Source organism: Demequina sp. B12, assembly GCF_028823635.1.
Lineage (GTDB): Bacteria > Actinomycetota > Actinomycetes > Actinomycetales > Demequinaceae > Demequina.
On record NZ_JAPEHU010000001.1, the window covers coordinates 224,823 to 282,493 of the forward strand.

Sequence of the window (57,671 nt, forward strand, 5' to 3'; positions counted from 1 at the left end):
GCTTTGGAGGAGGCGCCGTCGACGCGGGGTTCGCCTTCTGCGAGGGCGACGGCAAGGTCGGCGACGTCTTCGGTGACGGCAGCAACCAGGGGTGCGGCACCGACGGCGTGGTGTCCGAGCGCGCCGGGGAGGAGCAGGATGGCGCGCGGGGTGCGTCCGGGTTCGTCACGCATTGCGATGACCGATGCGCCGGTTTCGATGGATGCGGCGCGTCCGCGGTAGTGGGAGTGGCGGACCACGACGGCGCCGGCTTTGCGTGCGAGTTCTTGGGTGTTGTCGGTGGAGGCGTCGTCGACGACGAGGACGAGGTCGACGCCGGGGATGGCGCGGGCGGCGCGGACTGTGGCAGCGATGCGGCGAGCCCTGTTGTGAGCGACGATAAGTGCCGCTGCGACGTGGAGGTCTTCGGGGGTGGCGGCGGGGCGGCGCACCCGTCCGGCGCGGGGCGCGGACTTGCGGCTGCTAACGCGTGAGGCGCCGCGGTGGGTGCCGCGTCCGCGCACGCTGGCGTCGCTTCCGGCGGTGTCGCCGGGCGTGCCTGAGTCGTCAAGATCTGCCACGGCTCCCAGCCTAGCGCCGTCACCGGCAGATTTGATCAACCCTTGGGGTTTTCGTGGGGTGAGCGTGACTGAGATCACGTGCGGCCCTCACGGGATGGCGCGGGGCCGATGCTGACCAACGTTCCGTTGCAGGCGTGCGTGGGATGGTGGAAGAGTAAGGACTATGCACGAGCGCGCAGGCACGACCGCCCAGCCCCAGGACCTCATCAACGTGGATGACCTGTTGGGGAAGTACTACGACGTGATTCCTGATCCGAACGATCCTGAGCAGCGGGTGGTGTTCGGCACCTCCGGTCACCGCGGTAGCGCCTTTGATGCGGCGTTCAATGAGGCGCACATCGTGGCAACAACAGCGGCGATCGTGGAGTACCGCGCGGCGCAGGGCACGGACGGTCCCCTGTTCATTGGTTTCGACACGCATGCGCTGTCAGGCCCCGCAACGGAGACCGCGATTGAGGTGTTGGCGGCTGCGGAGGTCGAGGTGCGGGTGGATGCCCGGAACTCGTGGACTCCCACGCCTGCGGTGAGCCGCGCGATCCTGGTCGCGAACGGTGCGGCATCGGCCGCTGGCTTGCGCACGTCCGGTCCAGGGCTTGCTGACGGCATTGTGGTGACGCCTAGCCACAATCCGCCCCGCGATGGTGGTTTCAAGTACAACCCGCCTCATGGCGGTCCCGCGGATACGGATGCGACCTCGTGGATTGCGAACCGCGCCAATGAACTGCTGGCGGGGAACGCCTGGAAGCACGTGAAGCGCATTCCGTATGAGCGTGCCAAGCGCGCAGCGTGCGTGAAGCCGTACGACTTCATGGCGGCGTATGTGGCGGATCTGCCGAAGGTGATCAACCTGGACGCTATTCGCGATGGTGGGGTGCGCATCGGCGCTGATCCTTTGGGTGGTGCTGCGGTTGAGTATTGGGGTGCGATCGCTGAGGAGCACCGTCTTGATCTGACGGTGGTGAACCCCAAGGTGGATCCCACGTGGAGTTTCATGTCGCTGGACTGGGATGGCAAGATCCGCATGGACTGTAGTTCCCCTTACGCGATGGCGAGCCTGCGCACGCTGATGGACGGTGGAGCCGCGCCGTACGACATTGCGACCGGCAATGATGCGGATGCCGACCGGCACGGCATTGTGACGCGTGACGGCGGCCTCATGAACCCGAACCACTACCTCGCGGCAGTCATCAGTTATCTCTTTGGCGGGGCACGCCCGCAGTGGCCGGCCGATGCGCGGATTGGTAAGACACTCGTGTCGAGTTCGCTGATTGACCGGGTGGGCGCCAAGGTGGGCCGCCGGGTGGAGGAAGTCCCGGTGGGCTTCAAGTGGTTTGTGCCTGGGTTGATGGATGGCTCGGTGGGCTTTGGTGGAGAAGAGTCTGCTGGAGCGTCGTTCCTGACCCGCGAGGGCAAGGTGTGGACCACCGACAAGGACGGCCTCATCTTGTGTCTGCTGGCGGCGGAGATCACGGGTGCGACGGGGACTACTCCGTCACAGATCCATGCCGGCTTGGTGGAAGAGTTGGGTCAGAGTTACTACACGCGTCTGGATGCGACTGCGACGAAGGATGAGAAGGCCAAGCTGAAGGCACTGTCCGCCAGCCAGGTGCGGGCCACGGAGTTGGCGGGTCAGGAGATCACCGCGAAGCTGACGGAAGCTCCCGGCAATGGCGCTCCCATTGGTGGTCTCAAAGTGACCACGGCCGATGCGTGGTTTGCCGCCCGTCCATCGGGAACCGAGGACGTGTACAAGATCTATGCGGAGAGCTTTGTGTCACAGGCCCACCTGGGTGAGGTGGAGCAGGCGGCACGCCAGGTGGTGTCTGAGGCTCTCGAGGGCTAACCCACAAGAGCCTCAGACCCTGGTCCGTTAGAACTCCCTGCGCCTGGCGATCAGGATCAGCGCCCCGCCAAGTCCGAGTGTCAACAACGCCATCATCAGGATCCACCATCCCTGGTAGCCGGTGAGGGGCAGCACTCCCGTGGCGTCTTCGTCGAACTGGTTGTAGGCCGTGACTGTCACGGTGGCATCGGCGCCGATGGTCACGGAGGCTTCCACGTCTCCGTCCCCTGCGGGCACCAGCCGGGTGTCGTCTGCACCACCGTTGTCCGTCTCCGTGACGATGCAGACGGAGCCGGCTGCGATGCCGTCAATGGTGGCAGTCAACGGTGCGCCGCCGCCCAACACCACGGTGCCGCTGTAGGTCGTGACGGGGTCAACGTCCGGACGTTCCCACGTGCACTCGATCGTGAACGCGAAGGGCTCGGTGGCGTCTTCTGCACCGGCGCCCACGATTTCCTTCACGAGTTCAAGCGAACCCACGGCGAACACGTTCAGCACCTCAGCGCTGTTGGTGTCTCCAGGCGTGAGCACTAGGTCCGCTTGAGCGCCGTCCGTCACTGTGGGCTCGGCATCGGCCGTCACCACGGTCACCGTCGTTGACGCTGCACCACCGTTGTAGAGCTCGGTGACGGTACAGGAGGAGTTCGCGGGCAGGTTCTCGAACACGGCTGTTTCACCGTTGTCGAGTGCCGCGATCATGGGCGCCAGTGGGCCGTAGCCGTCCGCATAGACGGGATGCTCATTCACGCCTCCCTCGTCGTACACGCACTGCACAGCGATCCAGTAGGGGCCAAGGTCGGGCACGTTGCCTTCGGCATCCATGACGGACTCGTCCACGGTCTTGGTCACTTCGAGCGAAGCGAAAGCTTCGAAGAAGTTCGTGACGGTGACCGCAGCGGCCTCGGCTTCCTCGCCATCGAGAACCTGAACCGTGGCGGAACTGTCGCCCGGCTCACCTGGCGTGTACGTCACGGTGTCAGCCCCAGCATCGTCCGTCTCCGTCACCACGCAGGTGGACGGCGCCAGGATGTTCGTCACTGTCGCTTCGAGCGGCTGATCTCCGCCGAGCGTCAGATCACCGGTGTAGGACGTGATGCCGAACTCATCCGAGGTGCACTCGACGTGAACGATGAACGGTCCATCGCCACGTTCAGCAGCGCCATCACCAGTGACTTCCTTGGTGACCACCAACGCTCCGATGGGGTACGTGTTGGTGAACGTCACTCGGTTCGTGGTGAAGATTCCGGTCTCATTGAGGCCGATGCTGGTAGCGGTTCCCGTGGACGTTTCTGCGGTTTCTCCGGCAGGATGCACGGTCACGGTGCTCTCGCTGGCACTTGCGGTGTCAGTCTCCGTGACATCGCAGACGGTGCCGGTCGGCAGGTCCGTCAGGGTCTCGCTTTCGCCATGCATGAGGTCGAACATCATGGGCGTGCCGGGGTCGTTGGAGGCGAACTCGGCGGCGAAGACCTCCCGCTCGTATGGGGTGCCTTCGGCGTAGGTACACACCACTTCGATGGCGAACGGACCGACGTCCGGAATGTCGCCCGCCTCGTTGAGGATGGGGCCATCGACGATCTTGTCGACCACCAGCTCCGTGGGCACTTCGTAGCGGTTGTCGACCGCGATCTGGGCCACGGGTGTGTCGGTGCCGTCGTCCTCAATGGTGACCACACCAATGGAGGTGTCGCCGTCTTGAGCGGGGTCGAAGACCCACTGGTCAGGCCCGCCTTCGTCTGGCTGTTCCTCCGTGAGTACACATTCAGAGCCCACGAGGATTCCACCAACTGTGGTGGTCTCGCCGCCAACGACGGTGACCGTGTCATCGAAGGTCACCACGATGTGGTCGGGGTCGTCGGGGTCGACCGCTTCGCAGTACACCGCGACCTGGTACTCCTCACCCACGTGCGCATCGGCTCCAGGACCACTGAGAGTCTTGGAGATCTCCAACTCACCGGAGGCGAACTGGTTGATGAACTCGATGAAGTTCGTGGGTTCGGGGGCTTCTTCCGTCCCTGCGTTCGGGGTCAGCGTCAGCAACTCGTCCATGTAGATGAGTTCGCCGTCGGCTTCCTCCACGACAAACCCAAAGTCGGTGTCGTTCTCCCACACAATGCCCACGCGTGATGCGCCATGTTCGGGGTACTCACCCGCGATGCAGGTCGCGCCTGCAGGCAGGTCATCGAGCACCACCGACTCGAGGTGCTCGAGCGACACCGTCATGATCATCGGATACCCATCCAACGGGACCCAGTCGTCCGTGTTGGTAGCCGTGACGTACTCGTCGCGGTACACACAGGCCACGCCGATGAGGAACTCTCCAGCCTCACCGGGATCCACTCCGGAGCCACCGTCGTCACCGACTACAACCTTGCCGACCTCAAGCGACGCCAAACGGTAGACGTTGGTGAGCTCGATCGACACTTCCTCGCTGTCGCCGAACGGCACCACCACCTCGTCAGGGTCGATCGTGGTGTCCCACTGGCCGTAGTCGCTCTCTTCGAGCGTGCAGGTGGCACCCGTGGGCAGCGTGTCCACCACGGTCGCGGGGTCACCGGCAGTCAGCGTGTACTCGTCACGGATAACTTCCACCGTCTCACCATCGATGTCGACGGTGCACACCAACTCCACGGTGTAGTCGTCGAGCGCATACTCGTCTGCACCATCACCATCGAGCGCCTTGGAGATGGCGATCGAGCCGGTCGCGAGCGCCACGCCCACCTTCACGCCTTCAGTTGCGGCAACCTGAGTCCCTGTTTCCGTTACCGCAGACACGGCCACCGAGTTGTAGGCGATCGAGTCTTCGGAGGGAGGGCGCACGCCCGGGGTCATGGTCTCCACGTCGACCGTGAGGTACTCGCGCGGCAGCAGCGGGGTGTCGTCGGGGAAGGTCGCGACGTACATGATGCCGGTCACGTCTGCCAGGTCACCTGTGTAGGTGTCCCAGTCCAGCCATGCACCGCCACAGTCGCCACCAGTCATCTCGTCAGTACATGGCACCGCGTCTGTGGTGACATACACGTCGAGGACACCGCCACCGGCGGGGTGGTTCTGGAACGATGCCACGGGGTCCACGAGGATGGGGCCCCACTGGGAGCCGCGGTCGAGTTGCGGCGGCAACACGGTTTGGTCGCCTACCGCCGGCAAACGGTCGACAGCGACCAGCGTGGTCAATGGCACGTTTCCGGTGTTCTGGAGGCTCAGACGCCACGTTTCGATCTGGCCTTCCTGGGTGCGGGGCACACAGGGCGAGGCGAAGAACCCGTCGGCCGGTTCGCCGGTCGTGGGGTCGCAAGCCACATCGGTGGCGCCGTCGACGAAGGCGCCCAGGGTGTAGTCCGGGTTGTCGGTGTCACCCGCCCGGACGTACTTCACGGTGCGGATCGCACCTCCCTCGGCAACCGCGTTGGTCGCTTCTCCTTCGCAGGTCTCGAAGTAGTTCGCGGGATCGCCGTCGTCGGTTTCGCAGTAGTCGAACGACCGGTCCCCGTCGATCACAGCGGTGTTCGTGAACGTGACTGACGGCGAGATACCTGCCTGCGGAACCATCTGAATGGTGATCGTGAAGCTGGCCCCCACCGCGAGCGCCACCTGCTCACCGGGGTAACTGAACTCGATCTCGTCAGGGTCTCCAGTCGCGGGCGTCGGCGTGATCGTCACGTCATCCACATCGGTCGACGGGGCCACCCATGGCGCGGGCAACGGCTCGGCTGCGGAGTCGTCGAGAGTGAACGAATACGGGCTGTCGCCGGCAAGGATCACGTTCTCGTTGATGATCAGGTCAGGGTTGCCGTCACCGTCAGAGTCCGGGATGAGGTCCGTGAAGACGGGGTTATAGATGGGCGTCTCACCGGTGTTGGTGAACGTCAGCTCGAACTCGATGGGAGCACCAGGGCTCAACAGTTGCGCTGGGTCGTCGGGACCACCGGGTGACTTCACGACCTCTGCGGAGGTGATGGAGTGCTCGTAGATGACCGTCGCATCGTCTTCAGCATCGTTGCTGCTGATACCCAGGTCGGTACCGCCGTCTTCGCCGAGCAACGCAGTGATTTCGCCGTAAATCTCGTTCACCGAGTGGCCGGCAAGGGTCTCTCCGGGAGCGGCGAGGTTGCCCACGAGGTCCGTGGGAGGAGCGTCTCCGGTGAGCATGACGTCGCGTCGCTTGACCACCACGGGAACGGACTGGAAGGGGTTCCAGGGGTTGTCCCATGCGTCAGCCGAGCTGAAGGTGAATACCAGGCCGTTCACGTCCTCGGCGGTGTAGGAACCTGGCAGCGTGGGGACGCCAGTACCGTCGTAGGAGTCCGCAGCAAGGCCGGAATAGGTAGCAGTGCCGTCCGTCTCCGCGGTGCGTTCACAACCGCCAGAGATGGCGCCGCCCAGGCTCCCCGAGATGGGGTTCTCTGAGTTCAAGCACACCTGCATCACGGTGTTCTCGATTGGCACGGTGCGGAAGAACGCGTCATCGACCCGCACGAACTCGTACACGTTCCAGAAGCTGGGATCCAGGTCACTCACCGTCATGGTCACGGGGCGCGCGCCGGCCGTCGGCACCACTCCCAGCCACATAATGAACTCATCGCTGGATTCGGGGGTGGTCTCCACCTGGGTATAGGGGTCCTGCCAGGTGCTCATGTCCGCCGGAGCTGAGTCCGTGAAGCCCTTGGTCACGGCAACAGCGACCTCAAACTCGTCGAGCAGGACGTCCGCAGGAATGTCATCGGTCGTCACCGGCTCAGCCGCAGCATCGTCCACGGTGCCGGTCACCACGTTGTTGACCAACTGGCCGGCGTACACGATCTCATCGTCCGGATCATTCAATGTGTTGCCGCGGTACCGGTCCGTTTCCCGCAGTTGCAGCAAGAAGTCGATGGACCCGGTCGCGTTGGGGTGAATACCGCCAGTGGTGGGATCGCCTGCGCCCAAAGCCGGCTCATTGCGGCCGTGGAAGATGAGTTCCAGACCCACAACATCGGCCATCTCCGTCAGGCCCCACACATTGACAGCAGTGTTCATGTCGCTTGTCGACAGGCAAGGCGTAGCCGACTCGTCGCAGTACATGTTTAACGTGAAACCATCGGCGCCGTCCGGCAGGACGATGTCTTCAATGCTCTCAATGTTGAACACGTCAGACATCAGCAACGTGTCGGGGTCAGGGCGGTCCAGCGTAGGCCGGTCCTCGAGCGACAACTCGTCGACATAGGCAATCTGCGAATCGTTGGTGACCGTCAGGCCCACACCCGTGTGCGGGTAGAAGGACGGCTGCGTGCCCACCGGCGGAATACCCACCGGAGAGCCGTCCCACGTCTTGGTGGCACTCACCGACAGGTCTGCAGCGGTGATGACGATGTTGGTGCCGTCTGTGACCGTGGAGTCGCCGTTGACGGTGGACTCCGACTGAGCAGCGGCAGTGTTGCCCACATCGCCGGGGTCCGTCAGGTTGTACACAATCGACTCGTCCACAGGAACGGCGTTGTCGCTACGTAGCCAGTCACGGACACGGAACCGCAAGTCCACAGTCCTGCCGTCGCTCTGGTCCGAACGGGCCACACCGGAACCCACCGGCGGCACAATCTCTCCGGACACCGTGGCGCGCGAGTCGCTATCCGGGTTCTCAATGAAGATCACCCGAACAGCCACGGTCGTGGACTGCTCACTTTGGTTGAGGTTGAACTCTGGCATTGCGCCCTGGCATGCCGCTGTCGCACTGCCGTCGATGACGCCATCGCACACAGTGTTCGCGGGCGTGACCCACTGACCAGTGTCGCCGTTGAAGATCTGCACCGCGTCGACGGCGTCGTACTGCAACAACGGGTCTGTGACGGAGACTCGCACCAAGTCAAAGGCGTCGTAGAAGCTGTCGCTCGAGTCGAACGGCACACCCGTGTCCGCGGCAGGAGCATCGGCCTCATCGACGATCGTCATCTGGTCCACGTTGGCCACGCCGCCGGTTGACCAGAGAATCCGCGCGTTCGTGGTTTGGTGCGAGCGTCCAGGGATGCTGGCGTCGAGGTCACCTGAGTTGGTCACGAACGTCTTGTCGATGTCCGGCCCATTGCCGTCGGGGTCAGGCTCTTCTACCGTGACCGGGGCACACGCTTCCGCAGGCGCCTCGGGCGTCACGGGGTCGCCGGAGCCTCCGGTGCCTTCCGCATCGGTCACCGCACAGTTCGTCAGTTCGACTAGCCCGTCGTCGCCCCAGTCGACCGTGGCCAACCAGTCCTGGTCCAGCCCCATGACGACGTTGGGCTTGAACTCTGTTCCCGGGTCGAACGGCTCGTCAGGATTCGTGGGGGTGTACACGAACTGGAGACCGCCGATGTCCTCCGGATTGGGTGGCGGGAACGTGTAGTTGAAGACACCATCACCCACTGTGGGAGTCGTCAGTTGCACCCAGGAGTCCGTGGTCGTGTCGTAATAGTTCACCGTTAGCGTGGTGCCTGCAGGCACCGACACATCCACGATGGAGTCCGGGTTGAAGGCATCCCAGAAATCAGAGTTCTCCGGGTCAATGGGGTCCTGGACGATGATCTCGTCAGCCCCCACCGTGGAATAGGGGTCATCAGTGTTGCCGTCCACGGGGTCGCCTGCAATACCGCCCGACAGTTGCAACACCACCCAGTTCCCGGCCCACCCCAACACGTCGCTGGGGGTAATGGTTTTGCCGGTCACGGTGTCAATGTGCTCGTCGAATGCGAACAGCGTGTCGTTGTCGGCATCGGTGCCGTTCACGCCGTCCTCCGTGGTTCCAGTGACCGACACCTCATTCAGGTAGTCGGCTTGTTCAACACCATCCAGTGGGGGAGTGCCAATGATGACGGGGACCGATGCATCGGTTCCGCCAGGAGGAATAGGTTCGCCATCAGTGCTGGTAAAGGTGATAGAGAAGCTGGTCACCGTGGTGACATCAACGCCGGTCAGGTCCGGAATCTCTCCATCATCAAGATCGATCACCACCGGCCCACCGGTGGTCTGCAGCGTGAGCGTCCCCTCTTCCGCCTCCTCCGGGAACACGACCGGCCCGTCAAACCCTTCAAAGTGGAGGCCATCGGGAGAGAACACACCTGGGTCAGGTTCCGTGATGGTCAACGACTCGACCGGGAGCGAACCGTCCACTCCCGCGGTGATCGTGGCAACAGAGGACTCACCATGCACCACAAAGTCAGGGTCAAAGTCCTTGTCGATCGCGACCGTCGGAATGTTGGTCTCGATCGTGTAGTCCGCTTCGTTCGAAGTTCCTGTGGCGGTGTCGTCGTCACGATTGACCTCAGAACCTGCCCAGTTCATGACCACCGTATCGTCGGTGAGGGTGCCCGGGTCTTCCTGGACCAGGTCGAGCTCAATGCCGGCCGTGGCATCCTCGGCGATGCGGGGCGCGGTGCCGTCGTCGAGGAACTCCACCTCGACGCCGGTCACCGTCGCGGGATCGATGCCCGTGAGGTCAACGGTGAACGGCAGCGGAGTCACCGAAGCGATGTCGAGGGTTTGCGACACCGGGCCACCGGTCGTGTTCACCGTGATCGTGACCTGGTCCGCGCCGTCAGGAATTTCCGTGATGCGGATTGCCTCGAGATCGAGGTAATCGAACGTGTTGCTCGCGGACCCGGGCGCTGGGTCAATGATCGCGAAGCTGTCCGCCCCCGTCTCCGAACTGTTCTGCGCGTTGATCGTGGCGGTCGTCAGTTCGCCTTCACGGGCGGTGCCAGAGGTGGGGTCAAAGCTCTTGTCGACCGTCGTGGCCAGGTCCAGCGGCACGTCGATCGTGATGGGCCAATCAGAGGTCTGGGGCCCGTTCGTGGCGTTCGTGGCGTCGAATGAACCGGTGTTCACCAACTCCACCCCCGAGTAGTCATAGTCGGCATCATCCGGAACCTTCACGGGAATCGTGATGGTGGTGATGTTTCCCGCGGTCATACCTGAGCCGGGGTTCGCGATGTCCTCGAAATCCTTGATGAAGTCAATCTCGAACGCATCGTCCACGCCGTCGCCGGTGGTGTCTGAGGTGATGATCGAGAACGGGTCCTCTCCCACGATCGTGGGTGTTCCGTTGAGCACCAGGGGCGGAGGCAAGGTGTCGGTGACCGCGGCGTCATAACAGTTGGCCACATTGCATGTGACCTCAATGACGTAGTTGAAGGTCGCGCCTGGCGCCAGCGGCATTGACTCGGGGCCAGGGCCTGTCTTGGTGATCGACACCGTCGAGTCTGGCGGTGCCGCAGAGGCCGGAACCGCGCTCACTAGTAGACCTGTCGTGGCCAAGACTCCGACCAACAACGCCGATACAGAACTCCGAGTCCGCATGGGACCTCCTTGTGCTCACCCACCGGGTGCACGCAGATGGCGCACCGCTGCACGTTTTCTCACGGTATACGACACCTCACATATCGGCAGAAGTTGAGGTTCCCTGTAATGAAGATGGGATTTAAGATATCGGCATGCCACGGAAGACCAGGCGTGACGCGGTCGCGAATCGCGAGCGCCTGATCGAAGCCGCCTTTGACCTACTCGCTCAACGTGACGCCGATCTTTCTGTGCGGGAACTCGCTTTACATACCGGCCACGGCGTGGGGACCGCCTACCGTCATTTCCCCAGTCACGACGACCTGATTCGTGCGCTTTATGACACCGCATGGGAACGCATCACCGCATCGGTCGCTGATCTGCCTCCCAGCACGACTGCATGGGGGCACCTGGTCGCATTGCTCGACAAAACCACCACGACGCTTGCCGACTTCCCCGCAGTGCGCGCTGTGATGCGCCGCATGTACGACATCGACCCTGACTACGCCCCCGCCGCTGGGATGGCCGCAACACTGCAGTCGCTCATCGACGCTGCGGTGGCAGAAGGTGCGATGCGTCCCGGAATCACGGGCGGAGACCTTGCGCTGACCGCGTTCGCTCTTGGAGGCATGGTCGGCAACCCCAGTGCGCCCGAACGCGAGATGCTGCGCCGCCACCTGGTGGTGTTCCTCGATGGTCTGCGCGCCGACGGACACGCCACGGACCTGCCCGCGACCACCATGAACCCGCGCCAGTTCCACACGTTCGTCCACCGGTCCAACGCCCCTGCAAAGCCCGCGCATCACCCGTAACCGCCAATTTTCATAGCGCCTGTCAGAGTCCTGTGGTTGGCTTGGAGCTATGAAGACCACCGCACGCGTACTCGCGCTTTCGCTGATGTCCGTTCTTGTCCTGTCCGGATGCATCAAAATGGACATGAGTTTCACGGTCCATGAGGACAACACCGTCTCCGGTGACGTCGTCATGGCGGTGGAGGAAGGCACCGGCGAAGCGTTTGGCATGAGCGATGAGTCAGTGCTTGAAGAGATGTTTGCCGACACGGAGAGCCAGTTCCCCGGTGGCACCGTGGAGGAGTACAACGAGGACGGCTTTGTGGGCCAGCGCGTGTCTTTCGACAACCAGCCGCTTGAGGACCTTGGCGGCACCGACTCCGAAATGTCCCTCATCCGTGAGGGCGACGAGTTTGTGTTCACCGGCGCAGGTGCGGGCGCAACGGACGAAACCACCGACCTGTCCCAGCTTCCCGGAACGGCGTCAGTCTCCCTGACGGTGACGTTCCCCGGAGAGGTCACGGAGACGAACGGCACGATCGCGGAAGACGACCCCACCACCGTGTCGTGGGATCTGCTGACCCAGACCGAAGACATGAACGCCCGGGCCAACGCCACCGCTGATGGTGGCAGCTTCCCGCTGTGGATCATCCTTGTCGTGGGACTCGGCGTTGGTGTCGTTGCTGGTGTGGCGATCTGGCTGGGTGCACGCCGCAAGCAGGAGATTCTGGACGACGCCCCCACACAGGGTCCTGCCGACGCCACGTTTACTCCGGAGCAGGCCGATGCGACCACTGGCACAGCCCCTGTCGCCCCCACTGACGCTGCAACCACCGAGGCAGCGACCACCGAGGCAGCACCCGTCGAGGAGGCGCCAGCCACCGAGGTCGCCGCAGATGAGCCTGGGGTCGAGGAGCCAGTAGTCGAACCGGTCGCTGACGAAGCCCCGGCAACCGAGGACACCACCGCGGACGCCGCCGAGGAAGCCCCCGCCGCTTCCGACAGCGTGGAGGCGGACTCGACCGACGAGCCCACCGCAACTGACGAGCCTGAACAGAAGTGACTCGCGCGCTCGCACGCGCCTTCGCTAGCGCAAGCATTCTCCTCGCGCTCACAGGGTGCGTGCGGGCAACCGCTGACACAACCTTTGGCGAAGACGGAACGTTCTCGCAGACCGCGATCGTTGCGTACTCAGACTCTGTGTCGGGTGAGTTGGCCGATGTCATTGGCATGGACCCCGGCGTCCTCATCGGAGGTATCGAGGACTCCCCTGAGTTCCGTGCGTTCCACGAGGAGTACCCCGATCAGGTCACCATCTCTGACTACGACGACGGTGACCTCGCTGGTATCCAGCTTGAACTGACAGATATCCCGATCGACGCCTTCGACGAGGCCTCCACCCAGGCGCTCGGCACGCTGGGTGCATCAGCGACAGTCGCCCTGGAGGACGGTCGCTACACGGTCTCCTTCCTCAGGACTGGTCAAGATGCCGCGCAACTGCTGGCTCTGGGAAGTAGTCAGCTCGAACTCCTGGGCAGCAGCGTTGATGTAGAAGTGACGTTCACTTTCCCCGGCCCGGTGACATCCGCCACAGCCGGCGAGATTAGCGGCAACACCGTGACCATCGGTTTCGCCGACCTGGCGACAACTCCAGAAATCCGTATCGTCGCCGACGCCGAATCCGTGTTCCCATGGGCTGCCTTAGGCACATGGGCGGCCGTGGTGGGAGCATTTGCCCTGGTCATTGGCGGTGCCGCAGCACTGGTCATCCAAGACAAGCGGGCACGCGCGCGGAACTCTCTGCCTCCACCTCAAGCAGCCCCAGAGGCTACCGGTCCGGGTGTACTCAAACCTCCGTCGGCTGCGTCGCCCTCAGGGAAGGACAGCACGTAAGAGCGCCATCAACCCGCATCAGGTGAGAGCATGGAATACGTGCTTTCTCCCTATCGCTCAATTCTGAGCCGGCCTGGCGCCAAATCCTTCGCCTTTTCCGGGCTGTTGTCGCGCGTGCCCATGTCGATGTTCAACATCTCCTTCATCCTCATGGTGCAGATCGAGTACGGCAGCTACGAAATGGCGGGCCGGGTAGCGGCGATCGGGATTCTGTTCTGGGCGTTGCAGACGGTGCCTACCAGCCGTCTCGCAGACCGGATTGGTCAACGTGCAGCGATGATTCCACTCGCCATGCTCCACGTCGTGGGTGCGGTCCTGGGCGTGTGGGCAGCGATCAACCAGCAGCCGGAGTGGGTGCTGTGGATTGCTGTCATCCTGGCGTCGTGCCAGGGCCCATTGGGTTCGCTGACGCGTGCACGGTGGTCGCACATGTTGAAGTCAGACGAGGACATCCACACGGCATTCGCGTTGGAGGGGGCGCTCGACGAGGTGCTGTTCATCTCCGGACCGGCATTGGCCACGATCTTGGCCACCACGGTGTGGCCCGCAGCGGGCCTAGTGGTCTCCACGAGCGCGATGGTGGTGGGTCTCACCATCCTGTTGTCCCAGCGCGCGACCGAGCCTCCTGCCCGCCGTACCTCCGGCAAGGAACACACACTGGGCCTGCGGATTCCGCGCACGATCATCGCGGTGACGTTTGTGGCATTGGGCTTGGGGGTCATGTTTGGTGCCGTCGACATCTCCGTGGTGGCTTTCGCTGAGGAGATGGGCCACAAGGGTTGGTCAGGTTTGGCGTTGGGTGTGATCGCCTTTGGCTCGTTCGTGGGTGGCTTGTTCTACGGCACGCGCCACTGGAAGACCCCGTTGTGGAAACGTCTCATCATCGGTACGGCCATGTTGGCGATCGGGATGACGGTGCTGACGTTCTCTGTGAACTTGGTGATGCTGGCTGTCATTGGCTTCCTTGCAGGAATCGCGATCGCGCCCACCATCACCAACTGCGACACTGCGGTTCAGCGTGTGGTGAAGCGCGATCAGATCACCGAAGGTATGGGCTGGTTGCGCATCGGTCAGGGTGTGGGTGTGAGCTTTGGCGCCTGGGCTGGCGGATATCTGGTGGATCATCTTGATGCGCAGGCCGGCCTGTTCCTAGCTGCGGGTGCGGCGATCGCGATGATGGGCATTGCCGTGCTGACGGCGCCTGTGGTCCGCAAGGGCACTGAACGTCCTGGTATTGCGGCTGGCGACGATGCGGAGCCGCCGTCGATGCACGGCGCTGACGATTGGGTGGACACTCCGCCAATCGCACCCAACGTGTAGTCCGGGGACGGCTTGTGATGGGGGTCACAACAGTTCAGGGACCAACGTCCCGCGTGCATGGCACGAACCGTCCGTAACGTTATTCATGTCGTCAGGTGACAGGGAAGTCACCGAACAAAACGTGGCTCAGGCGATCATCCGGGGACTAGGTCGCCTGAGCCGCCACACTTCCGAGCGTCGGTGCCTCCCGCCCCTCCCCCCCGAGGCGCCGACGCCGGATCAATTTTCCCCCTCTCTCTTCTCTCTAGTAGCGCGATCTACGCTTGTGCCTCATGGGCCTGTACTACTCGAGCGCACTCCTGACGGTCTTGGCGACCGCAGCGTTGATTCCGCTCGCTACCCTCCCGGTTTTGGCGCGCACGGTCCGTAAGTACGGCCGGCTCCATGGGTGGCCATTGTTTGCGGCGGCGGGACTCATCGCATCGGCCGCCGCGCTGGCCGCGTTTACGGTGTTTCCGTTGCCGTCAGAGGATGACCTCCTCTGTAGCGCTGCGGGGCTGGAGAACTGGCAGACCACGCCACTGCACAGCATCGATGACCTCCGGGCTGCGGCCGATGCGGTGGGCACGAGCGGCCTCGCGGGCACGTTTACGTTCTGGCAGTTGGCGGCGAACGTGGCGCTCTTTGTGCCGTTCGCTTTCTTCTTGCATCAGGCTGCCCGGTGGCCGGGTGTTGCGGTGGTGGCGTTGTCGTTCGCGGTGTCGTGCACGATTGAGCTGTCGCAGGGCACCGGGTTCTTTGGCGTGTATCCGTGCCCGTACCGCAGGTTCGATATTGACGACATCATCACGAACACGACGGGCGCAATCCTGGGGGTGGTGCTGTCCGCGATTGTGGGCGCGCTCTTCAGGTTCACTCGCCCTGCGCCAACTCCGGATCTGGCGCCGCCGGGGCGGGTGCGTCGCGCCCTTGCGGTGCTCATTGACCTGACATTGGCGTTGCTGTTGGTGGCGGGCCTGCAGGTGGTGCTGGTGTTGGCCTGGGAGGTCACCACGGGCGGTGACGCAGAGCGCATCCCGGAGAACTCGGCGTTGTCGTGGGGCACACGGGTTGCGGTGGCGGTGTGGATGGGGGTGATCGTTCCGGGGTTACGCAGGGACCGTGCCACATGGGGACAGGCGGTCATGTACATCACTCCTGCACGGGTGGATGCTCCGGGTGCGGTGCAGGCGGGTTGGTCACTGTGGGTGCGGGCCGTGGTGCGGTGGTTGCCGTGGGTGCTGTCTCCGGCGGTGGCAGGTCCGTTGATGGTGATGGCGGAGTTTGCGTGCACGGTGGTGCGCCGGGACCGGCGTTCAGTCTCTGATGTGGCGTCGGGGACGCGCATGAGTTCGGTGCCGGCGATGGAGCAGGCGCGTCGCTACGGTGTGGCTCAGGACCCGGGTAGCCTCGCTTCATGACCGCACGTATTGCCATTGTCACGACTGTGGAACTCGCCGAACCGGACATGGATGAGGTGCTGCTGTTGCCGCTCTTGCCGGAGGCGGAGCGGGTCGCATGGGATGACCCGAACGTGGACTGGTCTGCGTACGAGGTTGCGGTGTTGCGCACCACGTGGAACTACACCGAGCACCTTCCGGAGTTCTTGGCGTGGGCGGACCGCGTGAGCGCGGTGACCCGCTTGGTGAACCCGTTGTCGGTGCTGACGTGGAACACGGACAAGCGCTACCTGGCGGACCTGGAAGCTCGCGGACTGCCGGTGGTGCCCACGGTGTTTGTGGCACCGGGGGAGTCGGTTCCGGCCGATGCTCTGCACGGTTCCGTGGTCGTGAAGCCTTCCGTAGGTGCGGGGTCCGCGGGGGCTGCGCTTTTCCATGACGATGCGGCGGGGGCGTTGGCGCATGCGCAGGCGCTCCACGCTGCGGACAAGACAGTCATGATTCAGCCGTACCTGGAGCAGGTCGACACGGTAGGCGAGACGGCCATGGCGTACCTGGGCGGACAGTTTTCGCATGCGGCACGGAAGGCCGCGATCTTGTCGAAGGAGTTGTCGAACTCGACGGGCCTGTATGCGGATGAGGAGATCTCGGCGTATAGCCCGTCGGTGGCGGAGCGGGAGTTGGCGGACCGTGCGGTCGCGACGTTGACCGGCGTTGCATATGCGCGGGTCGATTTGCTGCCCACCGACGATGGCCCGGTGATTCTGGAGTTGGAACTCGCGGAACCGAGCCTGTTTTTGCATGTCTCCGAGGGCGCACCGGAGCGGGCTGCCGCCGCTTTCCGCGCCTTGTTGCCATAGAAGTCACCACCAGTACGTGGGGTACTTGCCGGTTCCGGTGAGCCCGCGCAGGAGCCCAAAGCCCACCAACACTGTGGCGGCGAGCGCGACGCAGATCACGAAAGAAACGTGGCCGTGAGGTGTCATGGCGCCGATGACGGCGGTGGCGGCTGCGGGCGAGTGTGAGGTGCGGGCCACCATCATGGCGCCCAGTGCGATCCCACCGGCGAGCGCACCCGCCCACAGAGAGTGACTCAGGGCGCCCACGGCAACTCCGACGAGTGCGGAGATGACTTGTCCGCCCACGACGTTGCGGGGTTGCGCGAGGGGAAGGGCTGGGGCTCCCGCGATGAGGGCGACGCTCGCTGCCATGGGCGGAATGAGCAGCAGGTGTCCGGAGAGTGTTCCGAGTGCGACGAGGGCCGCGAGCGCCCCGGTGGCGGTGGCCGTGGCCCACATGACGGTGGTGGCGGGGGGCCGTGCGGGGGCTTTGCTGGTGCGGAGTGTGGGCGCGAGGGCGGTCATGGAGAGTCTTTCTGTTGGGGAACAGTCAAACATGCCTGAGAACGCTCGTTCTCGTGTGCTTGAATAGACTAGAGAACGAACGTTCTCCCGCGCAAGTCACCACCGTCAGGAGCCGGCAATGCCCACAGACCAGGACCGCCTCCTCGACGCTGCAGAAAAGCTCTTCTACGAACGCGGCTACCAAGCGGTTGGCATGGACGCCCTCCGCGAAGCCTCCGGGCTACCCCTCAAACGCATCTACGCGCTCTACGGAGGCAAAGACGCGATCGCCGTGGCCATGCTGGACCGCCGCGACCTGCGCTGGCGTCACGCACTCGCCGCCCACGCCTCCCACGACCCCGAGCCCGCGCATCGGCCCCTCGCCATCTTTGACTGGCTAGAGACCTGGCTTGCCACAGACGGGCACCGGGGGTGCGCGTGGATCAACGCCTACGGGGAACTCGGCAGCACGTCACCCGCCATCGCAGACGCCGTACGTGAACACAAGGCACGGGTGCGCGAGTACGTCGCGGACATCGTCGAAGCCGCTGGCGGCACTCCGGAAACCGCCCACTCCATCTCTCTACTCCTGGAAGGCGCCATGGTGACGGCGGGCATCACCGGCGACCCCAGCGCAGCACGCCACGCACGCCACGCCGCGGCCACCTTGCTCCAGAGCTAGTCGGCCGCGACCGGCTCCGCTCCCGCATAGGGATCCAGCAGGTAGTTCTCGCCGGCGCATCGGGCCACGATCAGATCGCCATCAAAGGTGCCGCGCCGCACCGCATCCGCCGGACTGCATTCCAGGTTCGGAGTGGCAACCTCAGCCACCTCAAACGAGTCATTGCTCAAGTCGTGGATGAGCCACTGCTCCTCCTGCGGCTTGCCGGACCCGGCGTGCTCGTACACCCCGTGATAGACGGCTCGCATGCCCTCCACGTCAAACCAGGCCTGTACGCCTTCACCCTCGGAGAAGCCCTGCCGCACCATGCGAGTGATCCGCGACGAGGCCAGCGAGCTCACAAAGTCCTCGCCGTCACGCCAGAACACGCCCGTCGAGTAGCCGCCCGCGTCGTACGACTCCCACAGCTCCAAACCATCGGGCTGAGTGGCCAGGTACTCGACGTTGCTGATCCCCTCCTCGGAGTGGTTGGCGGTCGCCACGGCGCCGCCATCCCAGTTGCGCTCGGCTTCACCTGTCAAGAGGTCCAGCTCGGTCACAAGTGCGGCCGTGGGCCGGCCACCCCGGCGCATCCACGCCACGTTGCTTTCCGGGTCCCAATGCACCACAGAGAGGCGGTAGTCGTTGCGGAGTTCATCCGTGACCAAGAACAGCTCCCCTGTGGGGCTGACGAGGACCAGCGACTGGCGTTCAGCGAGCGCCTCCTGACCGTCGCCGTCACCTTCGCGCACCACCGTCAGGTCCCATGAGGAGTCATCCAACTCCCAAATCCACTCGGGAAGCTCGTACATGGCGGGGCGTGTCTCAGACGCTTCTATGAGGATCGGCAACTCATAGTCGGTGCCGTGGAGCCACACCGGGCGCCCATCCTCGTCCTCCGCCGCGGCGGCCTCTGCTGAGGACGTCACGCCAGGGGTGCTGTCGCCACGGTCAATGAACCCGTACTCGCCTAGGAACCAGTACGCGCCATAGGCCGCACCTGCCAGGATGACCAAAGCGATGAGCCAGCCCACCGCAAACTTGCCGTCATCCGCACGCATCGCGCGGGCTCTTGTCTCCAACGACCTCCGCCACCACATGCTCCGAGCGTAAGTCAGCCAAGTCATCGGCTCCTCACAGCCGCACCGGAAAAGTTCGGGAACTCCTGCCGGCCCCCTCCAACACCACGCAAGCTGGCCCCAGTTTCCCGCACGCACTTGCATCACAAGCGCGCGATTGCCACAGTGTGACAATGGCCGTGCCTGCCCCCGAGACTCTTGTGACGAATCCGCTGACCGGATTGACCCTTCCGCAACTACGCGAACGCACCTCCGCCAAGTGGCGCAAGTATGCGGCCGATGTGCTGCCGCTGTGGGTTGCGGAGATGGACGTGGAGGTTGCGGCACCCATCCGAGAAGTGCTGGAACGTGCGCTCGCCACGGGCGACCTGGGCTATGCGTCCGGGACTGCGTACACGGAAGCGCTGGCGGGATTTGCGGACCGTCACTGGGGGTGGAACGTTTCCCCGGGGCAGATGACGACCGTCGCGGATGTCATCACGGGGTACACCGACATCATTTGCTTGCTGACGGAACCTGGCGATCAGGTCGTGGTGAACCCGCCGGTGTATCCGCCGTTCTTCTCCTATTTGCGCGCTGCCGGACGTCAGCTCACCGATGCTCCTTTGGGCGCCGACTTGCGACTGGACTTCGCAGCGCTGGAGTCCGCGTTCGCCTCTGCCACGGAGGGTGGCCGCAGCGCCGCCTACCTGTTGTGCAACCCCCACAACCCTGGCGGTACCACCCACACTCGGGAGGAGTTGGAACGGGTCGCCGCGCTGGCGGACCAGTACAACGTTCGGGTCGTGGTGGACGAGATTCACGCGCCGATCGTCTATGCGGGTGAAGAGTTTGTGCCGTACCTGTCGGTCGCGGGCGGTGAGCGGGGCTTCTCCGTCATGGCGGCGTCGAAGGCCTGGAACCTTGCGGGCATTCCGGCCGCCATTGTCATTGGTGGTGCGGCGGTGCAGAACGAGCTCGCACGCTATGGCAACTCTGCCCACCATGGCCCCACGCACTTCGGCACACTCGCGCAAACCGCTGCGTACACGCACGGTGACGCGTGGCTGGACAGCTTGTTGCAGGGGCTTGACTCCAACCGCCACTTGGTCGCAACACTGGTGGACGAGCACCTCCCTGGGGCGATCTACCATCTGCCGCAGTCCACGTACTTGACGTGGATCGACTGCCGCCCACTGGAGCTGGGATCGGACCCCTCGGCACACTTCTTGGAGCATGCGCGGGTGGCGTTGAACTCGGGGCCCACGTTCGGTACTGGCGGCGAGGGGCATGTGCGCCTCAACATCGCCACGCATCCGGACATCATCACGGAGGCCGTGCGCCGTATGGGCGCCTCCACTCACCGCGGATAGTCGCGTCCCCGCGGGCATGGCGTGACGGGTGCGGGCCGATGCTCGTGGGACCCGTGTAAGAATGCTCGCGTGACCATGGGGACGGGACTGCGCTTGGTGCGCGCTGGGTTGGCGGCAAGTGTCGCCACGGGCGTAGCGCTGGCTTCTCACGTCCTAGGTGGCGGTCATGCTCCGTCTCCTGCCGGTGTGGCCGTTCCGTTGGTGTTGTCGTTCGTGGTGTGTGCGCACCTGTCGGGTCACCTGGGTTCCTGGTGGCGTACCGGCGTGGGTGTGGCGGTGAGCCAAGCGCTGTTTCACACGCTGTTTGTGGTGGGTTCGGGCGACGTAACCGTGGCATCGGGCGCTGGCGCGTCAACTGGTGCCGCGTCGCATGCGCATCACATGGCCCCGGCCACGGTGGCGGCCTCCACGTCTGAATCGATCCACGGCGCGCACGGCGGCGGTGTCATGACCCTCGCCCACGTGGTGGCCGTCGTGGCGACCACGGCCGCGCTTGTACGGCTGGACTGGGCTCTTGGCCGCGCGATGGTGGCGATTGGGGTGCTGTTTGCACCGGTCGTCGCGCTGCTGACCACCACCCCGGCGGTCACGTCCGGCGCCCGGCTTGTCGCGGTGCCGCGGACGCCGGTCCGCTTGGTGCAGTCTGTCCGTTCATGGAGTTGGAGCCTCCGCGGCCCACCTGTTCTCACGGTGTAACTCATCCCGCTGGCTGCGCCAGCGACTTTCCGCTGCCCTGACGTGGGCAGCGGCTTCACCGTTACCCCGGGGCGGATCTGCCCTGATCACTTTGAGGACTTTTCATGAACGTAGTAACCCCTGTCATGCGTTTCGCCATGGGCGGCCTGGTGGCCGTGACGTTGGCGGCCTGTTCTACCGACTCGACTCCTGCGGAGACGAGCGCCACTCCCACGCAGACCAGCCAGGCCGCGGATGCGGCGCACAGTGAGACCGCTGCACATGCCGTGACCGTGACCGATGCGTGGGTCAAGACCACGGAGGAAGGCATGACAGCCGCCTTTGGCGAACTGGTCAACAGCACCGATGAGGCCGTGGTGTTGGTCAGTGCGAGCACGCCGGCGTCCGGCATGGTGGAACTGCACGAGACGTCGATGGACGATGCGGGCGGCATGTCGATGAGCGAAAAGGAGGGCGGATTCACGATTGAGTCAGGTGACTCACTTGTGTTGGAGCCGGGTGGCAACCACATCATGCTGATGGACGTCACCACCCCCATCCTCGCCGGCGACACCGTGGCACTCACGCTCACCTTCGAGGACGGCACCACCCTCGACATCGAGGCCGCTGCCAAGGACTTCGCAGGCGCCAACGAGGAGTACGTCGAAGACGAAGACTCCATGGATATGGACCACTCCAGCGACGGCAGCGACGACCACTCCGGTCACGACCACTGACATGACTGACTCCCAGCCTCACTCGGGTGCCGGGACCTCCCGGCGGCGGCTCCTCCTTGGAGGGGCCGCCGCCGGCGTCGGCATGGCTGCGGGGGTGGGCGCGGATCGCCTTGCCCTTGCCGCCACGTCCCCCGCTCAACCCGACCCCGTCACCGCTGAAGCCACCCCGGACACCACCGGACTCAACGGCGCGCAGACCGTACCCTTCCACGGCCGCCACCAAGCGGGCATCGCCACCCCCATTGCGGCCTACGCCGCCTACGTAGCCCTCGACCTTCATGACGACGTGGACCGCGACGGTCTCCGTCGCCTCATGCGTATCCTCACCGACGACGCCCGCCGGCTCAGCGCCGGGCAAGCGGCCCTCGCGGACACCGAACCGGAACTGGCCGAAGTGACGGCGGGACTCACCGTGACCTTCGGATTCGGTCCCGGGTTCGTCACCCGCGCGGGCGGCCCCATGCCCTCTTGGCTGGCACCGCTACCCGCCTTCGAGATCGACGCACTCGACCCTGCCTGGAGCGACGGCGATCTGCTGATGATCGTGTCCGCCGACGACCAGGTCACTGTCGCCCACGCGGTGCGCATGCTGATGAAAGACAGCCGCAGCTTCACCACCCCGCGGTGGCGTCAGGATGGCTTCCGCCGCGCCTACGGCTCAGAGGTATCCGGCACCACTATGCGGAACCTGTTCGGCCAAGTGGATGGCACCACCAACCCCGAGCCAGGGACCGCGGACTTCGACTCGGTGGTGTGGAGTGACGATGGCTGGCTCGCCGGCGGCACCTCCCTGGCATTGCGCCGCATCCGCATGAACCTCGACACCTGGGACGAGGTGGACCCCACAGGCCGCTCATTCTCCGTAGGACGCCGCATTTCCGATGGCGCACCCCTCACCGGAAACAAGGAAGGAGACCTGCCGGACTTCGACGCGAAGACACCAGCCGGCCGCACCGTCATCTCACCCGTGTCCCACATCGCCCGCTCCCGCCCCGAGCAGCCGCACGAGGTCATCTTTAGGCGCGGCTACAACTATGACCTGCCGCCCGACGGCGACGGCGTCTCCGAATCCGGACTGATCTTCGCGTCGTTCCAAGCAGACGTCACCCGCCAGTTCCTCCCCATCCAGCAACGCCTCGCCGACGCGGACCTCCTCAACACCTGGACCACCCCCATCGGTTCCGCAGTGTTCGCTATCCCTCCCGGCTGCGACGAAGGCGGCTATATAGGCCAAACCCTGCTGGGGTAACGAAACCGCAATCCGCGGCCACGCCGGAGGGCGGCACGTGAACGTGCACAGTCCGGCTAACGTGGAGATATGACGTTGATGGCAACACCGGCAGCTGAGGTGCACGTAGACGACACGCTCGTGCGCTCACTGCTCGCTGCCCAACATCCCGACCTCGCCGACCTCACCCTGGGCCCACGAGTCGAAGGCTGGGACAACATCACGTACCGCCTTGGCGACACCCTCGCCGTGCGCCTCCCCCGCCGCGAAATGGGCGCCCGCATCGCCACCACCGAACTGGACTGGCTCCCGCGCATCGGCTCCCAATGGACCTTCCCCGCTCCGGTGCCCCAACGCATCGGGCAGCCCACCGACGCCTACCCATGGCGCTGGTCCGTCGTGCCGTGGATCCAAGGCGACATGGCGTACGACGCCCCGCTGAACGTTGACGGCGCACGCGACCTGGGCCATGCGCTCGCCCAAGTCCACACCACCGCGCCTAGCGACGCCCCACTCAACCCCGTCCGATCGCGCACCCTCCGCGAACGCGCCGAAACCTTCGACCACCGGCTCCGCCTCATCGAAGCCGACCACCCCATGCGGACCGCGACGCTCAGAGAAGCGTTCAGAGCGGCACTGGAAGCGGCATCGGCCCCCTCCACATGGACCCACCTGGACCTCCACGGCGAAAACGTCCTCACACGCCACGGCCGCCTGGCCGGAATCCTGGACTGGGGAGACGCCGCCGTCGGGTCACCCGCCACAGACCTGGGCCAAGCGTCAGTGCTGGTGGGACGCGAACACGTCATGCCGATGCTCGACGCGTACGCCGGAACAGCAGACCGTTCCGTCGCGACCTTCATCGCAAGCGCTGCGGGACGGCTCGCCATCCGTGCGGAAGCCCTGAACTATGCGGTCACACTCGCGGCGATGGAAGACCAGCGGTATCGCAACCCCGGCTTGCGGGCTTTGCAGGGCCTAAGCCAGCGGAGCAGTCGCACCCTGAGCTAGCGTGGGGCTATGGAATCGACCTTTGCCCCTCTCGAGACGGAACGCCTCACGTTGCGCACCATGACGCTCGACGATGCGGAGGATCTCGCAGAGCGCCGGTCCGACACCACGACCGCTCAATACCAGGCATGGCGCGCACCGTACTCCGTGGACAGGGCACGTGAACTCATCGCAGAAATCACGTCCAGGCCAGGGCCGATGCCGGGGCACTGGTACCAGCTCGCCGTGGTGCGTAAGCGTGACGGGAAGGTCCTGGGGGACGTGGCCGTCCACCTGTCACCCAATGGCAAGACCGCCGAAGTGGGCTTCACCCTGCACCCGTGGGCGCGCGGTCACCACTACGCGACCGAGGCCACCGCTCGGCTCGTGGACTATGCCGTTTTTGACCTGAACGTGCATCGTGTCGAAGCAACCACGCACCCGCACAACATTGCGTCGGTCCGGGTGTTGGAGCGCATCGGCTTCCTTGCCGAAGGTGTGCGGCGCGAGGCGTACTGGGTGGATGACGAGGTCAGCGACGACGCCATCTACGGACTGCTGGCTCGTGAGTGGCGTGCGCGCCGCGCCCAGGACTGACCCCACCTCCCCGCGCGTCTCCGGTGCTTCCCCGGCGCACCCCACGCCGCACCTCCCCGCCAAATGGCTCCATTTGGTTGTTTTAGTGCGCTAAGACAACCAAATGGAGCCATTTGAGGGAGGGGGGAAGCATGGAAGACTGTCAGGCATGGACATCTATGAGACACCGCTACCTGGCATTGGCGTCCGGTACGAGTTTCAGGCCGAAAGCGGCGACCACGTAGGCGTGGTGGTCCGCAGAGACGGCAAGCGCGACTTTGCGCTCTACGACCGGGAGGACCCGGACTCATGCCGTGGCACCGTCGAACTGTCCGAGGGCGATGCCGCGAAACTTGCTGAACTCATGGGCGGCACTTCCATCACCGCACGCCTGGCGTCGCTACGCCATCACGTCGAAGGGCTCGCGATCGAGTGGATCACCATGCCGTCGGCAGGCGGCTTGACCCACAAGACCATCGCGGACGGCCACATCCGTACGGAAACTGCGGCCTCTGTGGTCGCGGTGATCCGCAATGACGAAGGCATCCCCGGCCCGGGCCCGGACTTCACGTTCGAGCCCGGCGACACGGTGCTCGTCATGGGCAGCACCGAGTCGGTCTCTGCGGCCACCAAGATCCTGACGGGCTGACCTCATGCTGCCGCTGCCATTCGAGGTACTCCCCGAACCCGAACCCAGCCACGCCGGCGAGGTGCTCATTGAGTTGGGCATCATTCTGCTGGTGCTCGCTGGGTTGGGGCGCTTGGCGGCGCGCATCGGCATCCCCTCCATTCCGCTGTACCTGGCGGCGGGGGTCCTCATGGGCGAAGGCGGCATCATCCCCGTCTCCGCAGGGGAAGAGTTCTTGGAGGTCGGCGCCGAGATCGGCGTTGTGCTGTTGCTGTTGCTGTTGGGGCTCGAGTACTCGCCTCAAGACCTACGCAACGGCCTGAAATCGAACTGGGTTGCTGGCCTGGTCGATGGGCTCGCGAACGGTGTGCCTGGCTTTGCAGTGGGTCTGATGTTGGGGTGGTCGCCCACGGCGTCGCTGCTGCTGGCGGGCGTCACGTATATCTCGTCCTCCGGCATCATTGCGCGCCTGCTGGATGACTTTGATCGTGTGGCGAACCGCGAAACACCAGTGATCTTGTCCCTGCTGGTGATGGAGGACATCGTGATGGCGGTGTTCCTACCCATCACCGGTGTCCTGCTGGTGGGCGCCACTCTCCTGCAGGGCGCGATCGCTGCGGCCATTGCGTTGTCCCTGGTGGCGTTGGCGTTTGTGGTGTCGATGCGTTACTCGGAGCGGGTGTCTTCGATGGTGCATTCGCATTCACGCGAGCTGCTGCTGCTGAGCGTGTTGGGCCTGACGTTCCTGGTGGCGGGCCTGGCCGATGCCGTGCAGGTGTCCGCTGCGGTGGGCGCCTTCCTCTTGGGCTTGACGCTGTCGGGGCAGGTCGCGGATGACGTGCGTGGTTTGCTTCCGCCGTTGCGTGACGTGTTCGGTGGGATGTTCTTTGTGTTCTTTGGCATCACCATCAACCCGTTGGACCTGATTCCTGTGCTGCTGCCGGCGTTGGGCTTGGCCCTCATCACTGCGGTCACCAAAACGGGAACCGGCATCTTTGCGGCGAGGCGCAACGGCATCGGCCCTAAGGGTCAGTGGCGTACGGGCTTGTCGTTGATTCCTCGCGGTGAGTTTTCGATCGTGATCGCTGGCCTGGGTGTGGCTGCGGGCATTGAGCCACAGTTGGGTCCTTTCGCTGCCGCGTATGTGTTGATCTTGGCGATTGTGGGGTCGCTTGCGATGCGGTTCGCGGACAAGATTCCGATGCCGCCGTGGTTGAAGCCCCAACGCCGCACGGGAACCCGGCATCCGGTGTAGCCGGACCCCCGGTTGGGGCCGCCGCGGTGCGGAGATTTCTTGACCATCGGAGGGCATCCTCCGACGATTCGCCAAGACGCCGCAACCGTGTCTTTACCAGTGCTTTCCCGTCAAGAAAATTCTTGGAAAACTGGTCATTTCCACCCTGATTCGTGTGTGAACATTGATGCCGTCACCCCATCTGAGCGGGTGATGCGCCGGCTACGTCGCGCAGGTGGCGTAGCAAGTGGCCGAGTCCCCGTCGGTCGCCGTCCCCACCCAGGACAAGCAGGTCGCGCCTGCCCCTTGCTCAAGGACATCTCTCGAGTTCTTGTCAAGGAAGTTGTGCTGTGTTGTCGCGTTACCGCGAGATTCTCTCGCTGCCTGGTGCCCGTGCGTTCGCGATCTGGGGTTTGGTCGCTCGTCTTCAGATGGGCATGACTGGTCTTGCCACGTTCCTGCTGGTGCAGATGGAGTATGGCTCCTATGCCGCGGGCGGTGTGATGCTCGCCGCCATTTCCGTGTCGTATGTGGTGATTGCTCCGCAGGTGGCGCGGCTGGTGGACGCGCATGGTCAGGCCAAGGTGTTGCGGTGGGGCTACGCGATTGCGATTGCGGGGCGCATCGGCATGCTGGTCGCTGTCTTTGCGGGCGCACCGTTGTGGGCGCTGGTGCTGATTGCCCCCACGTTTGCGGCGGGTGGTTCGCAGTCCACATTGACGCGTGCCCGCTGGACCCACGCAGTGAAGAACGACCGCCAGTTGTCCACGGCGTTCTCGTTTGAGTCCTCGATGGAGCAGCTGCTGTGGATTGGTGGCCCTGCCGTGTCGACGGTGTTGGCGGTGTCGGTGGCGTCGTGGCTGCCGTCGGTGATCGCGTTGGTGTCGCTGGCCGTGGGCGGCTACGTGTTCTTGGCACTGAAGGCCACTGAGCCTCCTGTGCGTCGCAATAGCGCCGATGCTGGCTTGGCTGAGGCTGCGCTGTCTGTCACTCCGGCGACGGCTGGCGCTGGCGCGGCGTTGCCCACCGTTGACGCGTCTACGGTGCGTCGGGTGCGCCGCTACCGCAACCCGTTTGCTTCTAACTTGCTGCTGACGACTCCCAGCATTGCGATTGCGGCGCTGATCTTCTTGACGCAGGGCGCGATGTTCGCGTCGATCGATGCCGCGGTGGTGGCGTTTGCTGAAGCCTCGCATGCGAAGGAGATGGCTGGCATTGTGCTGGGCGTGTGGTCGGTGGGTTCGCTGGTGGGCGGCCTTGCGTATGGCGTGATGGCTTGGCGCCGGTCGTTGGCTACTCGCCTGCTGGTGGGTGTGTTCGCCACGGGTGCCTTCGCGACCATGCTGATGTTTGCGCCGTCGCTGATGCTGCTGGGTCTGCTGCTGTTCGGTATGGGTCTGTTCATTGCGCCGAACATGGTGATTGGTGACTCGATCGTGCACCGGTCGATCTCCCGGGACCGCATGACGGAGGGTATGGCGTGGACCCGTACCGGCATCGACTTGGGTGTCGCGGTGGGTGCCTGGGGTGCGGGCGTCGCTATTGATGCCGGTGGTGCGTCTGCTGGGTTTGGCGTCACGGCGCTCGCTGGCTTGACGGGAGTGGTGACGGCTTTGGCGGCATGGCGCTACTTGGCCAAGCGCACCCCGCGTTCGCAGCCGGTTACTGTGCACGTGGTGGTTCCTGGGGAAGTGGCCGATGCTCCGTTGACGGTGGAGCCTGCTGGCACTTTGTCCACGGTGGAGGCGTTGGAGATGCGCCAGCTGGTGGACGATGCGGTGCGCATGCTGGATGCTGCTCCGACGGCGGTGGATCCCGTGACCACGGCTCCGGCGGAGCCGTTGGCGTTGACGTCTCCGCTGGAAGTTGTCGCGGCGGCGCAGGCGGCTGTGAGCGCGGCCGGTGACGCTGTTGATGCGGCGGCCGATGCGCTGGCTGATGTGGCCGAGCACAGCACGCAGGCATGGGAAAGCCAAGCACCGGAGGCGCCGCCAGCGCCTCACCGTGCCGCACAATAGTGACGTGACCGCCAGTGAACTCGTGATCCGTCCCGCCACGCCCGCGGATGCCGGTGCCATCGCCGCTCTGTACAACCCATACGTACGCGACACCGTCATCACCTTCGAGTACGACGAGGTCACGGCGGACACGATGGCAGCACGCATTCAAGCAGTGCTCGACATGGACCTCCCGTACCTGGTGGCGGAGGATGAGGGTGCGATCGTCGGCTACGCCTATGCGTCCCCGTACCGCCCGCGGGCGGCGTACCTCCACTCGGTGGAAACCACGATTTACCTGGGCCATGAGGCTCGCGGGCGCGGACTTGGTCGCACGCTTTACAGTGCGCTCTTGGACGCCTTGCGCGCATCCCACGCTCATACCGCAATCTCGCTGATCGCCCTCCCGAACGACGCCTCCGTGGGACTCCACATGGCCTTGGGGTTCCGTGAAGTCGGCTACCTGGCCGAGGCCGGACGCAAGTTCGACCGGTGGATCGACGTGGGCTACTACCAGCTCAGCGTTTCTTAAGGCTCCGCGTGCCGCGCGGCATCACCCCAGGCAACACACGGTTGCCAGGCGATGTGATGTGCGCCACACTAGGCGTGTTGTCCCTGCATCATGAGGGGATGTGGATGACAACCGCGAGCGGCACGGCCGCTGAGGGAGGGGTCCGCGATGAGGGAAGCGGTTCCGGAGCAAGAGTGGTGTCGTAGCGAGCGCGAACTGCCGCACCAGAGCGCGCAGCCTGCGGGCGCGATGCTGAAGGGCGCGTCCGCAGGTTTCACGCTCCCTGAACTTCTGGTGGTGGTCGTCATCATCGGAGTTCTCGCGGCGATCGCTGTTCCGTTGTACCTAGACCAGCAAAGCAAAGCGAATGACTCTGTCGTGGAGTCCGATGCCATCAACCTGGGCAAACTGGTGTCTGCAGCCTGGATTGAAGGCGACGTCGGCTCGGTGACGGCATCAGCAGACGGCTACGCCATCGACGGCGTGGACGTGCTTTCCCGGTCTCCGGGAGTCGAGTTCGTGACGTATGTGGGCGGCACTGCCGAGAGTTGGTGTGTCCAACTGCGCCACCCGAACGGCAAGGACAACGCCAGCCCCGGCGTGCGCTTCGATTCCAACGACGGGTATGTCTCCGGCGCCGCCTGCGCCACCCCGTAGGGCCGCCTGCACCACCCCGTAGGTTCCTGCGCGTGCGACCCACCCCGCATCGCGGACACCCGCTGTGACGCCACACACGGTGACCTCACACAGTGCTGGCCGCGCCCCACAAGGACGCGGCCAGCTCTCCCTCCCCGCCCCAGCGGGGATCCCTCAACTGTGTTCTGAGACCTCGTAGATCTCATCGGGCATGGCGCCGTGCGCTTCACGGTGCACTGCCATCGGGGCTTCCGCGTCGGCCGCCTCAGACAGGCAGAAGACTTTGCCGGCTTCCTCGTCAACCCAGTACTTGATGAACGACACCCCATGGGTGTGTTGATGCGCGAGATCCTTCTCGTGCAGACCGGCCACGTCCTGTGCGGACACGCCTCCGTCGATGTTGTGGACGTCCATGTAGAGCGCCATGCGCCCTCCCTATGATGTGGGCGTCCCGCCCTCCCCGGACGGGGTGGGTCCGCCATCGAACCCACCATTCGACGCTACGCCCGCTGGCCTGGCATTGCAGGACGAAACCCGTCATCTGTTGTTTTACCAGTAAGGACCTTGCGGCTCCCCTTGCACAACAGAAGAGCCGATGCCTGGGTTTCCCCTGGCATCGGCCCTTCTGTAGCGCGTGACGCGCCCTAGGTTTACGCGGAGCGCACAGCCTTGGTGGCGTCCAGCATGTTCTTCAGCGACGCGTTGGTCTCGTCGTAACCGCGGGTCTTCAAACCGCAGTCAGGGTTGACCCACAGCTGCTTGCCGGGGATCGAGGCCTTAGCGAGCGACAGGAGCTCGGTGACTTCGTCGGTCGAGGGCACGCGGGGCGAGTGAATGTCCCACACACCGGGGCCAATTTGACGCTCGTAGCCGTGGTCCTTGATCGCGGGCAGCACTTCCATGCGGGAGCGTGCAGCCTCGATCGAGGTGACGTCGGCGTTCAGGCCGTCGATCGCGTCGATCACTTCACCGAACTCGGAGTAGCACAGGTGAGTGTGGACCTGAGTGTCGTCCTGCGCGCCGGAGGTGGCCAGGCGGAACGACTTCACGGACCAGTCCAGGTACGCGGGCTGGTCGGCCTTCTTCAGGGGCAGCAGTTCGCGCAGTGCGGGCTCGTCGACCTGAATGATGCCAATGCCGGCGTCCTCGAGGTCTTTGATCTCTCCACGCAGGGCCAGGCCCACCTGGAAGGCGGTGTCGCCCAGGGGCTGGTCGTCACGGACGAACGACCACGCGAGGATCGTGACAGGACCGGTGAGCATGCCCTTGACGGGCTTGTCGGACAGCGACTGGGCGTACTTGGCCCAGGTCACGGTCATGGCCTCGGAACGTGCCACGTCGCCCCACAGGATCGACGGGCGGGTGCAACGCGAACCGTACGACTGGACCCAGCCGTTCTTGGTGACGTCGAAGCCCTCGAGGAGCTCAGCGAAGTACTGCACCATGTCGTTGCGCTCGGCCTCACCGTGGACCAGGACGTCCAGTCCCAGGTCTTCCTGCAGCTTCACGACGGACGCGATTTCGTCCTTCATGGCCTGCTCGTAGTCCGCGTCGGACAGCTGACCCTTGGCCCACGCGGCACGTGCCTTGCGGATTTCCGGGGTCTGGGGGAACGAGCCGATGGTGGTGGTGGCAAGTTCCGGCAGGTTGAAGCGGGCGTCCTGCGCGGCGGCACGCACCGAGTATGCGGTGCGCTCGAAGTCGCCTTCCTTCACTGCGGCCAGAGCGTCGCGCACGTCGGCACGGTTGGTGCCGGGGTGCTCGGCGCGCGCCTTAAGTGCGGCGCGAGCCTCACCCAGGGCGCCGGCAACAGCCTGGTCGCCCTGGCTCAGCGCGGTCGACAGGGTCACGATCTCGGAGACCTTCTCGTCTGCGAAGGCGAGCCAGCTCAGGAGTTCCTCACCCAAGTGCTCTTCACCCTGCAGGGTGTGGGGCACGTGGAACAGCGAGGTGGACGATGCGATGGTGACGTTGGCGCCCAACGCGACCACTTCATCGGCCTTGCGCAGTGCCTCGTCGAGGTCGGTGCGCCAGATGTTGTGGCCGTCGACCACACCAGCGACGATCGTGGCGCCCTTGAGGTCCACGCCCTGGGGCACGGAACCGCGCACCAGGTCGATGCCGATGGCGTCCACGGCGGTGTTCTTCAGCACCGGCAGGGCGTCGTCGAGCGAGTTGTACGGAGCGGCGACGAACAGTGCGGGACGGGACTCCGCGGCGACCAGGGCACGGTAGACCTTGGTGGTGTTCGCGAGAACCTCGGCACGGTCGGCGTCGATGTCGGCGACCAGGATCGGCTCGTCGATCTGAACCCACTCCACACCGGCAGCCTTGAACGCAGCCAGGAGCTCGATGTAGACGGGCAGCAGGTCGTCGAGGCGATCGATGGGCTGGTAGCCCTCGGGGGCCTCGTCCGCGGCCTTCGACAGGTACAGGAACGTCAGGGGGCCGGTGATGACCGGGCGGGTGACGTAGCCGGCTTCCTTGGCTTCGATGAACTCGTCAACCCAGCGGGTCGAGTTCAGCGAGAACTCGGTGTTGGGGCCGATCTCGGGGACCAGGTAGTGGTAGTTCGAGTCGAACCACTTGGTCATTTCGAGCGGAGCCTTGTCACCCTGACCGCGGGCGATCGTCGAGTAGCCGGCCAGGTCCACGCCACCGTTAGCGTCGCGCAGGTCCGCGAAACGGGCGGGGATCGCGCCGAAGGTCACGGCGGCATCGAGCACGTGGTCGTAGAACGAGAAGTTGGACGGGATGGAGCTGTCCTCGCGGCCCAGGCCCAGCGCGGCGAGGCGGTCGCGGTTGGCGGCACGCAGATCCGCGGCGACCTTTTCCAGGTCCGCCTCGGTGGAGTTGCCCTTCCAGAACGACTCAAGTGCCCGCTTGAGCTCACGCATTCGGCCGATGCGCGGGTATCCAAGAATGGTGCCACCGGGGAAGGCGGGCGCAGGGGCAGAGGACTGAGTGAATTCAGACATGGTTCCTCATTGGAGGTTTGGGGTGCGCGGCGGGCTCGCCATTGCGCTTGGTCGACGCGCGTCTACGCAGCGCCGAGGGGTGCGATTCGCGAGTCTAGCGTCAGGATGTCCGTTTGGCTACCACAGGTTTGGCAGTTGGGCACCTACCAGCGTGCGAGCATGGGGGCATGGCTGAAGAGATCACGAAGAAGCAGGTCACTCTGGTGCGCGAGGCGGAGGGTGTCTATGTGGCACGCAACGCGGAAGGCGCCGAGTACCGCTTTGGGTACAACGTCGAGGGTGCGTTGAGTGCGGTCGACCTGCTGCTGGCGGCGATCGCTGGCTGTTCGGCCACGGATCTGGACATGATGACGTCGCGCCGTGCCGAGCCGGAGCACTTCACCGCGACAGTGAACGCCGACAAGGTGGGCGGCTCCACGCCCGCGATCTTGCGCGACATCGATGTGGCGTTTGACGTGGCGTTCCCGGAGGGTGCCGATGGCGACAAGGCTCGCGCCCGCATTGCCGCAGCCCTGAAGGCTGCTGAGGAGAAGACCTGCACGGTGTCCCGCACCGTGGTGCACGGCGCAGAGGTCACCCTCCGCGAGGTCTAACCCCAAGCATCGGCCCGTACCCACCACCGTCCCCCCTTCCGTCAAATGGCTCCATTTGGCTGTTATAGCTAGCTAAAACCACCAAATGGAGCCATTTGACGGGGAGAGTTGCGCGGGGTGACGGGGAGAGTTACGCGGGGTGATCGCGCAGCGGCAACTCCCGCACCAAGTCCAACGCAGCCTCATGCTTGTTGAACGTGATGACATGGATCCCCGGTGCACCGGCATCCAGCAGTCCACATGACAGGCGCGCGGCGTGCGCGACACCTGCGGCGCGTGCGGCGGCGTTGTCTTCCGCAGCTTCCAAGTCCGCGATGATCTCCACCGGGGTAGCGACGCCAGTGATCTGTGCGGCGCGGTGCGCACGCTGCACGGTCGCCAGCGGCATCACCTCCGGGATGATCGGAATGGTGATGCCCTCCGCAACGGCGTCCTCAACGAGCGATGTGTACTGCGCGATGTCGTAGAAAACCTGAGTGATCGCGAAGTCTGCGCCCGCGTCCTGCTTGGACCGCAACACTTCGAGACCCTGGTCACGCCATTGAGGCATGACGTGCTGGGCGGGAAAGGCCGCGACACCGATGGACAGGTTGTCGATGCCGTGCGCGCCAGCAACCTCACGCAGCAAGGTGACGAGCTCGTAGGCGTAACGCAGGCCGTCAGGATGGGGATGCCAGTTGGCTTGGCCAGCAGGCGGGTCGCCGCGCAGGGCAAGGAAGTCGAGCACGCCTTCTTCGAGGTACTCCTCGATGACCTGGATCACTTCTGCGCGGGACTGGTCCACGCAGGTGAGGTGCGCCAGCGGCGGGATGGTGTGGGACTCGGCGAGCTTCTGCACCACGCCGCGGGAGGTGTCGCGGGTCGCTCCGGCAGCGCCGTAGGTGATGGAGATGAAGTCAGGATCCGTGTCTGCGAGCGTGCGCATGGTTGCTTCGAGGGTCGACTCGGCCGCAGGCGTGCGGGGAGGGAACAGCTCGTAGCTAAGAGTGGGCTTGTGCGCACTCAGGAGTTCACGGATCGTCATAGCGGTCGCCACAATAGCGGACAAGTGGTCGGGTTCGGGAGGGCCGATGCGCAACTTCCTTCCCCAGGACGCTCTCGCCTCGCATGCCTTCCACCAGGTGCGGCGCCAGATGGTGCCATGTCACTGGGCTCGCGCACACTGGAGCCATGATCACCGAAACAAACGACCTAGTGCGGTGCTTTGGTGCGGGAGACGACCTGTACGAGCGCTATCACGATCACGAATGGGGCCACCAGGTTCACGGGGAGGCGGAACTGTTTGAACGACTCACGCTAGAAGGGTTTCAGTCTGGCTTGTCCTGGCTGACGATCCTGCGCAAGCGGGAGGGATTCCGGGCGGCCTTCGCGAACTTTGACCCCACGACAGTCGCAGGCTTCACGGATGCCGACGTCGAGCGCCTCATGAACGATGCCGCCATTGTGCGCAACCGCCGCAAGATTGAAGCCGCGATCACGAACGCCCGCGCGCTGGTTGAGCTTCACCGCAACGGCGAAACCCTCGACAAGGTGATCTGGTCGCACACTCCCGGCCCCCGTCCCGGACCACCGGCGGACTGGACAGAGGTGCCAGCCTCAACCGAGGAGTCCAAGGCCCTCGCCAAGGAACTCAAACGCCGAGGGTTCGCGTTCGTGGGCCCCACCACCATGTACGCGTTGATGCAGGCAATCGGCATGGTTGACGACCACATTGCTGGATGCGTCGCAGCACGCAGCGACGCCTAGGAGTGCCGCTGAGCGGGGGCCGATGCCGTGAGGTCTAGCAATACGCCTTGCGGTGGCGTTCGCGTGCGTCCTCCAGGAGCGCCTCGACGATGCGCTTGTCAGCGGGCAGCCACGCCACGTCACGCCACCCACCGGGCTCAAGCGTGCGCAGCAAGTCGTGGTCTTCCAAAGGCCGGGGCTCCACGAGCGCACCATCCGCGCCCGGCATGATGGTCGCCCACCACACGCGCATCACCAGACGGTCCACGTCTGCGTCACCGGGACGAAGCATCCACACCGGCTCATCGCCACACTGGTCCTCGACCCCGCGACCGTCATCCGGTCCTACGAGTTCGTCGCCAATCTCGATCTCGACGCCCAGTTCCTCGCGCAGTTCACGACGCAAAGCCTGCTCGGGGCTCTCCCCCCGCTCCACTTTGCCGCCGGGGAACTCCCACAGTCCCGCCAGCGCAGACGGGGCAGTTCGCCGCGCCGCAAGAAGTGTCCGCGGGGCCCCAAGATCATCCGTAATAGCCGCTGCCACTACGAGCCGCGTCGACACACCCACCGCGAGACCTACTCAGTCTTGTCCGCGTACTCGTCCGGATCCATCAAGTCCTGCGCGGACTCGCTGAGCTCGACCTTGAAGATCCAGCCCTCGCCATACACGTCAGAGTTGATGAGGTCTGGAGCGTTCTCCAACTGCGGGTTAACCTCCGTCACAGCGCCAGTCACCGGCGAATACAGCTCGGAGACAGCCTTCGTGGACTCAAGTTCACCGCACACGTCCCCGGCCTTGACCTCGTCACCTACGGAAGGTGCCTCGACATAGACCACATCACCCAGAGCATCGGCCGCATAATCCGTGATGCCCACCGTGACTACGGAGCCAGGAGATACGTCGCCACGCACCCACTCGTGCTCCTCCGAGTACAGCAAGTTGTCAGGAATCTCCGCCATTGGTGCCACCTTTCGACGCTGGAGGAACTCTCACCTTTGAGGCTACGCGCCCCGTCGGTAGAACGGTAGCGCGATTACGCGCATGGGTTCACGCCTGCCACGCACATCGGCCGCTAGCTCCGTGCCCGGCTCCGCGTGAGAACGCGCCACATACGCCATGGCCACGGGCTTCCCCAGCGTTGGCGACGGCAGTCCTGACGTCACCACGCCCACCGTCGCACCATCTGCGTCGACCACGGTGTACCCCGCACGAGCAGCACGTCGGCCCTCACCCACCAGGCCTACCAAGACCTCGGCGGTCCCGGACCCCTTCACAGCGGCCAACGTGTCGCGGCCCACAAAGTCGCCACGTTCCGGACCGTCTGCCCGGCCAAAGTTCACGACCCGGCCCAAGCCCGCCTCGAAGGGACTACGGTCACGCGACAGCTCATTGCCGTACAGCGGCATGCCCGCTTCCAAACGCAACGAGTCGCGTGACGCCAGCCCACACGGCACCAGGCCGGCATCCGCGCCATGCGCCACCGCAAGGTCCCACACATCTGCCGCGAGGTCAGCGGGCACGAACAGCTCGAAACCGTCTTCCCCGGTGTATCCCGTACGGGCGACAAAGGCATGCATCCCACCGTGCAACAGGACGTTCGCGGCCGTGTAGTACTTGAGCGCGGGCGGATCTTCAGCACCGATCTCACACATCGCCGTCACAATGTCGACAGCGCGGGGACCTTGCACCGCAATCAGTGCAATAGCAGCGGTTTCGTCTGCAACCTCAGCATCGAAACCCCCCGCCGCAATGCGGGCCCGCAACTCTTCTACGACCGTCTCGCGGTTGGAGGCGTTGGCGACCACCATGAAGTGTTCCCAGTCGCGGCGGTACACCACCAGGTCATCGAGGACTCCACCCTGAGGTGTGCAGATCATCGTGTACTTCGCGGCCCACAGCTTCATGCGGCTCATGTGCCCCACGAGCGCATAGTCCAGGGCCGCTGCAGCGTCAGGACCGGTGACCATCAGCTCGCCCATGTGGGACAAGTCAAAGAGCCCCGCCGCCGTGCGCACAGCGTGGTGTTCAGCCACATCAGAGGTGTACCGCAACGGCATCTGCCATCCGGCAAAGTCGACGATCGTGGCACCTAGTTCACGGTGCTTGTCCAGCAGGGGCGTGCTCAGTTCGCTCACGGCACCAACCTACGCGACGTGTCGCGGATTCTCGTGCCTACCCGCCGACGCCGGCTACCGCAATCACGATCACGATGCCCGCCGTCATCACCACTGCGGTGACCGCTGCGACGACCGCCACGATGAGGGTGCGTTTGCGACGCTGCGCGACCCGGCGACGGGCGGCCTCTTCTGGGGAGGACACCACATCCGCGGCGCCCGGTCCGGCTGCACCCGGGGCGCCCGCCTGAGAGCCAAACCCTGCCGGGAGTGCGCTCGACACGGCGGGAGCCTGTCGGGCCTGGTAAGGAGCCTCTTTGTCGCCTGGGGCGACGCTCGGTGCTGCGACGGTGTTTGCCGTTGGCAGCGAGTAGCCGGGCGGGAGCGCCGAGCGGGTCCGTGGGGAGCGAGTGGGGCGGGGATGGACCGGCGCCGTCGGGGTGGAATCGGGCCGGGGCGGCGCACTCGCCGGAGGCAACGCCGAGGTTCCAAGTGCGCGGCGAGACGACATGACCGTGGAGTCATCGTTGTCGCTGGGCGCGACCGGAGTGGCGCTTGCGCGGCGAGACGACATGACGGTCGAGTCGTCGTCTGCCTGCAGACGCGAACTGCGGCGGGCAGACATCACTGTGTGGTCGTTGTCCGCATCATCCTGGGAGCCGGGTGCGGGAGTGCCGGTGGCAGCAGCACGCCGCGTCGACATGACCGTGTGGTCGTCGTCCTGCGCGCCAGCAGCACGCCTGGTCGACATGACTGTGTGGTCGTCGTCCTGCGCGCCAGCGGCACGCCTGGTGGAGATCACGGTCGCATCGTCCAGGTCGGGGTTGTGGTGCTCGTGAGCCGTCCGGCGCGTGGACATCACCGTGTGGTCGTCGTCGAGGTGGTCGTCGTCGAGGTGCTCGTCAGGGGTCGATGTCATCGGTCCACCTGCCGACGAGAACTCGCGACCGTGTCGTCGTCTTCCCACTGCTCACCGAACAGGGTCCAGGGGCTGACGTCCACACCGGGTGGCGTGACGGCGGTCAGGACGTCGGCGACCACCACGGTGACGTTGTCGTTCGTGGTGAGCGCTAGCGCCGTGTCCACCAGTCGGCTGGCGGCTTCCTGTGGCGTTCCCGCGTATGCGGCAGTGAGGCCGATGCGGCGGTCGTCCACGACCTTGGTGAGGCCGTCGCTCGCGATCACCAGGCGGGCTCCGGGGCTGACAGGAACGAGCCACGAGTCAAAGTCCGGAAGGCCGTCCCCGATGGCGCGGGTGACGATGTTGCGGTCTGGGTGGCGTTCCGCTTCGGCCGCGGTGATGCGGCCCGCATCGACGAGGTCTTGAACGTGGGAATGGTCGCGAGTGACCTGGTAGGCAACGTCACCGTCGATCACGTAGGTCCGCGAGTCGCCCACGTTGATGACCATCCACCAGGGTGCGCCAGCGTGCTCGACGGCGATGGCGCCGGTCACGGTAGTCCCGGACTCGCCGCCCACGGAACGTGAGACTTCCAGCACCGCCGCTTGGGACTTCACCACAGCATCGGCTACCTGCTCCGGGCTCACGGTGGGGAGGTCTGCCAGTTCAGAAAACACGTCGATCACGGCAGCGGAGGCCGCAGCGCCGGCGTGATGACCGCCCATGCCGTCAGCGACGATGTGGACGGCGCCTCGGGACAAGAAGGCGTCCTCGTTGCGGGCGCGTGGACCTTGGTCGGTGGCCCCCGCCCCAGCCGACCACGGTGCCGCCTGGGTCATCCGCGGCCCTCGTCCTGGCTGATGGTCGCTTCCAAGTCTCCCAGGATCAACACGCCTTCGACGCGCGCGAGGGTGCCCACGACCACTTCCGATTCGCGGCCGGCGTCGTCACGCAGGTAGGTGCCGTTCGTCGAGCCGAGGTCGGTGACGTGCCAGGCACCCTCCAGCAACTGCAAGGTGGCGTGCTTTTTCGACATCGTTCGGGTTTCGTCGACGATGCCGAGCACCCCGGTGTTGTTGGCGCTCTTGCGTCCCAAGGTGATGACGTCTCCGACGAGCGCATAGGACTCACCGCCGTCGACGTGCAAGCTCCACGAGGTGCGCCGGCGGCTCGCGATCACGGTGTGGTCGTCGTCGGATTCCTCAACGCTGGGTTGACTCTGCGGGGCAGACGAGGCGATCGGGGCGACGACGACCGGTGCCGGAGGCACCGGCGAGGCAGGTGCGGCGGTTGAGCGGCGCAGCTCCGGGATGGGCTGGGTTGCGGGGTCAGGCTCGGGAGCCGATGCTGCGGCTGGCTCAGGTGCGGACGCCTGGACGGGAGCCGGCGGCACATCGGCGACGGGCTCGGGCGCTGGGGGTGCAGGAGGGGCAGGCGGTGCCACGGGCTCGGGCGGCGTTGACGCGACGGGCTCGGGTGCCGAGGGTGCAGGCGCTGGAGGAGCAGGCGCTGGGGGTGCCGGCGGAACATCCGGCACTTCCTGTGCGACGGGCGCGGCAGGCGCGTCCGTGGCAGGCTCCTGCGCGGCCTGGGCGCGGGCCTGAACGAGCCAGTCAGGCTCGGGCGCGGAGTCGTGCACGGGGACGGCGTACGGCGACACCGGGGGTGCTGACGGTGCCGGAGGTGCAGGCGGGGCCTCGGGCGCCGATGCCTCCGCTACTGGCGCTGGCGGGTCCGCGATGGGAGGGGCCGGAGCCACGGGTGGCGCTGGAGGGGCAGGTGGCGTGGGTGGGGTCGAGTCTTGCGCCGCGGGCGGCGCAGCCGGCGCGGGCGCAGAACCAGCCCATCCCGGAGGCATCCCGATGACGGAGTTGTCCTGAGGAGCCGGGGTGGACGGTGCGGACGCTGGGGGCGCGGGAGGAACGTCGACTGGCGGTGCGGGGACCGCATCCACCGGGGGTGGAGGCACATCAGCCCCTGTCGCGGGCAAACCGGCAGGCGGGGGCGGGACGTGGGCACCAGTGACAGGAGCACCGGTGGGCGGACCAGCGGGCGCCGGAGGAACCTGCGGGCTGGGGGCCGACGGAGTCGCGATCACAGTCTCGTCCCCAGGCTCGACCTCCGCGCGGGCCCAACCCCACGCAGGCGCAGCGGCAGGTTCCTCAGACGCGGGCGGCGCAGGCGGCGCCGGCGGGGCGGGCTGCGGTGGGTTGTCCGAGCGGAACCAGGACTGCGACATGTCTGTCTCCTCAGTGGCGGCGGCCGTGTCGTGTGAAGGTGCGGAAAGTTCAGGGGACGCGGGGCCCGTCATGGGCGAAGGCGCGTGTGGGGGGACGGAAGGTGCGGAGGGCGCGGAGTTCTCCACGGACGGAACGGCGGGGGCTCCTGGCGCGGAAGCAACGGCAGCGGGCTCCTGCGCGGCAACGGGCTCATGCGCAGCAAAGGGAGCCGGAGCGACCCCTGCGCGGGCAGCAGCGCGAGCGGCCGCATCGGTCCTCCCCGTCATCCCGTACGGCCCCCAGCCCAGGATGGAGGCCCACACCGGCGGGCAAATCGCGGCGATCCAGGTCAGCGCAGCGGGGGCGTGAACGCGCAGCTCAATCGTGCCGGCGCCGTAGATCCACAGCACCCACCCCACGGTGGCGCTCGTCACGAACACCAGGAGTCCAACGACAACAAGTGCACGCTGCCACGGCTCGCCGCTGTCGGCGTGGAGCGCGATCATCCACCCGCCCACGTATGCGGGAAGCGCACCCGTGGCGGACAGACCGCGGGCAAGTCCCACAGCAATGGTGGACATTCGTGCTGCACGAGCAGCCTCGATCCATCGCAGGACCGGAACAAAAACCAGGGCTCCGTTGCCGCCGATCTTGCCAAGCAAGGCACGCAAAGCAAGCCCCATCCACACCAGGTGAACGAGACTCGCACCAGCGATGACGCTGAGAAGAACGACGAGAGTCATCCTCACTTCTTGCCCTTACCTCTGCCTTGACGTGTTCGAGTCCGGCCGCGCCTCAGTCGCGTACCCGTCGCTCCAGTGTGGTCGCTTCTCCAATGGACTCGCTGGAGGTCGCTCGGCGCGGCCTCAGGCTCACTCGTGGCAGACGTCGATCTCCACAGCGATCGCAACGACAAGCGCATCCGTACACGGGCCCACCAACGCCGGTCGCGCAGCCACGTGGAGCGCTCTTCATCGACGAGCGTCCAGAAGTGGTCGGCCTCGTCCTGCGCCACTGCCACAGCACCAAAGGTCGCTTTGTCTGTCAGACGCGCGATCTCCGGACCGTGCGCGGAACCATACGCGGCGGCAACCTCATGGCGGGTGGCCAATGGCATCGCAGCCAAGCCTGCATCGGCGGCCGAATCAAGGTACTCGTCCCACCCGCCGTGAATGGAGTCCTGCGGCTCACCACTACGGCGGCGACTACGACGGATGGCCTTCCAGATCAGAATCGCCAGGAACGGACCCAGCAGTATGAGAAGGCCCACCATGCTGGCACCCACGACGCGCAAGACCGGAATCAGTGCAGACTCACCGGCCTCTTCCTCGACGGTCGACGACGAAGAGTCGTCGGAGGTTCCGCGTTGCGTGGACGGCGGGACGATCGCTTCTGCGTGACGCGGGTCAAGCGGAGACGCAAACTCGGGATCCGTCTGTGCCGACACATCGGGTGACACCACATTGGTGTGCTGCGGGGTGACGTCTGCCGCAACCCACACACCGTCCTGGCCTTGGACTTCTACCCATGCGGACATGTTTTGACCACGGCACTCGCCCGCGTCACATGCCGGGGCTGCGTAGCCTTCAGCGTCGGTCGTTTCCAGACGCGTCCCCATCACGACGCGCACGGGATATCCCATGTCGGAAGCAATCAAGGCGACCGCGGTGGCAAGTTGCTCGTCATCGGCGGCATAGGCGACGAGTTGCGCCTCCGAGGCCCCTTCACCAGCGGCGACGGCCTGCTCGTTCAGGGCGGTGAACATGCGGTCCATGTGATCGTAGGAATGCCCCGACGGCGCCGCCATGAAGGCGTAGTCACCCAAGGCCTGCTGCCAGGCAGCGACCTCGTCGCCTTCCATCAGCGCGTGGCTCAGATAGGTGCGCTCGCGCAGCGTCGTGATGAGCTGGGCGAGACCTTCGCCATCCTTCGTAACGCCCTGGTTCGCCACCCAGTCGCGCAGGGACTCAGGAATGAACGAGGAGTTCACTGAGCCTTTGCCCGGGGGCGGTCCCATCTGCGAGACCGCAACACCGGGAGTGACATAGCCACTGACCTCGTAACCGTCTCCGGTAGCAAGCCCGCCATCGATTCCGATGACGCCCGTGTCCGCGGCCATGTCGTAATAGAAGCTGTCCACCAGTTGGGATCGACGCGCGCCGTCGAAAGTGATGGATTCCAGTTCGCCCACGAGTGGCACCCAGATGCCGTCGCCCGCGCCCACCGACACGGTCACCGCTGCGTGCGAGGCACCGTTTTGCCCATCCAGCCGTGCGGGGACACGTTCAAAGCGCGCTTCCTGGCCGTCTGGCGCGGAGGCCGAGAAGGTCTCGCCGTCGTAGTACGACAGCGACGCAATCCTGATGCGCTCCGGCTCACCGTCGTCAACGGCCACGGTAAAGAGCACCTCGTCGTAGACCTCGTCGGTGAAGAACGTTCGGAAAGCCGAAAGGGGCGAGGCTGCGGATTCCACGGTCAGTCGCGGGTCTACGGCGGATCGCGCCACTTCACGCGGGGTGTGCGCGGCGATCGGTCCGGCGGCGAGCAATGCCACTGCGACGCTTGCAGTCACCATCGCCGCCACCGCAGCCGTGCCGGCCAAGACTCGGGAGTGCGGTGCTTGTGCCAGGCGCGCTGTTCCCGCGTCCTGGGCATGGGTGATCGCAGCCTTACGGGCGGCGGCAGCCCTCCACGAGAACCAGGCCAGGATCACCAGGAACTGGGCCAAGCCCACCACAAACTCGTGATTGATGACCACCCCAAACGGCGCCACAGCCAAAGGCTCGGAACGCACGGCAGGGCCCAATCCAATGGCCGCCACTTGGAGGCCGCCCAGCACCACTGCGCCCCAGCCCCACTTGGGTGACCGCAACGCGAGCCACGTGGCACCCGCCGAGGCAATCAAGAACAACGCGAACACGGGCACGAGCGTGGCGCGGTACTCGCCTAGCGGTACCGGAAGGGTGACGATGTCTTTCCACCCCAGAACGGGGCCCCTCACCAGCTCGAGCGCGGCACCCAGGGCGGAGTCAACGCCGCTCGTGGCACCGGGCACCACCAACGTCAGCCCCACCACCACATACAGGGCCGCCACGATGAGGGCAACGGTGCCGCCGCGACGGCCCCAACGGTCCACCACGAACGCTGTCCCCGCACCACCGAAGACAGCGATCAGCATCACCAGCAGGTAGCGCTGTGATCCGTACACGCTCGCCAGCGTCCACGCCGCCACCGCAGCGCCCGCAATCACGAACAGGGTGTTGATGAGTGCGGGAGCGAAGCTCAGCGTGGCGGCGCTAGCCCGGCGAGGTCGGCGCGTCATGAGGCCGCTCCCTTGGCAAGCAACTGGCGCAAGTCATCCAGGATGCCCAGGCTGAGCACGCGGGTGCGGCCCACGGCATGCATCGACGGTTCTGACTCGGGGTCACACACCACCGCGGCAACGCCTACGTCAACCGGGAACGCCAGGGCCGATGCGGACAGTTCCGGCAGGCTGGCATGGGAACCCGTGACGATGAAGGCCAAGGACGTGTCCGCAGACACCTCGACCAACATGCGGCTCAAAATGGGGATGCTCACCACGCTGGGGCTGCGGTCCACCCCGGAAAGATCATCGAGAAGCCTGCGCGGGCTCGTGACGGCAAGTCGCTCCAGCGACCGGACGGACGCACGCGCAAACTCTGGCACCTCACCGGACACCACGACCTCAACATCGCGGCCATCACGAATAGCGCGCACGGCGAGAGACCCGGCCGCACTCACGGCCATCTCGAACTCTGCTTCGTTGGCGTAACTCTCGTCTGCCAGGTCCAACAGGATGGAGATCGTGGACCGGCGCGTCTCTTCAAACTGACGCACCATCAGGGTTCCGGTCTTTGCCGTGGACTTCCAGTGAATGTGCCGCTGAGCGTCACCCCTGGCGTACTCGCGGACGGCGTGGAAGTTGATGTCTTCCGAGGTAATGGTGCGGGTGGTCCGCCCTTCGAGATCGCGCACAAACCCCATCGAGGTGGACGGGACGCTGATCGTCTTGGGGTGGATGTACAACGTCTGCACGTCAGCCCAGTGGAAGGTGCGCTGCAGCAGTTTCAGCGGGTCGGCACGCGTGGTGGTCGCCGGCCCCACATCGACGATTCCACGCTTTGCTGCCGGCAACAGGATGGGTTCCTTGTGAACGTGGCCCTTGCGCAGCAACGGAACGTGAAAGTCGATCAGACCTTCGCCCACCGGCACGTCCACCTGACCAGGCAACGCCACCCTGGTGCGCTGGTTACGCACCACGATCTCTGCCCGCGCATCGTCCCCCGCCACGACGGCGTCTTGCAGCAACGCAAAGTCAACTTCGTACGGCTCCCGCCCCAGGAGGAACGGCAGCGCAATCACCAGCAGCGTGAGCCCCACAAACGCGCCCACCAGGAACTCGCCCCACCCCAGAGTGAGGCCGGCGATCAGGCCCGCGATCGTCCACACGATCACGACCCATCCCGCCGGAGTGGTGACCGACCGCACCGTGCCCCACGCTGCATCGCTGCGGGCACGGACCACACGCCCAGTCCGCAAGCTCCACAGGCCAAGCGCCACCCACCGGCCGTGCGTCTCTTCCGCATACTGCGTGCGGGTGCGCGTCGACGCCCGGGTGTGGCCGGTGGAGGTCCGGCTGGTCCGGGTATGGCTGCGGGTGTCGGCGCGGCGCCGTGGAGGGGCCTGGGTCATGGGCTTACTTCAGGTCCTGCTGCGACGGCGGAACCGTGTCGAGGAGAATCTGACCGATAACTGCAGTGGCGGTCACGCCGTCGAACTCAGCTTCGGGGTCCAGGATGATGCGGTGGGCCAGCACGGCCTCCGCGAGAGTCTTGACATCGTCCGGCGTCACGTAGGTGCGACCGTGAGCGAGAGCCCAGGTACGAGCACCCCGGGACAAGGCAATGGCACCACGAACGGAGACACCTAGGCGCACCTGCGTGGCGTTACGTGTGGCATCGACGATGCGGGCGATGTAGTCCAGGATCAGCGGGCTGGCGTGGACCTCGCGCGACAACGCGGTCATGGCGCCGATGGTCTGGAGCTCCGCGATCTGGGGGACCGTGACCTTGACGGGACGCCCAGCATCGAGGATCTGCAGGGTGGCACCGTGGTCGGGGTAGCCCAGCGAGGTGCGCATCATGAAACGGTCCAACTGCGCCTCGGGAAGTGCATACGTTCCGGCCTGCTCGACCGGGTTTTGGGTGGCGACCACCATGAACGGCGAGCCGGCGGCGCGGGTCTTCCCGTCAACCGTCACGGACCCCTCTTCCATGACTTCCAGCAGCGAAGACTGGGTCTTGGGCGAGGCACGGTTGATTTCGTCGGCGAGCACCACGTTGGCGAACACAGGGCCCGCGTGGAACTCAAACGTGCCCTTGGCCTGGTCGAACACCGTGATACCGGTCACGTCTCCAGGCAGCAGGTCCGGCGTGAACTGGATGCGGGTGGACGTGCCCTTGATGGTCTGGGCGAGCGCACGCGCGAGTGAGGTCTTGCCGGTGCCGGGGACGTCTTCCAACAGCAGGTGGCCTTCGGAGATCATCGCGGTGAACGCGAGCTCCACCACGTGGCGCTTGCCCAGGACGGCGCGTTCCACGTTGTCGGACAGTGCGGAGAAGGTGGTGGCAAACCAGGTGGCCTGCTCGTCGGTGACGGTCATGAGTGCTCCTTCAGGGCTGGGTGGGTCATGGTGCCACCGTGGGGGTAGGGCTGGGCGTGGGGGTCACCACTGGCGCGGGTTCGTCGACCAGGTCGCCGCACGACTTCCGGGAGGATTCCCAACTGCGAATCCCGGATAGTGCGCCAGTGAAGGTGACTTCAATCGAGGCATAGTTGCGGTTCCATAGCTCCACGCCCTGGGTGTTGCTCCAGCTGTCCTCCCACCAGGTCACGGCGGTGGTGTAGTCGCCAGGTTGTGCGGCGACCGTGACGTTGACGCTTTCGTTTGCCACCGAGCACGACACGAACGTCACCTCGGTGGGGTAGGAACGCGTGGTGTCCGCGGGCCCCACTGCGGTCGAGGAATCGGAGCAGGGCGCGTCCGTCCCCAGGAACGTGGGGCAGTACACCGCACGAATACTTGGCACGTTTCCGTAGGCGTTGGCAAGCGAGAAGCTGCTCTGCGGGGGTGCGCCCTCATGGCTATAGCGCAGTTCGAAGCCGCGCGGCGCGGACTGCACACTGGGCGCGCTCCACGACGTCTCGCAGCGGGCAGAGTTGCTCGGCTCACAGCGGTTGCTCACGCCGTAGCCGTTGTTGACCGCGGGAGCGCCAGGATCTTGGTACGTGTACACGCCGGTGATGGCCTGGCTAGAGGTGCCGTAGCCCTTGCTACCTACGCGACTCTCTGCGCACAGGTTGTACGTGTAGAGGCGGTTCGACTCGACAGTGACGGTGACGCTGGCGGAACCGCCGTTCGCGCGCGTGTTCGGCGTGCAGTGCTGGCCGTCCGCAGCAATCCCAATGTAGGTTTCCGAGCCTGTGCCGGCACTCGCCACCTGAGCCGTGAACGTGACCTGCTGGCCGTCCGTACTGGCCTTCCACGAGGGACTCGTGACAAGCGGGCCGCCGACTCCGTTCGCCTGGAACGAGAGCGTCTCGCCGGACTCGCTGCTGGCCCCAACCGGGGGCAACTCGTGCCGGGTCACCGGGGTGACCGTCACCGTCTGTGGAGTGTTCGACCCCACCAGATAGCCATTCACGGTGACGTTTCCACGGCCTGACACCTGAACGGTGCGCTGCTCTCCGCTGGCGCTGGTGAGTTGTAGCGAGCGCGTGGAGGGGTCGGAAACTCTGAGGACAAGGTCCGCACGTAGCCCCTCGCCACCGGTGACCGACGGGGCGGTAGACACCAGCGCGGGCTGCGCGGGTGGCGCGTAGGCCCAGGCCGTCGCGGAGGCAGAACCCTTCGACTTTCCGACCGAGTTCACCGCGACCACGGAATACTGAGTCTTCTCACCGTTGGACAGCCCGGTGATCTGAGAACACGCGCCGCTCGCGGTGCAAGTCGCCACCTCAGTACCGCCAGCAGTCACGCTAAAGCCAGTAATGGCGGGGTAGGCCGATGCGGCAGCACCGGGGTCCACGCCAAGAGTGATGCTGCCGTCGCCATACGCGGTTTGGGTGAGTGCGGCAGGCGTGCCGGGGAAGCCCTGCAGGTCAACCGTCACAGACCCGAGACGTTCACCAGAGCTGAGACGCTTCTGGGCGTCACGCACCACGAACGATGCCGAGCACTTGGCGCCGGCAGTGTCACCTGTCCACGACGCCCGCACTGCGGTGTCGGAGGCGATGTCGAAACTCACGCCCGAACAGGTGCCGTCGCTGCTCACCGACACCAGTTCCAGTTGTGTCTCCGGCAGCGGGTTGACCTCGCCAGAGCCACCAATGACGTCGATGGTGCAGGAGGAGCCATCGGCTTGCGAGCAGGTTTGCGTGACAGTCGCACCCTTCGGAAGGGTCGACGGCGCCGGCCCCACCTCAAGTGCAAGGCTGACGGGCGGCGTTTCGGGATCTGACGTCAAGGTCACGGTGATGTTCTCGGTGTTGCCCGGAGGAGCATCGGACGCCGCCTTCAGCGTCAGAACCGTGCCGCTACGGGACACCGTGAACCATTCACCCGCTTCAGTGATGCCGAACTCGACGGGCCGGCCCGGTGCGCCGTCAGGCCAACTGACCATGCCGGCCAAGTCGAAGGTTGCTTCCTCTCCAGGAGAAACTTCGAGGGCCGCTCCCGCAAGCGTCGGCACGGGGATCTCAGGAATGATGATGACGGGCACGGGAAGAGTCGTCGGCTCATCCTGACCGTCAACCAACACCGGCACTGCACACGTGTCCGTGTAGGGCTCGCCCTCGCCAGCGCTGTACGTCAGGCGAGTACCACCCGCTGACGTACAGACACCTTGCGCGCGGCTACCGGACGCGGCCACGGCATCGGCGTCAATCGTGAATGACGTTTCTGGTGGCAACGCGATCAGGTCTGCCATGTCGAACGTGATGGACTCGTTCTCGTTGACCTCGGGAACGGTGAAGTTCTCCTTCAGCGCCACGATGATCTCCCGGTCGCCGGGCACACGGAGGAACCCGTAGGAGACCACTTCTTCCCCCGCGAAATTCACGCCGCTCACCTGGAACGGCACCAATCGCGCCGAGTCCGGCAGCGGGCCAGAGATGCTGCGGCCAGAGACGGTCAGGTCCTCTTGAGAACCCCACAACGACAGCGTCAGACCCGCAGGATCACCTGCACCCCAGGCCACCTTGTCCGCCAGGACGTCAACGCCGTCCGCGAACTGCTCGCGCGTGTCCGCAGTCAGCACCGTGTCCGTGATGATGGGGACGTCCGCGATGGGTTCGCGAACAGCCTTGAGAATGATGCGGCCAATGGACGTCGAGCCCTGACTGTTGGCCACGGTGTAGACGAACGCCAACGTGCCCGGCTCCGTACCCACGGTGAACTGGATCCTGTCGCCGTCGGGCTTGCCGACGTGTGCGGCAAGCGCGTCGTACTCGTCGGTGCCGCGCTTGGCATCAGGCACCACGCTCACCAGCTGGAGTTCACCGCCGGACAGGTCGATATCGTTCGCGGTGGGGGTGATGACGACGCGACGGTCCTCGCCCACCTGCGCTTGGACGTAGTCGGTGTACGTCACGGGGCGGGGGTCCAGTTCGGCAGCCAAGACACCGACGGTCGCCGTTGCCGTTGCGGTCGCACCGCGCGCATCCTCAACGGAGAACGTGAACGCCACCTGGCCAGAGAACCCAGCATCCGCCGTGTACACCAGCGAGCGGCCGTCAGCTGAAACGCGCGCAGCACCCGTGCTGGGCTGGGTCTCAATGGCCTTCAACGAGACCCGGTCACCGTCGGGATCCGTGCCCGTGCCGTCAAAGGGCAGCCGCACTTCTTGACCGGCTGCCACACGGCCCGCAAGCGGTTGCGGCGTAGGCGGCTGATTGGTCTCGTTCGCCAATACGGTCACCACCACGGAAGCCTTGTCCGACTGCGTGGGATAGCCCAGCACGTACGCCGAATAGTCAATCGTGTAGACGCCCGGGGTTTGCGGCGCGAGGTAGCGCACCAGAGTGCCTGCAGGGAAGGCCAGGCCGCCGCCGTCAGCGAGTTCCACGGAATCGGCGTCGAGGGCGATCACGTTGCCCGCCGGGCCCACGTCGTTGGCCAGCACCTTGATGTCCGCCTGAGTTCCTGCACGCACGGTGATGGAGTCGTCGACCGCCAGCGGGGTAGCAGGCACGTCAGTGCCGAGCAAGATCACGGTGATCTCGCCGCGCACGGTGGACTCTGGCCGTCCAGAACCGTCAGAAACGGTGTAGCTCACCGTGCCGAGCGTGCCCGGCTGTCCCGTCTCCGTGTCACCAGACAAACGCAGAGCCGAGTGGCCCACGATGTCCGCAGACAACTGGGCGCCATCGGCCGGAGTGGTGTGCAGGTCGCTCAGCAGCAAGACGTTGCGGCCCGGGTCTGTCACGGCGGCCAGGACATCGACCGTCACGTCCTCATGAGTACGCACGAATGCGGTGAGCGGCGCAGTGGTGAGCTGCGAATCCTCAGGGTCGATCACAGTGATGCGGGCCATACCGCGCCCGTCGGAAATGCCGTCGTTGACGGTGAAGTCGACCAGGAACGATCCTGGCTCCTCACTCGAGAACGTGAAGCCCACCAGTCCCTGCGCGGTGGCCACCACCGCATCAGAGTCAGTACCTGCGGAGGCCTCTGTCACGGTGAGTGGGCCGCGAGCGCCGGTCACCCGCTCAGCGAGTTCCACGGTCGCTTGAACCCCGGTGGTGACGGTGACGGCGAGGTCTTCAACCCGCAGTTCGGGCTCCCCCACCACGGCGACGGTGAGGTCCTTGTCGTTGGACGCTCCAAACGCATCGGCCACTTCCACGGTGATGGGTACGGAACCGGTCTCCGTGGTCGAGGGGTTGGTGTGCTGGAACACCAGTTGACCTTCGGGGGACGGCGCGGTGACACCGACGGACGATGAGGTGTGTGCGGAGGCAAGGTAGATGGGGTCACCTTCGGGGTCGACCCACCCGGTGAGGACGTCCACGTTGACGGTGCCGCCAGGGTTGACCTGCGGTGAGGGCCAGTCGACCTGGCAGTCGTCGACGCCGCACCATTGAGGCGGGGAGTTCTCGGACTCGTCCTTAATGGTGATCGTGACAGTCGCGGGCTCCGATTCGAGTCCGTCGTCTGCGGTGCCGTCGGTGATGGCGTAGGTCAGCGTGGCAGTGCCGGTGGCGTTGTCGGCGACGTCGACCACTACCAGCTGTGAGTCGTCTGCGACGTGTGCGGTGCCGAAGGCCTCGTCGAGACCCGTGAGGGAGGCGGGGTCCACGGCAAGGACGTCTCCGTTGGCGTCGTGGTCGTTGAGGAGGACCGGCAACGCTACTTGGCGTCCCGCGCGCGCTCCGAAGGCGTCGTCTTGGGCGATGGGGGCGCGAGGCTCGGTGACTTCTGTGGCGACTTCGCGGTCGTCAGCGGCCTGCTGGACCTCGTCGTCGATTTCCCACTGCTGGGACGAACCGATCAGGCGGCCGGAGGGGACGTCCCACACCCAGCCAGTACGGGCTTCGTTCAACACCAGGCGGGATCCGTTGGACCGCAGCACCGGCACGACACGTTCACCCAAGGTGGCCTCGCCGTACGACAGTTGGACGGGGCTCTCGCCACTCATCCATAGTTCGCCAGGACCGTTCTCTGGGCCGAGCCAGGCGGCAACCATGCCGGCACCATCGGGCGATTCGGTGGGGCGGGCCGGCGTGCCGCGTGACAAGTCTGTGGGACCTACCAGGTAGGACGCGCTGGTGCCATCGATTGCAGCAGAGACGATGCCGTAGTCATCTGCGATGAGCACCTCGTCACGTGCGCTGCTTGCCTTCTGAAGCAGGGCGTCCTCGGCGGCACCCGTCGCGAGGGGCTCAGCGAGGTCTTGGATCCACAGGCGGGCCGTGTCTTCGTCGTACAGCACCCAGGTGTCACCTACCCAGGTGATCTGTACACCTTCCGTTTCGGGGCCTTCGGGCAGGGCCGATGTCGCAAGCACCTCGCCCGTTACTACGTTGCCTGTCAGCACGGCACGGCGCTCAGGCGAGTATGCGCCCACGATTCCGGACGTCGACACGGACACGGTGGCGGCACGGAACTGGGGACGTTCCTCACCTTCCTCGACTTCCACGTCCGCGAACGGGTCAAAGCCGCGTGGGCTGGTCGCGGAACCGGTCGCCATGTCTCCGGCGAACACCTGCCCGGTATCGGTCAGGTACGCCACATACGTGCCGGTGCTGACGACCGCATCGGTTCCCGTGGGGGTCGCGACCGTCGCTTCTGGGGCTTCCGCGGAGATGTCGAACGGCATTGCCGCGTCCACCTGGGTCACGGAGCCCAGGTTGTTGGAGAAGACCAGCAGGTCACCGCCGTTTTGCACCAGGTCGCTGGGAGCTGCGACGCCCTTGACGGTGTCGAGTTCACCCACGGTCGTGTTGACGCGGGCGAACCGCTGTCCGGTGCCGGTTTGGAGGGCCCACACTGACGGACTGTCCGGTGTCACTTCCCGCTCGTCAAAACCGGGCGCAACAAACACCCCCACCAGGATGGCGGCCACCAAGGCCCCCACGCCGATGCGACGGACCACCCGCCACCGAGCCGCCGTGGCACGCCCCAACCCCGTCTCCACTGCGCTCATCGCGTTACGCCCCCACCACAACCAGGATTGTCACGACCACGCCCACCACGGCTGCACCGCCGATCGCGGCACCCACCGCGATTGAGCGTCCTACCTTGCCGGCTCGTCGTGCCCGCATGGTGCTGGTGCCTGCCCGTGTATGAGCGTCTGCGTCGCGCCGCAGACGTTGCGATTGGACTGGCACCGTGGAACGCACTGCCTGGCGCTGCTCACCCGCCTCCGGCATCGGCACCGCTGACTGGGACCACTCATCTTTGGGGATCTCCAGCGCGGTCACCGGCAATCCCATTTCCATCTCCACCTGTTGGAGTGCGTGGCCGAAGGCTTGCGCTGTGGGGTAGCGGTCTCCCGGGAGTTTGCGCATGCCGCCCTCAAGGGCACGCTGCAACACGTCGGGGACATCGGACCTGTCAATGTCCACATACTTGGCTTTGCCGATGCGCTTGATCAGGTCTGCGTCATTGCGACGCTGCCCAGGGATGTCGAATGGGCTGTGCTGGGCCAGCAGCGTGTACACGGTCGCCGCGAGCGCCCACACTTCCGTGGCCACGCTGCCCGACGTCTTGTGGTCCACCACTTCTGGCGCGCTCCACGGTGGCGACATGGCAATGACGTCGTCTTCGCCTTGCTCTAGGGCCGATGCCACACCAAAGTCGCTCAGCACAGGGTGGCCAAACGAGGTCAAGAGAATGTTGGACGGCTTGATGTCACGGTGCAGGAGGCCGGCGCGGTGGGCGGTCTCGATGGCCGATGCGATCTTGATTCCGATCGACAGCACTTCCGCGACTGGCATGCGCTCGTTGCGGTACCGGTTGGTGAGCGAGGCCGGGCAGTATTCGGACACCAAGAATGGCCGGCCGTCAGCAGAGACCCCCGCTTGGTACACGGTGAGGATGCTGGGGTGGGCGCTCAACTGCGCCATGACGTCCGCTTCCGACGCGAGTGCGGCGGCCGCAGCTTCGTCTTCGATACGGCTCAAGAGGACTTTGACGGCGACCAAACGTCGCGGCATGTCCTGCTGAAACAGGAACACGTCGGCAAAACCACCTGACCCTAACGGACGCACATACGTGTATCCAGGCAGTACAGGTGGGCTCAGTGCTTGGCGTTTCGCCATTGTCCTACCCCCCTCCTACCGCAGCTTTCGAGGGCAACCTCTGCCCATCAACAAACGGTAGGAACGGGGTTACTCTAGCGGACCCCCGGGCGCAGGTGAACAGTCCCACGCACGTGTGAGAGATTGCACTCCGCGCGGCTGACGGGACTAATCAGCGATGTCTTCCAACGGCGGGCACGCGCACACCAGATTGCGGTCGCCGTGAGCATTGTCGATGCGAGACACCGGCGGGAAGTACTTGTCCTGACGTAGCCCCGGCACCGGGAACGCGGCCTGTTCACGTCCGTACGCGCGCTCCCATACATCGGCGGCGACAGCATCGGCGGTGTGGGGGGCGTGCCTCAACGCGGTGTCCTCTGCCGCGATGTCTCCGCGTTCCACGGCAGCGATCTCTTCGCGGATCACCTTCATGGCTTCGATGAAGCGTTCCAGCTCGGTGACGTCTTCACTTTCCGTGGGTTCCACCATGAGCGTGCCGGGGACGGGGAAGGACATGGTGGGCGCGTGAATGCCGAAGTCGATGAGGCGCTTCGCGATGTCCTCCGCCGTGATGCCCGTGACTTTGGTGAGGGGGCGGACGTCGAGGATGCATTCGTGAGCGACCAGACCGTTTTGACCGCGGTACAGCACAGGGAAGTCGTCGGCGAGGCGAGTGGCCACATAGTTGGCGGCGAGGACCGCGACCTTGGTGGCGCGGCCCAGTCCCTCGTGACCCATGAGTGCAATGTAAGCCCAGGTAATAGGCAGGATTCCGGCAGAGCCGAACGGTGCCGCGGACACGGGTGAGCCACGGCGAGCCAACTCCGCGGGCCGCTGGATGGTCTGGCGCAGGGCAGGCAGGTAAGGAACCAGGTGGTCAGCGACTGCAACAGGGCCCACGCCCGGACCGCCGCCGCCGTGGGGAATGCAGAAGGTCTTGTGCAGGTTCAGGTGCGACACGTCGCCGCCAAAGTGACCGGGCTTCGCGAGTCCCACCAAGGCGTTGAGGTTTGCGCCATCGATGTAGACCTGGCCTCCCGCATCGTGGACGGCACCACACACATCCTTGACGCGCTCCTCGTACACGCCGTGCGTCGACGGATAGGTGAGCATGATGCACGCCACCTGTCCCTCGTACTTCTCGAGCTTTGCTTGCAGGTCGTCGGGGTCGATGCCGCCGTCCTCAGCGGTCGCGACCATCACCACACGCAGTCCAGCAAGGACCGCGGAGGACGCATTGGTGCCGTGAGCCGATGCCGGGATGAGGCACACGTCGCGGGCTTCCCCGCCGTTGTCCTTCAGGTAGGAGCGGATCGCCAACAGGCCTGCATACTCACCTTGGGAGCCAGCATTGGGCTGAACGGAAACGGCGGCGTAGCCCGTGATGTCCGCCAGCCATTCTTCGAGTTGCGCGATCATGTCGCGGTAGCCGGCGGTTTGGTCGGAGGGCGCGAACGGGTGGATGCGCGCGAACCCTGGCCAGCTGATGGGGGCCATCTCTACGGCTGCGTTCAGTTTCATGGTGCACGAACCCAAAGGAATCATCGTGCGGTCCAAGCTCAGGTCCCGGTCCGCGAGACGGCGCATGTAGCGCATGAGCGACGTCTCGGAGCGGTGCTGGTGGAAGATCGGATGGGTCAGGTAGTCGCTGCTTCGACGCAACGACAACGGGATTGCGACGCGCGGCGCGCTGTACACACTGTGGCGCTTGCGGGCCGTCACGGCCTCCACCACCACGTCCAAGATGTCCAGGCTCGTGACCTCGTCGCAGGCAATGCCAACATGGTCGGCGTCAATCCGGCGCAGGTTGATGCCTTCGGCTGCGGCGCGCGCAATCACGGAGTCCGCGCCACCGGGCGCCTTCACGACGACTGTGTCGAAGAAGTGCTCGTGGAGCACGTCGACTCCTGCGGCCGCGAGCGCATCGGCCAGGGTCACGGCGGTGGAGTGCACCTTGGTGGCGATGTCGCGCAAACCGTCCGGGCCGTGGTGGATGGCGTAGAAGCCGGCCACGACGGCGAGGAGTGCTTGTGCGGTGCAGATGTTGGAGGTGGCCCGGTCGCGGCGGATGTGCTGTTCGCGGGTTTGCAGGGTGAGGCGGTAGGCGGGACGTCCGTCGGCGTCAACGCTCACACCTACAAGGCGGCCGGGGAGTTGCCGTTCGAGCCCTTCGCGCACGGACATGAATGCGGCGTGCGGGCCGCCAAAGAACAACGGCACTCCGAAGCGTTGCGCAGACCCGACCGCGATGTCGGCACCAATCTCTCCGGGCGCCTTGATCATGGTGAGGGACAGCAGGTCTGCCGCAACGGTGACGAGCCCACCAGCGCCGTGTGCGGATGCGATGACGTCCTGAATCTCCCGCAGCACACCGGTGTTGCCGGGCTGCTGGAGCACCAAGCCGATGAGGTCGTCTGGCGCGGTCCACTCGGCGTCGATGACCTGGACCTCGAGGCGCAACCCGATTGCTTCTGCGCGGGCGGTGACCACGTCGATGGTTTGCGGAAGGCATTCGGCGTCCAGCACGATCACGCCGCCCTCGCGGCCCTTGACGGCTCGGCGCATCAGCAGCACGGCCTCTGCGACGGCGGTTGCTTCGTCGAGGAGCGATGCTCCCGCGATCGGCAATGCGGTGAGGTCCGCGACCATGGTCTGGAAGTTCAGCATCGCTTCAAGGCGACCTTGCGAGATTTCCGCCTGATACGGCGTATACGCCGTGTACCAGGCGGGGTTCTCGATGACGTTGCGGCGGATCACCATGGGGGTGATGGTGTCGAAGTAGCCCTGGCCAATCATCTGAATGTTGACCCGGTTGCGTTGCGCAAGCGTCTGGAGTGCGTTGAGGGTGTCGTTCTCCGTGAGCGGTTCCGGCAGCACAAGGACATCGTCCTGGCGGATCGCCGCCGGGATAGCGGCCTCGGCAAGATCGTCGAGGGAGTGGTAGCCCACGACCTCAAGCATGGTGTCCACGGCATCGTGGTTCGGGCCGATGTGTCTTTCAGCAAACGCGCTCACGCGCCCATTGTGTCGCATCGGCCCTCGTCACGACAGGGTGGAGCGCCGCACTGTGACACTTTCGCCGTCGGGCGGTGGTAACCCCCGGTCCCCCGTGCCCGCCCTTGGCCGGGCACGGGGGAGTCGAGCGGTCGGACTAGTCAGCCAGGCAGGACTGTCCGTTGAGGGTGAGGTTGGTCGGTTCGGTGGCGCCATCGGTAGTCATACCGATGAACCCAAACGACACGGAACTGCGCCCCTCCAGGACGGGATCCCAGTGAGGGTGGTCGACCGTGACGGAGGCACCGTCTTGAGCGACCACACCGTTCCACAGGTGGTGGATGCGCTCGTCACCGGCGAACGTCCACCCCACGGTCCAGTCCTCCACATCCGCCTTGGCGTCGTTGTCGACCGTCACGTCCGCGAGGAAGTATCCAGGCCACGCCTCCTCGATGTCGACGTCGATGGTGCACGTGGGCTTGGGGGCAACGGTGACGGGGATCTGGACGGTGGTGCCCGTCTGCTTGCCCGTGAGCGTGATGACCGATTCGCCTTCCGCGCTCTTAGGCACGGTGAAGGAAATGGTGGCCGTCCCGTGCTCGTCGTAGCTGTCCGTGGGCAACACATTCGTGACGGTGGCATTGCCCCGCTTCTTGCCAGCAATCTCCACGGACAGTTTCTTGTCCACCACGCCGTCTGGGTCAGTCATCATGAGCGACCCCACATCGAACGTCACGTCCTGTCCCACCGTGAGGGTGGGAGGAAGGTTCGTGACTGACACGGCGTGCTGGCGGTAGTCGACGTCAAGCGATCCGTGGACCTCGAGGTAGTCGACCATCGCCTCCAGGTCAACGCGGCCAGTGTCAGCCACGTTCGCACCTTCAGTGAAGGTGGCGAAGTTGTCGCCACCGGCGGCAAGGAACGAGTTCATCGCAACGCGGTAGGTGGCGCCAAGGTCGAGTTGTTCGCCATCGAGCCACATGGACAGGATGCGTTCACCGGCTGGCGCGGTGGGATCGTACGTGTACTCGAAGCCCCCCGAGGTTCCTAGCCGCAGGAACGGACGCGACTGCCCTGCGGGCTGCCACTGCTCTTCGAGCACCTGCGCAATTTGGGCGCCCGTGAGGTCCATCGCCACCAATGTGTTCGCGAACGGCTGCACCACGGCGGCCTGCTTGTACGTCACTGCCGAGGGGTAGTTCGCGCGGTCACCCTGCGCCAAGCCCAACATGTCCTCACGCAATCCACCAGGGTTCATGAACGCAATCTGTGCTCCATGGGACTGCGTCGCCCACAACTGCACGTTCGCGACAGCGTTACCCAACGTGGATTCTGCTCCACGGGTGGAGCCGGGGTTCTGACCGTCCTGGCGGGCCCGGTACAACGGGTTCTCCAGCGCGCCCAGTTCCACCGCGCCCAACACATCGGCTTCCGCCGCGGCCGCCTCCACCAGTGCCGCGATCTCCGGCACTGCGGGGTACACCGGCTCGGAGGCACCTGCCTCGAACAGATCAACAATGCTGGTGTCGACGTCGGCCAGCGTGCCGTCGGCATCGAACGCGAACAGCAGCCGGTTCACGTTCATGCCGTACTGCCCTGCCGACACGACTG

Annotated in this window: 41 protein-coding genes (2 of these 41 cut by a window edge); 21 read left to right on the top strand and 20 right to left on the bottom strand. The window is 65.3% G+C overall.

Annotated elements, in window-relative coordinates; genetic code table 11:
* A protein-coding gene (locus ON058_RS01200) for a glycosyltransferase family 2 protein (protein WP_274667202.1) crosses the window boundary here: on the bottom strand, window positions 1-560 show its 5' portion. 370 nt of this gene lie to the left of the window's left edge; only the first 560 of its 930 coding nucleotides appear in the window; its start codon is at window positions 558-560; its stop codon lies beyond the left edge, outside the window.
* 163 nt (window positions 561-723) lie between these two features.
* Between ON058_RS01200 and pgm the strand changes: the two genes are divergently transcribed.
* Complete coding sequence (pgm, locus tag ON058_RS01205) at window positions 724-2,403, top strand: phosphoglucomutase (alpha-D-glucose-1,6-bisphosphate-dependent) (protein WP_274667203.1); 1,680 nt, start codon at window positions 724-726, stop codon at window positions 2,401-2,403.
* A gap of 27 nt (window positions 2,404-2,430) precedes the next feature.
* Here pgm and ON058_RS01210 read toward each other — a convergent pair whose 3' ends face one another.
* Window positions 2,431-10,704 (bottom strand): DUF5979 domain-containing protein, encoded by an 8,274-nt coding sequence (locus tag ON058_RS01210; RefSeq protein ID WP_274667204.1) that lies wholly within the window; start codon window positions 10,702-10,704, stop codon window positions 2,431-2,433.
* 134 nt (window positions 10,705-10,838) lie between these two features.
* Between ON058_RS01210 and ON058_RS01215 the strand changes: the two genes are divergently transcribed.
* From ON058_RS01215 to ON058_RS01240, 6 genes are all read left to right on the top strand, one after another.
* Window positions 10,839-11,495 (top strand): TetR/AcrR family transcriptional regulator, encoded by a 657-nt coding sequence (locus ON058_RS01215; RefSeq protein WP_274667205.1) that lies wholly within the window; start codon window positions 10,839-10,841, stop codon window positions 11,493-11,495.
* 49 nt (window positions 11,496-11,544) lie between these two features.
* Window positions 11,545-12,537: a hypothetical protein gene (locus tag ON058_RS01220; protein ID WP_274667206.1), complete on the top strand. Its 993-nt coding sequence runs from the start codon at window positions 11,545-11,547 to the stop codon at window positions 12,535-12,537.
* Entirely contained in the window at window positions 12,534-13,367 is an 834-nt protein-coding gene (locus ON058_RS01225) for a hypothetical protein (protein WP_274667207.1), read from the top strand. Before ON058_RS01220 ends, ON058_RS01225 begins: the two co-directional genes overlap by 4 nt.
* A 30-nt stretch (window positions 13,368-13,397) precedes the next feature.
* Complete coding sequence (locus ON058_RS01230) at window positions 13,398-14,687, top strand: MFS transporter (protein ID WP_274667208.1); 1,290 nt, start codon at window positions 13,398-13,400, stop codon at window positions 14,685-14,687.
* 272 nt (window positions 14,688-14,959) lie between these two features.
* Entirely contained in the window at window positions 14,960-16,087 is a 1,128-nt protein-coding gene (locus ON058_RS01235; protein WP_274667209.1) for a VanZ family protein, read from the top strand.
* Complete coding sequence (locus ON058_RS01240; RefSeq protein ID WP_274667210.1) at window positions 16,084-16,926, top strand: RimK family alpha-L-glutamate ligase; 843 nt, start codon at window positions 16,084-16,086, stop codon at window positions 16,924-16,926. The genes ON058_RS01235 and ON058_RS01240 overlap by 4 nt, the downstream gene beginning before the upstream one ends.
* Before the next feature lie 3 nt (window positions 16,927-16,929).
* Here the strand turns inward: ON058_RS01240 and ON058_RS01245 are convergent, their stop codons facing one another.
* Window positions 16,930-17,430: an HPP family protein gene (locus ON058_RS01245; protein WP_274667211.1), complete on the bottom strand. Its 501-nt coding sequence runs from the start codon at window positions 17,428-17,430 to the stop codon at window positions 16,930-16,932.
* A 118-nt stretch (window positions 17,431-17,548) separates the two neighbouring features.
* On the opposite strand from ON058_RS01245, the gene ON058_RS01250 reads away from it, so the two are divergent.
* Window positions 17,549-18,091, top strand: a complete 543-nt coding sequence (locus ON058_RS01250; protein WP_274667212.1) for a TetR/AcrR family transcriptional regulator — start codon at window positions 17,549-17,551, stop codon at window positions 18,089-18,091.
* On the opposite strand, the gene ON058_RS01255 is transcribed toward ON058_RS01250, so the two are convergent.
* The gene (locus ON058_RS01255) at window positions 18,088-19,197 is read right to left on the bottom strand and encodes a hypothetical protein (protein WP_274667213.1); all 1,110 of its coding nucleotides are present in this window, start codon (window positions 19,195-19,197) and stop codon (window positions 18,088-18,090) included. The genes ON058_RS01250 and ON058_RS01255 overlap by 4 nt on opposite strands.
* Before the next feature lie 125 nt (window positions 19,198-19,322).
* On the opposite strand from ON058_RS01255, the gene ON058_RS01260 reads away from it, so the two are divergent.
* From ON058_RS01260 to ON058_RS01310, 11 genes are all read left to right on the top strand, one after another.
* Complete coding sequence (locus ON058_RS01260; protein ID WP_274667214.1) at window positions 19,323-20,501, top strand: MalY/PatB family protein; 1,179 nt, start codon at window positions 19,323-19,325, stop codon at window positions 20,499-20,501.
* A 69-nt stretch (window positions 20,502-20,570) separates the two neighbouring features.
* Window positions 20,571-21,197, top strand: a complete 627-nt coding sequence (locus ON058_RS01265) for a hypothetical protein (protein WP_274667215.1) — start codon at window positions 20,571-20,573, stop codon at window positions 21,195-21,197.
* A 104-nt stretch (window positions 21,198-21,301) separates the two neighbouring features.
* Entirely contained in the window at window positions 21,302-21,913 is a 612-nt protein-coding gene (locus ON058_RS01270; RefSeq protein WP_274667216.1) for a copper chaperone PCu(A)C, read from the top strand.
* 1 nt (window position 21,914) lies between these two features.
* Window positions 21,915-23,162, top strand: coding sequence for a Dyp-type peroxidase (locus ON058_RS01275; protein WP_274667217.1), 1,248 nt, complete (start codon window positions 21,915-21,917; stop codon window positions 23,160-23,162).
* 78 nt (window positions 23,163-23,240) lie between these two features.
* Window positions 23,241-24,152 (top strand): phosphotransferase, encoded by a 912-nt coding sequence (locus tag ON058_RS01280; RefSeq protein WP_274667218.1) that lies wholly within the window; start codon window positions 23,241-23,243, stop codon window positions 24,150-24,152.
* 9 nt (window positions 24,153-24,161) lie between these two features.
* The gene (locus ON058_RS01285) at window positions 24,162-24,728 is read left to right on the top strand and encodes a GNAT family N-acetyltransferase (protein ID WP_274667219.1); all 567 of its coding nucleotides are present in this window, start codon (window positions 24,162-24,164) and stop codon (window positions 24,726-24,728) included.
* Between the two features lie 148 nt (window positions 24,729-24,876).
* Entirely contained in the window at window positions 24,877-25,356 is a 480-nt protein-coding gene (locus tag ON058_RS01290; RefSeq protein WP_274667220.1) for a cation:proton antiporter regulatory subunit, read from the top strand.
* Between the two features lie 4 nt (window positions 25,357-25,360).
* Complete coding sequence (locus ON058_RS01295) at window positions 25,361-26,590, top strand: cation:proton antiporter (protein WP_274667221.1); 1,230 nt, start codon at window positions 25,361-25,363, stop codon at window positions 26,588-26,590.
* 329 nt (window positions 26,591-26,919) lie between these two features.
* The gene (locus tag ON058_RS01300) at window positions 26,920-28,587 is read left to right on the top strand and encodes an MFS transporter (protein ID WP_274667222.1); all 1,668 of its coding nucleotides are present in this window, start codon (window positions 26,920-26,922) and stop codon (window positions 28,585-28,587) included.
* A 4-nt stretch (window positions 28,588-28,591) separates the two neighbouring features.
* Window positions 28,592-29,098 carry a GNAT family N-acetyltransferase gene (locus ON058_RS01305; RefSeq protein WP_274667223.1) on the top strand — a complete coding sequence of 169 codons (507 nt, stop codon included), beginning with the start codon at window positions 28,592-28,594 and terminating at the stop codon, window positions 29,096-29,098.
* A 147-nt stretch (window positions 29,099-29,245) separates the two neighbouring features.
* The gene (locus tag ON058_RS01310) at window positions 29,246-29,734 is read left to right on the top strand and encodes a prepilin-type N-terminal cleavage/methylation domain-containing protein (protein ID WP_274667224.1); all 489 of its coding nucleotides are present in this window, start codon (window positions 29,246-29,248) and stop codon (window positions 29,732-29,734) included.
* Window positions 29,735-29,887: 153 nt separating this feature from the next.
* Here ON058_RS01310 and ON058_RS01315 read toward each other — a convergent pair whose 3' ends face one another.
* Both ON058_RS01315 and metE read right to left on the bottom strand, forming a co-directional pair.
* Complete coding sequence (locus tag ON058_RS01315) at window positions 29,888-30,139, bottom strand: DUF4242 domain-containing protein (protein ID WP_274667225.1); 252 nt, start codon at window positions 30,137-30,139, stop codon at window positions 29,888-29,890.
* A gap of 224 nt (window positions 30,140-30,363) precedes the next feature.
* Window positions 30,364-32,691, bottom strand: coding sequence for a 5-methyltetrahydropteroyltriglutamate--homocysteine S-methyltransferase (metE, locus tag ON058_RS01320; protein ID WP_274667226.1), 2,328 nt, complete (start codon window positions 32,689-32,691; stop codon window positions 30,364-30,366).
* Between the two features lie 167 nt (window positions 32,692-32,858).
* Here metE and ON058_RS01325 point away from each other — a divergent pair, with 167 nt between their 5' ends.
* Window positions 32,859-33,284 (top strand): OsmC family protein, encoded by a 426-nt coding sequence (locus ON058_RS01325; RefSeq protein ID WP_274667227.1) that lies wholly within the window; start codon window positions 32,859-32,861, stop codon window positions 33,282-33,284.
* A gap of 130 nt (window positions 33,285-33,414) precedes the next feature.
* On the opposite strand, the gene ON058_RS01330 is transcribed toward ON058_RS01325, so the two are convergent.
* On the bottom strand, window positions 33,415-34,362 hold the full coding sequence (locus ON058_RS01330) for a methylenetetrahydrofolate reductase (protein ID WP_274667228.1): 948 nt from the start codon (window positions 34,360-34,362) through the stop codon (window positions 33,415-33,417).
* 92 nt (window positions 34,363-34,454) lie between these two features.
* Here ON058_RS01330 and ON058_RS01335 point away from each other — a divergent pair, with 92 nt between their 5' ends.
* Window positions 34,455-35,030, top strand: coding sequence for a DNA-3-methyladenine glycosylase I (locus ON058_RS01335; RefSeq protein ID WP_274667229.1), 576 nt, complete (start codon window positions 34,455-34,457; stop codon window positions 35,028-35,030).
* A 34-nt stretch (window positions 35,031-35,064) separates the two neighbouring features.
* Here ON058_RS01335 and ON058_RS01340 read toward each other — a convergent pair whose 3' ends face one another.
* The 13 genes from ON058_RS01340 to ON058_RS01400 all read right to left on the bottom strand — a co-directional run.
* Window positions 35,065-35,577 (bottom strand): (deoxy)nucleoside triphosphate pyrophosphohydrolase, encoded by a 513-nt coding sequence (locus ON058_RS01340; RefSeq protein ID WP_342452944.1) that lies wholly within the window; start codon window positions 35,575-35,577, stop codon window positions 35,065-35,067.
* Between the two features lie 8 nt (window positions 35,578-35,585).
* The gene (gcvH, locus tag ON058_RS01345; RefSeq protein ID WP_274667230.1) at window positions 35,586-35,969 is read right to left on the bottom strand and encodes a glycine cleavage system protein GcvH; all 384 of its coding nucleotides are present in this window, start codon (window positions 35,967-35,969) and stop codon (window positions 35,586-35,588) included.
* 42 nt (window positions 35,970-36,011) lie between these two features.
* Window positions 36,012-37,145 carry a glycine cleavage system aminomethyltransferase GcvT gene (gene gcvT, locus ON058_RS01350; RefSeq protein WP_274667231.1) on the bottom strand — a complete coding sequence of 378 codons (1,134 nt, stop codon included), beginning with the start codon at window positions 37,143-37,145 and terminating at the stop codon, window positions 36,012-36,014.
* A 37-nt stretch (window positions 37,146-37,182) separates the two neighbouring features.
* On the bottom strand, window positions 37,183-38,043 hold the full coding sequence (locus tag ON058_RS01355) for a hypothetical protein (protein ID WP_274667232.1): 861 nt from the start codon (window positions 38,041-38,043) through the stop codon (window positions 37,183-37,185).
* On the bottom strand, window positions 38,040-38,864 hold the full coding sequence (locus tag ON058_RS01360) for a PP2C family serine/threonine-protein phosphatase (RefSeq protein ID WP_274667233.1): 825 nt from the start codon (window positions 38,862-38,864) through the stop codon (window positions 38,040-38,042). Before ON058_RS01360 ends, ON058_RS01355 begins: the two co-directional genes overlap by 4 nt.
* A complete protein-coding gene (locus tag ON058_RS01365) occupies window positions 38,861-40,987 on the bottom strand; it encodes an FHA domain-containing protein (RefSeq protein ID WP_274667234.1) in 2,127 nt (708 codons plus the stop codon). The genes ON058_RS01360 and ON058_RS01365 overlap by 4 nt, the downstream gene beginning before the upstream one ends.
* A 2-nt stretch (window positions 40,988-40,989) precedes the next feature.
* Window positions 40,990-43,566 (bottom strand): transglutaminase domain-containing protein, encoded by a 2,577-nt coding sequence (locus tag ON058_RS01370; protein ID WP_274667235.1) that lies wholly within the window; start codon window positions 43,564-43,566, stop codon window positions 40,990-40,992.
* A complete protein-coding gene (locus ON058_RS01375; RefSeq protein WP_274667236.1) occupies window positions 43,563-44,957 on the bottom strand; it encodes a DUF58 domain-containing protein in 1,395 nt (464 codons plus the stop codon). Before ON058_RS01375 ends, ON058_RS01370 begins: the two co-directional genes overlap by 4 nt.
* Before the next feature lie 4 nt (window positions 44,958-44,961).
* Window positions 44,962-45,927 (bottom strand): MoxR family ATPase, encoded by a 966-nt coding sequence (locus ON058_RS01380; RefSeq protein ID WP_274667237.1) that lies wholly within the window; start codon window positions 45,925-45,927, stop codon window positions 44,962-44,964.
* A gap of 25 nt (window positions 45,928-45,952) precedes the next feature.
* Window positions 45,953-51,970: an Ig-like domain-containing protein gene (locus tag ON058_RS01385; protein WP_274667238.1), complete on the bottom strand. Its 6,018-nt coding sequence runs from the start codon at window positions 51,968-51,970 to the stop codon at window positions 45,953-45,955.
* A gap of 4 nt (window positions 51,971-51,974) precedes the next feature.
* On the bottom strand, window positions 51,975-53,087 hold the full coding sequence (locus tag ON058_RS01390; RefSeq protein ID WP_274667239.1) for a serine/threonine-protein kinase: 1,113 nt from the start codon (window positions 53,085-53,087) through the stop codon (window positions 51,975-51,977).
* Window positions 53,088-53,234: 147 nt separating this feature from the next.
* The gene (gene gcvP / locus ON058_RS01395; RefSeq protein WP_274667240.1) at window positions 53,235-56,099 is read right to left on the bottom strand and encodes an aminomethyl-transferring glycine dehydrogenase; all 2,865 of its coding nucleotides are present in this window, start codon (window positions 56,097-56,099) and stop codon (window positions 53,235-53,237) included.
* A gap of 118 nt (window positions 56,100-56,217) precedes the next feature.
* Window positions 56,218-57,671, bottom strand: partial view of a 5'-nucleotidase C-terminal domain-containing protein gene (locus ON058_RS01400; RefSeq protein WP_274667241.1) — the 3' portion only. 847 nt of this gene lie beyond the right edge of the window; the window shows 1,454 of its 2,301 coding nt (coding positions 848-2,301); its start codon lies off the right edge, out of view — the gene reads right to left on this strand; the stop codon is at window positions 56,218-56,220.

Coding starts and splice junctions, on each gene's coding strand:
- ON058_RS01280 (WP_274667218.1), top strand. CDS start 23,241: ATGGCAACACCGGCAGCTGAGGTGCACGTAGACGACACGCTCGTGCGC.
- ON058_RS01220 (WP_274667206.1), top strand. CDS start 11,545: ATGAAGACCACCGCACGCGTACTCGCGCTTTCGCTGATGTCCGTTCTT.
- ON058_RS01250 (WP_274667212.1), top strand. CDS start 17,549: ATGCCCACAGACCAGGACCGCCTCCTCGACGCTGCAGAAAAGCTCTTC.
- ON058_RS01355 (WP_274667232.1), bottom strand. CDS start 38,043: ATGACATCGACCCCTGACGAGCACCTCGACGACGACCACCTCGACGAC.
- ON058_RS01215 (WP_274667205.1), top strand. CDS start 10,839: ATGCCACGGAAGACCAGGCGTGACGCGGTCGCGAATCGCGAGCGCCTG.
- ON058_RS01390 (WP_274667239.1), bottom strand. CDS start 53,087: ATGGCGAAACGCCAAGCACTGAGCCCACCTGTACTGCCTGGATACACG.
- ON058_RS01310 (WP_274667224.1), top strand. CDS start 29,246: ATGAGGGAAGCGGTTCCGGAGCAAGAGTGGTGTCGTAGCGAGCGCGAA.
- gcvH (WP_274667230.1), bottom strand. CDS start 35,969: ATGGCGGAGATTCCTGACAACTTGCTGTACTCGGAGGAGCACGAGTGG.
- ON058_RS01325 (WP_274667227.1), top strand. CDS start 32,859: ATGGCTGAAGAGATCACGAAGAAGCAGGTCACTCTGGTGCGCGAGGCG.
- pgm (WP_274667203.1), top strand. CDS start 724: ATGCACGAGCGCGCAGGCACGACCGCCCAGCCCCAGGACCTCATCAAC.
- gcvP (WP_274667240.1), bottom strand. CDS start 56,099: ATGCGACACAATGGGCGCGTGAGCGCGTTTGCTGAAAGACACATCGGC.
- ON058_RS01275 (WP_274667217.1), top strand. CDS start 21,915: ATGACTGACTCCCAGCCTCACTCGGGTGCCGGGACCTCCCGGCGGCGG.
- ON058_RS01235 (WP_274667209.1), top strand. CDS start 14,960: ATGGGCCTGTACTACTCGAGCGCACTCCTGACGGTCTTGGCGACCGCA.
- ON058_RS01360 (WP_274667233.1), bottom strand. CDS start 38,864: ATGACCCAGGCGGCACCGTGGTCGGCTGGGGCGGGGGCCACCGACCAA.
- ON058_RS01370 (WP_274667235.1), bottom strand. CDS start 43,566: ATGACGCGCCGACCTCGCCGGGCTAGCGCCGCCACGCTGAGCTTCGCT.
- ON058_RS01230 (WP_274667208.1), top strand. CDS start 13,398: ATGGAATACGTGCTTTCTCCCTATCGCTCAATTCTGAGCCGGCCTGGC.
- ON058_RS01290 (WP_274667220.1), top strand. CDS start 24,877: ATGGACATCTATGAGACACCGCTACCTGGCATTGGCGTCCGGTACGAG.
- ON058_RS01375 (WP_274667236.1), bottom strand. CDS start 44,957: ATGACCCAGGCCCCTCCACGGCGCCGCGCCGACACCCGCAGCCATACC.
- ON058_RS01285 (WP_274667219.1), top strand. CDS start 24,162: ATGGAATCGACCTTTGCCCCTCTCGAGACGGAACGCCTCACGTTGCGC.
- ON058_RS01260 (WP_274667214.1), top strand. CDS start 19,323: ATGGCCGTGCCTGCCCCCGAGACTCTTGTGACGAATCCGCTGACCGGA.
- ON058_RS01385 (WP_274667238.1), bottom strand. CDS start 51,970: ATGAGCGCAGTGGAGACGGGGTTGGGGCGTGCCACGGCGGCTCGGTGG.
- ON058_RS01295 (WP_274667221.1), top strand. CDS start 25,361: ATGCTGCCGCTGCCATTCGAGGTACTCCCCGAACCCGAACCCAGCCAC.
- ON058_RS01210 (WP_274667204.1), bottom strand. CDS start 10,704: ATGCGGACTCGGAGTTCTGTATCGGCGTTGTTGGTCGGAGTCTTGGCC.
- ON058_RS01365 (WP_274667234.1), bottom strand. CDS start 40,987: ATGACTCTCGTCGTTCTTCTCAGCGTCATCGCTGGTGCGAGTCTCGTT.
- ON058_RS01240 (WP_274667210.1), top strand. CDS start 16,084: ATGACCGCACGTATTGCCATTGTCACGACTGTGGAACTCGCCGAACCG.
- ON058_RS01255 (WP_274667213.1), bottom strand. CDS start 19,197: ATGACTTGGCTGACTTACGCTCGGAGCATGTGGTGGCGGAGGTCGTTG.
- ON058_RS01270 (WP_274667216.1), top strand. CDS start 21,302: ATGAACGTAGTAACCCCTGTCATGCGTTTCGCCATGGGCGGCCTGGTG.
- ON058_RS01335 (WP_274667229.1), top strand. CDS start 34,455: ATGATCACCGAAACAAACGACCTAGTGCGGTGCTTTGGTGCGGGAGAC.
- ON058_RS01315 (WP_274667225.1), bottom strand. CDS start 30,139: ATGGCGCTCTACATGGACGTCCACAACATCGACGGAGGCGTGTCCGCA.
- metE (WP_274667226.1), bottom strand. CDS start 32,691: ATGTCTGAATTCACTCAGTCCTCTGCCCCTGCGCCCGCCTTCCCCGGT.
- ON058_RS01380 (WP_274667237.1), bottom strand. CDS start 45,927: ATGACCGTCACCGACGAGCAGGCCACCTGGTTTGCCACCACCTTCTCC.
- ON058_RS01245 (WP_274667211.1), bottom strand. CDS start 17,430: ATGACCGCCCTCGCGCCCACACTCCGCACCAGCAAAGCCCCCGCACGG.